Here is a 42,035-nt window from a genome sequence, read left to right on the forward strand (position 1 = left end):
GCGGGCGATGTCGTGGACGTGGATGAAGTCCATCGACTGCTCGCCCCGGCCGTCGATGACCGGCGGCTGGCCGGTCTTCAACCGCTTGACGAAGTGGTTGATCACGGAGGTGTAGTACGCGGTCGGCTTCTGGCCGGGACCGTACACGTTGAAGAAGCGCAGGGCGATCCAGTTGAGGCCCTTGCTGCGCTGGTAGAAGGCGAGCAGGTCCTCGCCGGCCCGCTTCGAGATGCAGTACGGGGTGAGCGGGTCGAGCCGGTCGTCCTCGTGCATCGGCAGCTTCTTCGGGTCGCCGTACACCGAGGCGGAGGAGGCGAACACGAGCCGCTTCACGCCGTGGTCGGCTGCCGCCGCGAAGACGTTGTGGTTGCCGACCATGTTGATGTCGATCGACTCGTACGGGTCGGCCTGGCTCTTGTTGATGGATACCGCCGCGAGGTGGACGACGAGGTCGCAACCCTTCATGGCCGCATGCACCGCGCCGCCGTAGCGCACGTCCTGGTCGACGAGTTCGACGTCACCGGTGGCCGCCAGCCTGGCGACCTGGTCCCGGTCACCGCGGAACATGTTGTCGAAGATGCGGACCCGGTAGCCCTTGTCCAACAGCAGCGGCACCACGTGCAGGCCGATGAAGCCCGCACCTCCGGTGATGAAGACGGTCTGCTTCGACATGTCGTGCGATGTCCTTCCTGAAGGAGATCAGCGGCCGATGGCTGCGCTGGCGACGACGTCGACCAGGGTGGCGACGACGGTCTCGACCTGGGCGTCGGTGAGGTTGGCGTGCATCGGGACGGCCAGGTGCCGGGCGAACAGGTCCGCCGAGACCGGACACGGCGCCGTCTGGCCGTACAGCGGCTGCACGTGCGAGGCGTACGTGCCGAAGGTGCACTGCACACCGCGCCGGCGCAACCCGAGGGCGACCGCGCCGCGGTCGATCGAGGGGTCGAGGGTCACCACGTACGACTGCCAGGGGTGCTCGCGGTCCGGTGCCTCGTGGGGCGCGGCGATCAGCTCGTGGTCCTTGAGCAGCTCGCCGTAGCGGGCGGCGGTGCGCCGCTTGGCGGCGAGCAGGTCCGGCAGCCGGTCGAGCTGGGCGGTCATGATGGCCGCCGCCACGTCGGAGAGCCGGTAGTTGTAGCCCAGCTCGGTGAAGGCCGGAATCGGCAGGTTGGACAGCTCGGCCCGGGTCAGCGCGCCCTCCACCCCGTACGTGTGCAGCTTGCGGGCGTGCGCGGCGAGGTCGTCACGGTCGGTGACGTAGGCCCCACCCTCGCCGGCCGTGATGCCCTTGCGGCCGTGGAAGCTGAAGGTCGCCACGTCGGCCAGGCTGCCGGCGGGGCGGCCCTTGTAGGTGGCGCCCGCCGCGCACGCCGCGTCCTCGACCAGGAACAGCCCGTGCCGGTCGGCGATGGCCCGCAGCTCGTCGTAGTCGGCCGGCTGGCCGAACGCGTCGACGGCGATCATGCCGACGGTGCGGGGGGTGATGGCGGCCTCGACGGCGGCCGGGTCCACGGTCCAGATGTCGGGCCGCACGTCGGCGAAGACCGGCTTCGCGCCCGTCCACATCACCGCGTGGCCGGTGGCCGGGAACGTGTAGTCGCCGACGACGACCTCGTCGCCGGGTTGGACCCCCAGGGTGAGCAGCGCCAGGTGCAGGGCGGAGCCGCAGTTGGCGGTGGCCAGCGCGTGTCGGGTGCCGGTGGCGGCGGCGAACCGCTCCTCGAAGCGGCGGCAGGTGGGCCCGGCGCCGGCCAGCCAGCCGGACGCGAAGACCTCGGCGATCGCCGCGAGCTCCGCCTCACCGACGGTGGGCTGGCCGAGCGCGATGACGTCGTCTGACATGAGGCTCCCTAGAAGACGGACCCGGTGAGTGTAGGCACCCCCGACCGGCCGCCACGAATCGGGCACGCCGGGCGCTGGTTACCATCGGTGGTCGCCTGGCGGAGGCGGCGACGGGCAGGGGAGAACGAGATGACGAGGTTCGTGGTCGTCGGCGGCGGCATCGTCGGCCTGGCGGTCGCCCACCGGCTGGTGACCGACCGGCCGGGCGACTCCGTCACCGTGCTGGAGAAGGAGGCCGGCTGGGCGGCGCACCAGACCGGGCACAACTCCGGGGTGATCCACGCCGGGGTCTACTACCGGCCCGGCAGCCTCAAGGCAACCCTGTGCAAGGCCGGCAGCGCATCGATGGTCGAGTTCTGCGCGGCGCACGGGCTGCCGTACGAGGTCTGCGGCAAGCTGATCGTCGCCACCGACCCGGCGGAGGTGCCCCGGCTGCGCGCGCTGCACGAGCGGGCCGCCGCCAACGGCCTGCCGGTGCGGCTGATCGGGGCGGCCGAGGCAGCCGAATACGAGCCGCACGTGTCGGCCGTCGCCGCGCTGCACGTCGCCTCGACCGGCATCGTCGACTACGGCGTGGTCTGCGGCAAGCTGGCGGAGCTGCTCGCCGCAGCCGGGGCGGACCTGCGCACCCGCGCCGAGGTGACGGGGGTGGCCGACCGGCCGGAGGGTGTGGTCGTCACCACCACCGCCGGCGAGGTGGTCGCGGACGTGCTGATCAACTGCGCGGGGCTGCACGCCGACCGGATCTCCCGGCTCGCGGGGGTGGCGACGCCGGTGCGGATCGTCCCGTTCCGGGGCGAGTACTACGAGCTGACCCCGCAGCGGCGCGACCTGGTGCGGGGGCTGATCTACCCGGTGCCGGACCCGCAGTTCCCGTTCCTCGGGGTGCACCTGACGAAGATGATCGACGGCAGCGTGCACGCCGGCCCGAACGCGGTGCTGGCCACCGCGCGGGAGGGCTACTCGTGGGGGCGGTTCAGCCCGCGCGACGTGTGGGACGAGCTGACGTACCGGGGGCTGTGGGCGCTGGGCCGGCGGCACTACCGGTACGGGCTGACCGAGGTGGCCCGGTCGCTGTCGAGGAGCCGGTTCGCGGCGAGCCTGGCCCGGCTGGTGCCGGAGCTGACGCCGGCCGACATCGTCCGGGCCGGCGCGGGGGTGCGGGCGCAGGCGATCCTGCCCGACGGGGGCCTGGTCGACGACTTCCTGATCGTCGAGGCGCACCGGCAGGTGCACGTGCTCAACGCGCCCTCCCCCGCCGCGACCAGCTCGCTGGAGATCGCCCGGCACATCGTGTCCCGGCTGCCGCTGGACACCGCCCGCTGAGGCAGTCAGCCGGGACGGCCAGCTTCGCGCGGGCAGCGGGCGGATCGGCTCAGGCGGGGGCGGCGTCGCGCTGCCTCGGCACGGTTCCGGCCGCGCCGAGGCCGGTCGCCACGGCCTCCACCAGCGCGTCGAGGTACGCCTCGGTCGGCATCGCGCGGGTGATCGCCAGCCGCCAGTACAGCGGCCCGACGATCAGGTCCACGGCGGCGGCGGGTTCGGTGTCGGCGGGCAGCTCGCCGCGGGCGACGGCGCGGGCGACGAGCGACCCGCCGACCTCCTGCTGCTGGGCCCGCAGCACCGCCTGGAGGGTCTCGTCGATCTCGGGGTTGCGGGCCGCCTCGGCCAGCAGGTCGGGCACGATCTGCGCGGCCAGGGGGTGGCTCAGGGCGTGCGCGACCACCCGCAGCAGCAGGCCGAGGTCGCCGCGCAGGCTGCCGGTGTCCAGGCTTGGCAGCTTGCTGCCGGCGGCGGCGCCGACGACTTCGACGACCAGTTCCAGCTTGGAGCTCCACCGCCGGTAGATCGCGGTCTTGCTGACCCCGGCCCGGCGGGCGACGGCCTCGATGGAGAGCCGGCCGTAGCCGACGGCGGCCAACTCCTGCATCAGCGCGCGCCGGATGGCCGTGGTGATCTCGCCCCGCAGCACCGCCGCGCCGGCCGGCGCGCGCCTCTTCTCGGTGGTCACGGCAGACTCTTCTCGGGCGTCACGGCAGACCCTCCTCGGCTGTCACGTGGGACAATGTACCGCAACGACGGTACGGTTGCGTCCCGACGTAGTTATGGACTACCTTCCACGCAGCGACGAGGCGGCGCTCCACGCACCGGCCACCGGCGAACCCGACGTCGCACCCACCCCGTTGGTACAACAGACGCACCCCGCTGGCACGACAAGATCGGAGCGCCCATTCCATGGCCAACACCGCGCTGGCCGACCCCGACGCCGGCCTGACCCAGGCGCAACTGGCCGCCCGGTACGGGCTGCGGGTCGCCGGCGAGCGGCCGTCCCTGGCGGAATACACCCGCCGCCTGTGGGCGTACCGGCACTTCATCGCCGCGTACTCGAACGCCAAGCTGGTCGCCTCGTTCAGCAACGCCCGGCTCGGGCAGCTCTGGCAGGTGCTCACCCCGCTGACGAACGCGGCGGTCTACTACCTGATCTTCGGCCTGGTGCTGGAGCAGAAGAGCATCCCGAACTTCATCGCGTACCTCACCACCGGGCTGTTCATCTTCAACTTCACCCAGACGGCCGCGCAGAACGGCACCCAGTCGATCACCGGCAACCTGGGGCTGATCCGGGCGCTGCACTTCCCCCGGGCCTGCCTGCCGCTGGCCGCCATGCTCACCCAGTTCCAGCAGCTGATGGCCTCACTGGTCGTGCTCGTGGGCATCGTGCTGGTCACCGGCGAGCCGCTCACCGTCGAGTGGCTGCTGCTCGTCCCGATCGTGCTGCTGCAGGCGCTGTTCAACGCCGGGCTCACCATGGCGGTGGCCCGGATGGGCTCGAAGGTCGCCGACCTCAAGCAGGTGATGCCGTTCCTGCTGCGCACCTGGATGTACGGCTCCGGAGTCCTCTACAACGTCGCGCTGTTCGAGGAGAACCTGCCGGGCTGGGCGACGCGGATCGTCGAGGCGAACCCGATGCTGGTCTTCATCGAGCTGGCCCGGCACGCGCTGCTGGAGGGGGCGCCGCTGCTCAACACCTCCATGCCCCAGGCGTGGTCGTACGCGGTGGGCTGGGCGGTCGTGATGGGCGTGGGTGGGTTCATCTACTTCTGGCGGGGCGAACAGGAGTACGGCCGTGGCTGACCACATCGAGGCGTCCAACGACGTCACCGTGACGCTACCGAGGATCGTCGAGCGCATCCCGACCGTGGTGGTCGACGACGCGCACGTGATCTACCGGGTGCACAAGGGCGCCGCCGCCGGCACCAGCCCGGTGGCCGCGCTCAAGCGGATCGTGTCCCGCACCTCGGCGCCGAACATCCGGGAGGTGCACGCGGTCAAGGGGGTCAGCTTCACCGCGTACCGGGGCGAGGCGATCGGGCTCATCGGCAGCAACGGCTCCGGCAAGTCCACCCTGCTGCGGGCCATCGCCGGCCTGCTGCCGGTCAACCGGGGCGCGGTCTACACCCAGGGGCAGCCGTCGCTGCTCGGCGTCAACGCCGCCCTGCTCAACGACCTGCCCGGTGAGCGAAACGTCACCCTCGGCTGCCTCGCCATGGGCATGCAGCCGGCCGACGTGGCGCGACTCGCCCCGGAGATCATCGAGTTCTCCGGGATCAACGAGCGCGGCGACTTCGCCTCGCTGCCGATGCGGACGTACTCCTCCGGCATGGCCGCCCGGCTGCGCTTCTCCATCGCGGCGGCGAAGAAGCACGACGTGCTGCTGATCGACGAGGCCCTGGCCACCGGCGACAAGGGCTTCCGCAAGCGCAGCGAGCAGCGGGTCCGGGAGCTGCGGGAGGGCGCGGGCACGGTGTTCCTGGTCAGCCACCAGCTCTCCTCGGTGCGGGACACCTGCGAACGGACGATCTGGCTGGAATCGGGCGTGCTGCGGATGGACGGCCCGACCGACGAGGTGCTACGCGCGTACGAGGACTTCTCCAACAAGAAGTAAGGTTGCGGCGTCCGTACGGTGTCGTGCGGGTGTCTTCCCACCGCGTCGTCCCTGGGGGGCGGCGCGGTGGTTGCGTTATGGTTCACCCGGCCGCCATGCGGCCGTCACCCCCTGTTCGCCAACCGTGAGAGTGAGGATCGGCAATGACGCAGGACCACACCACTGGCCCGGACGCCACACCGGAGACCCCGGCGCCGTGGCGGCCCTCGCGGACGGTGGCGGTGGTGCTCGCGGGCGGCACCGGGACCCGGCTCGGCCTCGGCATCCCGAAGCAGCTGCTGAAGATCGCCGGCAAGCCGATCATCGAGCACACCCTGGCGGTCTTCGAGGCGGCCCCCGAGATCGACGAGATCATCGTGCTGATGGCCGACGGCCACGTCCCCGACGCCCAGCAGATCGTCGACAAGGCCGGCTTCCGCAAGGTCAGCAAGGTCATCGCCGGCGGTGACACGCGCAACGCCACCACCCGCATCGCGCTGGACGCGGTCGGCGAGGGCGACGTCAACATCCTCTTCCACGACGCGGTGCGCCCGCTGCTCAGCGGCCGGATCGTCCGGGAGTGTGTCAACGCGCTCTGGACGTACTCGGCGGTCGACGTGGCGATCCCCTCGGCCGACACGATCATCCAGGTCGACTCCGACGACTGCATCACCGACATTCCCGTCCGGTCCACGCTGCGCCGGGGGCAGACCCCGCAGGCGTTCCGGTCCGGCACGATCCGCCAGGCGTACCGGATCGCCGCCGGCGACCCCGACTTCGCCGCCACCGACGACTGCGGCGTCGTGCTGCGCTACCTGCCCGGCACCCCGATCAAGGTGATCGACGGCTCGGACGAGAACATCAAGGTCACCCACCCCGTCGACGTGCACCTGGCGGACAAGCTGTTCCAGCTCGCCGCCGCGCAGGCCCCGCGGCTCACCGACCGGGGCTACACCGAGGAGCTGACCGGCCGCACGATCGTCGTGTTCGGGGGCAGCTACGGCATCGGCCACGAGCTGACCGAGCTGGCCCGCCGCCACGGCGCGCAGGTCTTCCCGTTCAGCCGCTCCACCACCGGCACGCACGTCGAGCGCGCCGAGGACGTCGAGATCGCGCTGAAGACCGCCTTCGAGGCCACCGGGCGGATCGACCACGTGGTGGTCACCGCCGGCATCCTGGAGAAGGGCGAGCTGGCCGAGATGGACCAGGAGACCATGGACCGGGTCCTGCACGTCAACTTCGTCGGCCCGGTCACCATCGCCCGGCAGTCACTGCCGTACCTGCAGCAGACCAAGGGCCAGTTGCTGCTCTACACCTCCAGCTCGTACACCCGGGGCCGGGCCCGCTACGCGCTCTACTCGGCCACCAAGGCCGCCCTGGTCAACCTCACCCAGGCGCTCTCCGACGAGTGGGCCGAGTTGGGCGTACGGGTCAACTGCATCAACCCGGAGCGCACCGCCACCCCGATGCGCACCAAGGCGTTCGGCGAGGAACCGGAGCACACCCTGCTGGCCGCCGAGACCGTCGCCCAGTCGTCGCTGGACGTGCTGATCTCCGAGCTGACCGGGCAGGTCATCGACGTGCGCCGGGCGCCCGGCGAGGCACCCGCCGCGAGCGTGCCCGCCCAGGCCAGCCGCGCGTCCGCCCCGGCTGCGGCCGGCTGAGGCGTCGACGGCCACCGCGACGGGCGAAGGAAGCGAAGCGACATGCGTGGTGACCTGGTCAGGAAGCTGACCGCCCGGGTGGCGGCCACCGGCCTGGCGGTGTTGGCGTTCCTCGTGCTCGCCCTGACCGGGGCGACGGGCTGGGGCCTGGCGCTCGCGGTGGCGGCCCTGGCCGCCGCCGGCTGGGAGCGGCGGGTCCGCCCGGCCGCCGACAGCACCGCCGAGGCGGTGCTGCTCGCCGCGGCCATCCTCGTCGGGTACGCCCGGCGGCTCGACGCCGGCTTCGACCCGGCACTGACGGCGACGGCCCTGGTGCTGCTGGGGCTGGTGCTGCTGGTGGGGCCACTGCGGCAGGCCGGCGACCTGGAGATCCGGGCGGTGAACCTGCCCGTGCGGTCGTGGACCCCGCTGGTCGCGGGCCGGCTGGGCGACGCCCTGCTGGTGCTGCTCGCCGTGGTGGCGCTGGCCGCCGCCCTGGTGCTGCCGGCCGGGGTGGCGCTGCTGGTGGCCCTCGCCGTCGGGGCGGGGGCCGGGGCGGTCACGGTGGACCTGGCCAAGCGGCGGTTGCGGCCCGGGGCGGGCGGCTCGGCGGTGGCCCGGGCGCTGCGCGCGCACCGGCCGGAGTTCCTGCTGCACTTCTCCGCCCCGCCCGGGTCGGAATACCAGGTCACCATGTGGCTGCCCTACCTGGAGCGGATCGGCCGGCCGTTCTTCGTGATGGTGCGGGAGCCGGAGTTCCTCGCCCCGCTCGCCGCGGCCACCACCGCGCCGGTGGTCTACTGCCCGACGCTGAAGGCGATGGACGAGGCGCTGGTGCCGAGCCTGAAGGTGGCGTTCTACGTCAACCACGGGGCGAAGAACAGCCACTGCATCCGGTTCGCGCAGCTCACCCACGTGCAGATCCACCACGGCGACAGCGACAAGGCCCCGAGCGCCAACCCGGTCACGGCGCTGTTCGACCGCAACTTCGTGGCGGGCCGGGCCGCGATCGACCGGTACGCCCGCGCCGGGGTGGACATCCCGGCGGAAAAGTTCGTCGTGGTCGGCCGCCCGCAGGTCGAGTCGATCGAGGTACGCCGCACGCCGACCCCCGGTCTGGCGAACCCGACGGTGCTCTACACCCCGACCTGGACGGGGCACCACGCCGATGCGAACTACTGCTCGCTGCCGGTGGGCGAGACGATCGTGCGGGGGCTGCTGGCCCGGGGCGCGACGGTGATCCTGCGCGCCCACCCGTACACCGGACAGAACCCGGCGTCGGCGCGGCAGCTCGCCCGGCTCACGGAGCTGCTGGCGGCGGACCGGGCCCGCACCGGGCGGCAGCACGTCTTCGGCGCGGCGGCCAGCCGGGAACTGTCCCTGGTCGACTGCGTGAACCGCTCCGACGCGCTGGTCTCGGACGTCTCCGGGGTCATCTCCGACTACCTCTACTCCGGCAAGCCGTACGCGGTGACGGACATGGTCGGCGACGGCGACCGCTTCGTCGAGCGGTTCCCGCTGGCCGGCCCGGGGTACGTGCTGCGGCGCGACGCGGGCAACCTCGACGAGGTGCTCGCCCTGCTGCTGGACACCGACCCCAAGGGGGCCGCCCGCTGGGGCACCCGGGCCCACTACCTGGGCGACTTCCCGGCCGAGTCGTACGCCGAGGCGTTCCTGGCGGCGGCCCGCCGGGAGCTGGAGCCGGGCTGGCACCCGCCGGCCCCGCGCGCCGCCGACGCCGTGGCCCACTCCCCCACCGCCTGAGCGTCCCGCCCGTCGGCCACAGCAGGTTGTGCCGGCGGGCGAACACGGGGAACTCCGCGCCGGAGCAGGGCAGGCGGGCGCCCGTAACCCCAGAGCCAGCACGCCGTCCGCCATCCGGGAGTGATCCGCCTGCGGTCTCACCGGACCGCGAGCCGGGACCGGCCCCGGCTCTCTCGGGAGAGCCGGGGCCGGTGGGGGAGGGTGGTGTCAGGCCGAGTAACCGCGGGTCGCGGCCCAGTGGGCCAGCGCGGCGGTGCTGATCCAGTACGCCGGGACGGCCGGGTCCGCCGAGTCGGCGATGCGCACGGCGCGCCCGGAGTCGCGGTAGCCGACGACGGCGATGTAGTGGCCGCCGGGAAAGGAGTGCCAGCCGCCGTCGACGTCGGTGGCGTCGCCGGCGATGTTCACCACGACGCCGCGCCCGGCGCTGATCGCCTTCACGACGTCGGCCTGGAGCTGGTCCGTCTCCGCCGGGGTGGCGGCGCCGCCGGGGATCAGCCGGGTCCGGTACGGGTCGCCCTTGACCATGTCGTTGAGCACCCGGGTGGTGTCGTAGGCCGAGTTGGTGCCCATCTCGGTGGTGCCGAGGCGGGCGGCTAGGTCGTCCTGGGTGCCCTCGACGCCGGTGGCGGAGAGCGCGTTGCGCACCGCCGCCGGGCCACAGTAGTAGTAGGTGGTCTGTGCCTCGTAGTCGTAGTCGAGGACCTTGGCCGACGGCGGCTTCGGGGCCGCCGGCTTCGCCGTGGTCTTCTTCGGCGTCGCCGTGGCGGTCAGGTCGGGGTTCGGGGCGGCCGAGGTGGCGCTCGGCGACGGCGAGGCGCTGGTTGGTGCACCGGCAGAGGGCGGCACGGCGATCCGTGCCTGGCCGCGGCTGGCCGCGCCATCGAGGCGGGGCACGACCTCGGCGACGGCGGCGCTGGTGGTCCGCTGCGGGGCGGGGGCGTCGGCGGCGGCGAGCAGCGCGCCGGTGCCGGAGGCCAGCAGGAGCGCCGCAGCGGAGCCGGCGACGACCTGGTACGGACGTTCCGTGGCGAGTCGCCGCAGGTGCCGCTTGAGTTGATCGTTCATGTGTTCCTCCACGGGACGGGGGCGGAAGCGGAGGCATCCGGGCGCACGGCGGCGCACGGCGGCGCGGAGCAGGTCCGCGGCCGGTGGGGTCCGCTTTCTGGGGGCGCCCACTCAGGCGGGCGTACGCAAGGGTGCGACGGTCAGTGCGCCTGTTCGGCGGCGGCGGACGCGGGCACCGGGCTCCGTGGTGGAGGAACAACCCGGGGGGTGGGGTCGTGCTGCACGAGGATGGAACTCCTTCCGACACCGCCTACCGGGTTAGCTGACGGATTCGGGCGGGAAGATCGCCCTACCGCAGGCCGTGGCCCGCAGATTCACCCCGGACGTGCAATGGGTCCCCGGTTCGTGATGATCACGATTGAGCGGGTCGGCGCGGCGTCGCCTCTTGCGATCGGGTACCGCACCGGACGGGCCGACACTACTGGCCGACCGCAGCCCTGCCAACCCCTCGCCACCTGCTTAAACGCCCCAGTGCGAACTCGTTTACGGGCCATTCGGAGCTGACGTGTCTCAATGGGAGGCTCGGCTCAGACGACGTCAGCGGACCGTAACGGGACAACCGGTCACGATCGTCGGTGAATTGCGACAGCCGATCGGACCGTCTGGACCGGTTGCCCGATTCCCGACGGTCGTGACCCGGCTCACGGCCGACCACACCCCCGCCCCGGTGATCAAGAGGAAAACGTCAGAGTTGATCTCCATCATGACGCAAACTTCTTGATCACCGGGGCGAGGCGGGGGCGGGCGGGGGGCGGGGGGGGCGGGGCGGTGGAGGCTCAGCCGATCCGGGCCGGGCGCCAGCGGGCCGGGCGCCAGCGGGCGGCCGGGACGGCGCGGCCGGCTGCCGCCGCGCGGGGGGCCGGCACCTCCGTGGGTCGGACACGTTCGGCGGCGGCGTACGCCTCGGCGGCCAGCGCCCGGGCGGCCTCGGCGGCCAGTTCGGCGTCGCCCCACGCGGCCCGCTCGCGCTCGGCGGCGGCCCGGTAGCGGGCCAGCCTGCCGTCCCGGACCGCCCGGGCCAGGACGACCTCCTGTTCCACCGGGTGCAGCCGGGGGTCCCAGCCGCCCCGGCGGGCGAAGACGTCGCAGAGCTGGCCGATGGACAACTCCCCCCGCAGGTGGGCTGCCGTGGCCGCATGGTGCAGCCAGCGCTCCCGGGCCGCGTACTCGGCGGGCGTGCGCGGGGTGCGCGGCGTCGGCAGGGCGCCAGCGTCACGGAAGCGCCGGGCGGCGGTCTCCGCCTCGTCGTACGCCTGCCAGGCCCGCTCGGCGGCGTCCTGGACGGCCGTCCACGCAGCCCGCCGGCGGCGGGCGTTCTGCGCGGCCCCGGCGGCGGCCACCGCCACCTCCTCGGCGTACCGGCGCTGGTCGGCGGCCTCCGGGGCGGGCGGCGCGGCGGGGCCGGTCGGGGGCTCGGTGGCGGGCGGGCGGTCCCGCTCCGGGCGGGCGACCAGCACGGTGAGCACGGTGAGCGCCAGCACGAGCAGCACGGACCAGATGGCGGCGGCCACCGGCACCTCGGTCAGGATCTGGTAGAGAACGATGTCCATGGTCGGCACCTCACAGGAGTGGAGGCGGAAAGGGATCCGCACCGCCGCCGGGCGGGACGCGTGCGGCGTACCGGGCCCGGCGGACGGGTGCGGCGGTGAAACCTCGTCGGCGACGGTGGTGGCGGGCGCGGCCCGCCGGGTGGCTCAGGCGACCGGGTGGCTCAGGCGACCGGCGGCGCGCGGGGGCCGGCGGCGGCGGGGGTATGCCCGGTCGGCACCCGCTGCGGGGCCGGCGCGGTAACCGACGGGTGCCCGGCCCCGGCTGGCGGTGGCGCGTCGGCCGGCCGCAACACAACGGCGGCATCCGCGGCGACGGTGGACTCTGCGGCGACGGTGGATTTCGTGGCGGCGGTGGCCGCGACGACCGGGCCAGGATCGGCACCACCGGGAACCATCGTGCCGAGCGGCAGCGACGCGGCACCGAGGGAGAACGCGACCACGACAGCGAGGCTCGCCAGCATCCGCGCCGTCCAGCGCGCGACCCACCACAGGGGACAGGTCAGCGCGACGGGAAGCACATGTCCACGCTACCGCCACCGCTCGCGCCGCGCACGGTCGGCTGGCGTGTCACTCCTCGACACGGCGTGGCGCACTGCCGGCGGCGCTCAGGGTGCGGCGGCCGGGGTGCGGGGCCGGCGCGGCGGCCCGAGCCGGCGGGTCAGCGGCGTCTCCACCCAGCGGTGCAGCAGCGCGGCCAGACCGAGGTTCACCAGCAGGAAGCCGACCGCCACCAGTGGGCCCCACCAGCCGGGCAGCCCCGTGCCGAGCCGGTCGGCCAGCCGCAGGACGGTGACCATGACGAAGACGTGCACCAGGTAGAAGGCGAAGGAGACCTCGCCGAGCCAGACCATCGGCCGGGACCGCCAGGGCGTCCGCGCGCCGCGCACGTCCGCGTCGGCGGCGGCCACGATGACCAGCAGGTACGCCGCCGCGAGCAGCGCCGCCCACAGCTCGGCGCGGATCCACTGGGCGGCGACCACCCAGGTGACGACGAAGACGGCGCTGGCGGCGGTGAGCCCGGGGCCACGCCAGCGCCCCCGGCGCAGCAGCTCGGCGGCGGCCACCCCCATCCAGAACTCCAGGGAACGCACGACCGGGAAGACCTGGGTGAACCACCAGGTGCTCTCCTGCGGCACCAGCCGCTGCCCCGGCCAGAGCGCCACGATCAGCAGCGGCACCGCCACCACCACCGCCCACAGCACCCCGACCCGCGCCCGGCGCACCAGCGGCAGCGCGAACGGCAGGCAGACGTAGAAGAACAACTCGCAGGAGAGCGACCAGCTCACCGAGTTGACGCTGTAGAAGTAGCCGGGCGTCGGGTCCCACGCCTGGACCAGGAACAGGTTCTCCAGCGCGGCGCGGACGTTGACCGGGTCGGCGAAGACCCACACCCCGGTCGCCAGCACCACCGCCCACATCAGCAGGTGATTCGGATAGATCTTGGCGAGCCGGCGGCGCAGGAAGTCGCGCCGGCGGTCCCCGTCGCGGGCCGACCAGACCAGCACGAAACCGCTGAGGACGAAGAAGAACTCGACGCCGGACAGGCCGAGCGTGAACAGCCAGTCGACGACGGCCTTGGCCTCGGGCTGGCCGACGATCCGCATGGTGCCGACGTGGTAGCCGAAGACGAGCAGGGCGGCGACCCAACGCAGCCCGGTCAGCGAGGGCAGCCGGCTGGCCGGGCGGGCGGGCGCGTCGGGGCGTACGACGGTCGGGGCGCTGGGCATGCCGGCGGTCCGCCCGCCGGCGGGGGTCACCAGCACCGCTCTCCTCCTCGCGGACGCCCCGGGCCCGGCGCCGCCGCCCGGGTGGCGGCGGGCCGCTCGGTGCCGCCCGCCGGCACCCTACCCGGTGCGGCCGGACGCGCCGCCCGCCGTCGGCCGCCACGTGACGCGCCCGGCGGCGGCGAGTGTGCGATGGCCTACTATCGCGGTCTCGGCCACGACGAGGGGGAAACACCGATGCACCAGCGGATCCTGCTGCGGGCCAAGAAGGGTCCGTTCGACGTCTACTCGCCGGAGGAGACGTTCGAGCGTAACTGGATCGGTGAGAACGCCGGCAACCTCGTGTTCAGTCACGCGGCGCACAAGCTGCTGCGGACGTCGACGGCCGAGATCACCTCCTCGGAGTTCCGGGTCAACCCGCGCGAGGCCGACGAGATCAACGAGCGGTACGACGTGTTCGTGGTGCCGCTGGCGAACGCGTTCCGGCGCAGCTACGCCCACCGGCTGGTCGCCATGACCCAACTGATCGAGCGGCTGAAGATCCCGGTGGTGGTGCTCGGGGTCGGCGCGCAGACCAACGTCGACGGCGACCGGGAGTACCTGCGGCCGATCGACGACGCGGTGAAGGCGTTCGTCTCGGCCGTGCTGGACCGGTCGCACACCATCGGGGTGCGGGGCGAGATCACCGAGGGGTACCTGCGGACCCTGGGCTTCTCCGCCGTCGACGTGATCGGCTGCCCGTCGATGTTCCTGCACGGCGACAGCCTGCGGGTCGACAAGCGCAAGTGCACGCTCACCGTCGAGGACCGGGTGGCGCTGACCATCTCCCCGTACGTGAAGTCGATGGCGAAGGTGATCTCCTCGCACCACCGGCGGTACCCGAACCTGCGCTACCTGCCGCAGGACCTGAAGACGCTGGGCACCCTGATCTACGGCGACGCACCGGAGGACCGGGGCAAGAAGGCGGCCATCCCGGTCCACACCTCCCACCCGCTGTTCACCGAGGACAAGGTGCGGATGTTCGTCGACCCGTGGACGTGGATGGACTACCTGTCCCGGTTCGACTTCAACTTCGGCACCCGCATCCACGGCACCATCACCGCGCTGGTGGCGGGGACGCCGGGGTACCTCTTCGCGCACGACTCGCGGACGCTGGAGCTGGCCCGGTACTTCGACATCCCGCACCGGCTGATGAAGGACGTCCCGCCGGACGTGGACGCCATCGAGCTCTACGACGAGGCCGACTACACCGCACTCAACGACGGGCACAAGGCGCGGTACGCGACGATGACGGCATTCCTGGCCAAGCACGACCTCGGGGTCTCCTTCGCCGACGGCGACAGCGCCGCCCGGTTCGACCGCCAGGTCGCCGAGACGACCTTCCCCCCGGCGGTACGCGCGCAGTCGGCCACCGACCCGGCCGAGCTGATCGCCCGCATCCAGTGGCTGCACGACCGCAACCAGGCGCTGAAGGAGACCGTCGCGGGGTTCGAGTCGCACCGGCTGCGGGCCCGGGTGCGGGCGGCCGGCGGCCGGGTGAAGCGGATGCTCAAGCGTTAACCCTCCGTAGGGGGTCTGTTCAGCGAGCCCACCCCCGGCGGATACGTCAGGTTCCGGGGCCGTCCATCCGGGCGGTCGAAGGTGTCGGGCGTGGTCAATGAGCCGACGCGGAGCCCACTGCTGAGCATCGTCGTCCCCGTGCACGGCGTCGAGGCGTACCTGTACCAGTGCCTGGAGTCGATCCTCGGCGGCCTGCCCGCCGGGGACGCCGACGCCGTCGAGCTGGTCGCCGTCGACGACGCCTCCCCGGACCGGTGCGGGGAGATGCTGCGCTCGTACGCGGCCGGGCGGCCCCAGGTGCGGGTCGTCTCCCTGACCCGCAACGTCGGGCTGGGCCTGGCCCGCAACGCGGGGCTGGAGGTGGCGACCGGCCGGTACGTCTGGTTCGTCGACAGCGACGACTGGCTGCCCCCGGGCGCCCTGCCCGTGGTGCTGGATCGGCTGCGCCGCGACGAGCCGGACGTGCTGCTGGTGGACCACCTGCGGGTGCACGAGGGCGGCCGGCTGGAGGTCGACGCGAGCAGCCACCTGCTGCGCGGGGTCGACGGGTGCGTCCGGCTGGCCGACCGGCCCGAGCTGCTGCGGGTGCAGCACACCGCGTGGAACAAGGTGGTCCGCCGGGACTTCCTCGACGAGCTGGAGCTGCGCTTCCACCCCGGCTGGTACGAGGACATCCCGTTCAGCCATCCGCTGCTCATCGGCGCGGACCGGATCGCGGTGCTGGACCGGGTCTGCTACCACTACCGCCAGGGTCGCCTCGGCGCGATCACCTCCACCCGCAGCGGCCGGCACTTCGACGCGTTCGTCCAGTACGAGCGCCTCCAGCAGTGGGTGGACGAGCACGTCACCGAGGACTGGATCCGCACGGACCTGTTCGGCCTGATGATCAACCACTATCTCGTGGTGGTGGGCAACGACGGCCGGGTGCACCCGAGGCTGCGGCGGGGGTTCTTCCGCCGGGTCGCCGAGCACTACCGCCGCTACCTGCCCTCGGACGGATACGCGCGGCCGGGCGGGGTGGCCGGGCTGAAGCACCGCCTCGTCGCCCGGGACAGCTACCTCGCGTACAAGACGTTGCGCCGGGCACACCGGCTGACCGGCTCGCTGCGGCCGGCGCCGCCCGCCGAGGCCGCGGCCCCCGACACGGCCGGGCCGCACACCGCCGCCGCCCCGCCGTCGGACGCGGACCAGGGCACCGCCATGGCGGGCCGGGGATGAGCGGGACCGCCGCCACCCGGGCCGGTGCCGCGCTGCGCCCGGCTGGCGACGCCGACCTGGCGACGATCCTGCGCTGGCGCAACCACCCGCAGGTCCGCGAGGTCAGCCTCACCCGGCACGAGATCGGCCCGGCCGAGCACGCCGCCTGGTGGGCGGGCGTACGCACCGACCCGGACCGGCGGGTGCTGGTGCACGAGCACCTCGGCCAGCCCTGCGGCGTGGTGACCTTCTCCGGCGTGACCAGCCCGGACAAGGCATTGACCTGGGGCTTCTACCTCGACGTCGAGGGGCTGGACGCGCAGCGGGCGCTCATGCCGGCCTGGCTGTCGCTGGAGCAGGCGGCGATCGCGTACGCGTTCGACACTCTCGGCGCGCGCACCCTCGGCGGAGAGACGCTGGCCACCAACCGGCCGGTGCTGGCGCTGCACCGGCGCTTCGGATTCACGATCGTCCGCCGCTACGAGCGGGACGTCGACGGCACGCCGCACCAGGTGGTGTGGACGGAATTGAGCAGGGGAGCATGACGACAGTCAAGATCGGCCCGCACGCGGTGGGCACCGGCGAGCGGCCCTTCGTGGTCGCCGAGATGTCCGGCAACCACAACGGCAGCCTCGACCGGGCGCTGGCGATCGTGGACGCGGTGGCGGCCAGCGGCGCGCACGCGCTCAAACTCCAGACGTACACCCCGGACACGCTCACCATCGACGTGGACGCGCCGGAGTTCCGCATCTCCGGCGGCCACGAACTGTGGGGCGGCGAGCGGCTCTACCAGCTCTTCGAGCGGGCGCACACGCCTTACGAGTGGCACGGGCCGATCTTCGAGCGGGCCCGCCGGCACGGCCTGACGGTCTTCTCGTCACCGTTCGACCACACGGCCGTGGAGCTGCTGGAGGAGCTGGACACCCCGGCGTACAAGATCGCCTCGTCGGAGCTGGTCGACCTGCCGCTGATCCGACTGGTGGCCGCCACCGGCAAGCCGATGGTCATCTCCACCGGCATGGCCACGGTCGGCGAGATCGACGCCGCGGTGACCGCCGCCCGCGACGGCGGCGCCGGCGGCATCGTGCTGCTGGCCTGCACCGCGTCGTACCCGGCCCCGCCGCAGGACAGCAACCTGCGCCGGCTGCCGGTGCTGGCCGACACGTTCGGCGTGCCGGTCGGGATCTCCGATCACACCCCCGGCATCGGGGTGCCGGTGGCGGCGGTGGCGCTGGGTGCCTGCCTGATCGAGAAGCACGTGACGCTGCGCCGCGCCGACGGCGGGGTGGACTCGGACTTCTCGCTGGAGCCGACGGAGCTGGCCGACCTGCGCGTCGAGTCCGAGCGGGCCTGGGCGGCGCTGGGCGCCACCACCATCGGCCCGACGCCCACCGAGCGGGAGGGGCTGCGGTTCCGCCGGTCGCTGTACGTGGTTGCCGACGTCCGCGCGGGCGAGGCGGTGACCCGGGACAACGTCCGGTCGATCCGGCCGGCCGGCGGCCTGCCCCCGGCCGACCTCGACCGGGTGCTGGGCCGCACGTTCCGCCGGGACGTGCCCCGGGGCACCGCGCTGGGCTGGGACCTGATCTGACGGTGCCGGCCGACACCTCCCGTTCACCTTGCGGCCCGCCGCCGACGCGGGACGGGCATGACGCATTCACCGTCCGCGTCGCGCCCGTTCACCGTCCGGCGTGGGGCCGTTAACTCTGCCGGCTTAGCGTCACGATCCGTCCGCCGGCCGGAACCGTCCCCGGCCGAGAGATCAACCGACCTTGGGAGCACCAGTTGAGCGAGTTGAATGGGTCCTCCATTCTGATCACCGGGGGCACCGGGTCCTTCGGCCGCACCTTCCTGCGGCACGTCCTGACCGAGGCCGACCCGGCTCGGGTGGTGGTGTTCTCCCGCGACGAGCTCAAGCAGTACGAGCTGCGCCAGCAGCTCGGCGACGACCCCCGGCTGCGCTGGTTCATCGGCGACATCCGGGACCGCCACCGGCTCACCCGGGCCATGCACGGCGTCGATCACGTCGTGCACGCCGCCGCGCTCAAGCAGGTGGACACCGCCGAGTACAACCCGTCGGAGTTCATCGCCACCAACATCACCGGCTCGCAGCACGTCGTCGACGCGGCCATCGAGACCGGGGTGAAGAAGGTCATCGCGCTCTCCACCGACAAGGCGTCCAGCCCGATCAACCTGTACGGCGCGACGAAGCTGGTCGGCGACAAGCTGTTCGTCTCGGCGAACCACTACGCCGCCCACCACCCGACCCGCTTCGCCGTGGTGCGCTACGGCAACGTGGTGGGCAGCCGGGGCTCGGTGGTGCCGCTGTTCCGCCGGCTCGCCGCCGAGGGGAAGAGCCTGCCGGTCACCGACAAGCGGATGACCCGGTTCTGGATCACCCTGGACCAGGCCGTCCAGTTCGTCATGGACTCGTTCGACCAGATGCAGGGCGGCGAGCTGTTCGTCCCGCGCATCCCGAGCATGCGCATCCTCGATCTGGTCGAGGCCGTCGCCCCGGACGCCACCACCCACGAGATCGGCATCCGGCCCGGCGAGAAGCTGCACGAGGAGATGATCGCCCCGGACGACAGCCGCCGGACCCTGCGCACCCCCGACCGGTTCATCGTGCAGCCGACCATCGCCACCTGGGGCTACCAGCCGCCGGCACACTGCGAGCCGGTGCCGGACGGGTTCGCCTACCAGTCGGACAGCAACGACGAGTGGCTCGGCGTGGAGCAGCTGCGCGACATGCTCGGCATCGCCGCGTGATGGCGATGCTCCCGTACGGGCGGCAGTCCGTCACCGACGACGACGTCGCCGCCGTGGTCGCCGCGCTGCGCAGCGACTGGCTCACCACCGGCCCGCAGGTCGACGCGTTCGAGGCGGACCTGGCGAGCTGGACCGGCGGAGTGGGCTGCGCAGCCGTGTCCAACGGCACCGCCGCCCTGCACGCGGCGTACGCGGCGGCCGGCGTCGGCCCCGGCGACGAGGTGGTCGTGCCGCCGATGACGTTCGCGGCGACCGCCAGCACCGCCGTGGCCCTCGGCGCGAAGATCGTCTTCGCCGACGTGGAGCCGGAGACGTACACCCTGGACCCGGTGGCGGTCGGCGCGGCGCTGACCGGCCGGACGAAGGTGGTGGCGGCGGTCGACTACGCCGGCCACCCCGCCGACTACGACGCGCTGCGCGCGGCGATGGGCGGCGCGGACGCGTTGCTGCTCGCCGACGCCGCCCACTCGATCGGCGCGGCCTACCACGGCCGGCCGGTCGGGTCGCTCGCCGACCTGACCACGTTCTCGTTCTTCCCGACGAAGAACCTCACCACCGCCGAGGGCGGGGCCGTCGCCGCCGTCAGCCCGGCCCTGCTGGAGCGGGCCCGCCGGTTCCGCAACCACGGCCTCGTGCGGGACCGCGCCGCGCAGCGCTGGCCCGACGAGGGCGGCTGGCACCAGGAGGTGCACGAGTTCGGGCTCAACTACCGGCTGCCCGACGTGCTCTGCGCGCTGGGCCGCAGCCAGCTGCGCCGGCTGCCCCGCTTCCTGGCCCGCCGCGCCGAACTGGTCGCCCGGTACGACGAGGCCCTCGCCGGCCTGCCCGGCATGTCTGTCCCCGGCCGGCGGTCCTGGGCCGAGCCGGCCTGGCACCTGTACCCGATCCGGGTGCACGAGGGCCGCCGCCGCGCCGTGTACGACGCGATGCGGGCCGCCGGCATCGGCGTGCAGGTCAACTACGTGCCCGTGCACTGGCACCCGGCGTTCGCGGACCTGGGCTACCGGCGCGGCTCCTGCCCGGTCGCCGAGGGGTTCTACGCCGAGCAGTTGTCCCTGCCGCTGTTTCCCGACCTCACCGACGCCGACCAGGAACGCGTCGTCGACGCCCTGGCCGCCGCCCTGCACGCCGCCCCGGCGCGCGCCGCCGCCTGAGGGGACCGGGATGCACCACGCGAACCACTTCTACGGCCACGCGCACGTGTTGGCCCGCTACTGCGGCCTCGGCGACCGGCACCCGCCCCGGATCAACGGGTACGTCCAGCACGGCTGGAACATCGGCGACGGCCTGGCCCCCGGCCACCCGTACGTCGAGGGCACCCCGAGCCTGCTGTGGTCGGAGCAGACCCGGCGGCGGGCCTGGTCGGTGGGGCGGCGCAACGTCGTGGTGACCGGCGCGCCGTTCGCCTACCTGCTGGCGCTGCGCGCCGATGACCCGCCGGAGCCGCAGCGGGAGGGGACCATCTGGTACCCGTTCCACGGCTGGGAGGGCCAGCACGTGCGCGGCGACCACCGGGAGCTGATCGCCCGCATCCGCGCCACCGAGCCGGGCCCGGTCACCGTCTGCCTCTACTGGCACGAGTACGGCATGCGCCGGGTCCGCCGCCTCTACGAGCAGGCCGGCTTCCGGGTGATCTGCCACGGCTACCGGGGCCACTGGTGGAAGGACACCGACCCGCTCTTCCTCGACAAGCAGCTCACCGAGCTGCGCCGGCACCGCCGGGTGGCGTCCAACCGGCTGACCAGCGCCATCTTCTACGGCATCGCGGCCGGCTGCGAGCCTGCCGTCTACGGCGACCCGATGATCCTCGCCGACGAGGACCCGACGTTCGGCGGCACCGCCCGCATCCGCCGCCAATGGCCGGACCTGCACGGCGAGTCGGTGCACCTGCCGACCGCGGTCGAGATCGCCCGCGCCGAACTGGGCACCGACCACCGTTGTACGCCGGCCGAGCTGCGCGAGCTGCTGGGTTGGGCGACCCTCCAGGAGGAACCCGTTGACCACTGACACGTCGCCCCGGATCGCCCTGCCCGGCGGGGAGATGCTGGCCTGGTCGGACCTGCCCGCCCGGCGGCTGCCCGGCGGCGGGCCCCTCGCGGCGCTCGCCGCCCGGGTCGTGCCGGTCGGCGCGCGGGTGCTGCTGGCCGGGCCGCACGACCCCGAACTGGTCGACCGGCTGGCCCACGCCGAGGTCACCTGCCTGCTGCGCAGCTGGCCCGACGGGTCGGCGCTCGCCGACGACCGGCCCGTGCGGGTGGTCGTCGGCGGCCCGGGAGGGCTGCCGGCCGACGAGACGTTCGACGTGGTGATCGCCGCCGCCGGCCTGGACGCGGTGGAGTCGGTGGAGGGGACCCCGGTCGGCTGGGACGGGCTGCTGCGCCGGCTCGCCGCCGTGCTCGCCCCGGGCGGGACCCTGCTGCTGCGGCTGGACAACCCGGTCGGGCTGCCCCGGATGGTCGGTGCCGCCCCCTGGTACGCCGGGCGTGACGACGCCGACTGGACGATCGGCGGGGCGCTGGACGCCGGCCGCCCCGCCAACCTGGACCAGCTGCGGGAGCGCCTGGCCGGGGCGGGGCTGCGCCCCGGTGGCTGCTTCGCCGCGTACCCCGAACCGGCCGCGCCCACCGTGCTGGTCGACGCCGGGGCGCTGGCCGCGCGCCCCGGCAGCGGGCTGCTGGACGCGGCGCTGCACGGCGCGTACGTGCCGGATCGCGTCGACCGCCCCGTGCTCCAGGACCCGGCCCGGCTCGCGGTCGACGCGTTGCACGCCGGGCTGGGCGCCGCGCTCGCCCCGGGCTGGCTGGTGCTGGCCCACCGCGACGCGGGCGACGCATCGGCGACCGCCACCACGCCGGCCGCCGGGACCGGCGCCGGCGGGCTGCCGGTGCTGTGGGTGCAGACCGGGCCGCCCGGGATCGGCGTGGTGGAGGTGGCGGCGGCGGACGGCTGGCGGCGGCGGGTGCCGGGCCCGGTCGCGGCGGCCACGGACGCCCCGTTCGCCACCCGGGCGGCGGCCTGGCGGGACCCGGCCGTGCTCACCGGCCCGGTGCCCGAGGGGCGGCTGCTGCGCACCGTGCTGCTCGACGCCTGCCTGCGCCGCGACCTGGCCGCCCTGCGCCGGCTGCTGCGCGGGTACGCGGCCTGGCTCGACGCGCACGCCGACGACGCCGGCCGGCTCACCGGCGCGACGGCCCTGGCCAGCCTCGACAACGTCGTGCTCGCCGACGCCGGGGCCTCCCCGGGGTTCGCGGTGCTCGACCCGAGCTGGCGGGCCAGCGACCCGTGGCCGGTGGACGTGACGCTGGCCCGGGGCCTGTGGCGGTTCGCCGGGGCCCTGGCCACCGGCGGGTACGCCCATCCCTGGTCGTCCACCCTCGACGTGGCCGGGCTGACCGTGGTGCTGGCCGGCACCGCCGGTCGCGACCTGGACCGGGCGACGGTGACGGCCGCCGTCGACGCGGAGGTGGCCGTCACCGCCGCGCTGCGCGGGCTCGACGGAGCCGACCGCGTCGCCCTCGCCGACGAGCTGCGCGCGGTCGAGCCCATCGCGCCCCCCGCCGGCCTGGACAGCCACCAGCAGCTGCGCGAGGCGTGGCTGCGGCAGAAGGACGAGCTGACCCGGCTGACGGCCCTGCTGCGCTGGACGGAGGAGCTGCTCACCTCCCGGGAGCGGGCGCTGCGCCGGGCCGAGGCGACCATCAACCTGCTCAGCGGCTCGCTCAGCTACCGGGTCGGCCGGCTGGCGATCACCCCGGCGCGGCTGGCCAAGCGGGGTGCCCGAGCGGCCAAGCGACGGGCCAAGGACGCGCTCGCGCCCCGGCGCGGCGAACAGGAGCAGCAGTGACGCGGATCGTGGGGATCGTGCAGGCCCGGATGGGCTCGTCCCGGCTGCCCGGCAAGGTGCTGCGGCCGTTGGCCGGGCGCTCGGTGCTCGGTCGGGTGGTCCGGGCCGCCGCCGACGGCGGGGTGCTCGCCGACCTGGTGGTCGCCACCAGCACCGACGCCGTCGACGACGAGGTCGTCACCGAGTGCGCCCGGCTCGGCGTGGCCTGCCACCGGGGCCCCGTCGACGACGTGCTCGACCGGTTCGTCGGCGCGCTCGACGCGCACCCCGGCGACGCGGTCATGCGGTTCACCGCCGACTGCCCGCTGCTCGACCCGGAGATCGTCCGGCTGGTCGCCGACGTGTACCGGGCCGTGCCGGGGCTGGACTACGCGAGCACGTCGATCGCCCGTACGCTGCCGCGCGGGCTGGACGTGGAGATCATCCGGGCCGACACGCTGCGTACGCTGCACCGCATCGCCACCGACCACCACCGGGTGCACGTAACCTCGTACGCGTACACCCATCCGGAGCTGTTCCGGGTGCTCGGGGTGACGCTCACCCCTGACCGGTCGGCCCTGCGGCTCACCCTCGACACCGAGCAGGACTGGGCGCTGGTGCGGGCGGTGACCGACCACTTCGGCGACGTCAGCGTCCCGCTGGCGAAGCTCGCCGACTGGCTGGCGGGCCAACCGGGCCTGTGCGCCCTGAACGCCTCGGTGCGGCAGAAGCGCTTGGAGGAGTCCTGAGCACGGTACGCGTCGGGGTCCGCTGCGACGCCGGGCCCACCCGGGGGGTCGGGCACCTGGTGCGCTGCCTCGCCCTGGCCGAGGAGTTCCTCGCCCGGGGCCACCGGGTCGAGTTCTTCGGCACCGTCGAGGGGGTCGGCTGGGCGGGCCGGCAGCTCGCCGACCGGGGCATCCCGCTGCACCCCGGCCCGGAGCGCCCCGCCGACCTCGTCGCGGCGGCCCGCCGGCACGGCCTCGACGTGGTGGTTCTCGACTCGTACGAGCTGGACCCGGCCGGGGCGGGGGCACTGCGCGCGGCGGGGGTGGTGACCCTCGCCGTCGTCGACGGCGACACCCGGGGGCAGGACGCCGACGTGTACCTGGACCAGAACCTGGGCGCGGCGCACGGGCCGCTGCCCGGCCGGCTGCTCGCCGGGACGGCGTACCCGCTGCTGCGCGACGCGGTGGTGGCCGCGCGGCCGGCGGCGCCCCGCCCCGCGACGCCGACGGCCCGGCCCCGGGTGCTCGCCTTCTTCGGCGGCACCGACGCGTTCGGGGCCGCCCCGGTGCTGGCCCGGGTGCTGCTGGCCACCGGGCACCCGATGGACCTGACCGTGGTCGTCGGCCGCGCCGACGTCGAGGCGGAGCTGGCGGCGCTCACCCCCGGCCGGGGGCAGGCGCTGCGGCCCGTCGGGCCCACCGACGGCCTGCCCGCCCTGGTCACAGCCGCCGACCTGGTGGTCAGCGCGGCCGGCACGTCCACCTGGGAGCTGTGCTGCCTCGGCGCGCCCGCCGCGCTGGTGTGCGTGGTGGACAACCAGCGCGAGTCGTACCGCCGGGTGGTGGAATCGGGGCTCGTGGCCGGCCTCGGCGAGCTGCCCGCGCTGGCCGCCGCCGGGCTGCCCGGCCGGGCGGCCCGGGCCGGGGCCGCGCGGACGCTGCGCGCCCTGCTCGACTCCCCCGAGCGCCGGGCCGCCCTGGCCGCCCGCGCCTGGGCCACGGTCGACGGGCAGGGCCGGGCCCGGGTCGCCGACGCGGTGCTCGCCCTCGTCGCCACGCCCAGCCGCAGCTAGCCGCTCAGGGAACGCCGCCCCTCAGGGCAGCCGCTCCAGGGTGACCCGGGCGCGCAGCTCGGGGCGGGCGGCGAGCAGGTCCTCGACGACCCGGGCCGCCGCCGCGTCGACGGCCAGGAAGCGGATCCGCCCCGGCACCGCCGCCACCACAGCGGCGCTGCGGGCCGGCTCGGCCAGCGGTAGCCGGTACACGGCCGGGCCCGCCGACCCGGCCGCGCCCTGGAGGGTGGAGGCGAAGAGGGTCACCAGGTAGCCCTCGCGGCGGCGGTCGCTGACCACCACCGTCACGGTGCCCGGCGCGGCCGGCGGCCGGGCCAGCACGCGGACCGTCAGGGCGGCCGGGCGCGGGCGGGACAGCGACCCCGACCACCAGGCCGCCGCCCAGGTGCTGGACCCGTCGGGGAACGGCTGGGCGAAGACCCCGGTGCCGCGCGGCAGCCCGGCCGCCCCGGCGCAGGCCAGCACCACCGCGACCGCCACCGCCCACCGCGCGCCGACCCGCCGGCCGTGGCCGCCGGAGCGGGGGCCGGGTGCCGGCCGCCACGGTGGCGGCAGCAGCAGGGCCAGCGCGCCCACGCCGACGAGCAGCACCGCCAGCAGCAGGTGCAGGGTCTTGCCGTAGTAGTAGCGCGGGTCGGTGCCCAGCGCCCGGAAGTAGAGCAGGAAGCCGGCCGCGAACAGGCCCGCCGCGGTGAGCGCGCCCGCGTAGCGCCGCCACACCGGCAGCCGCCGGCCGACGACCAGGCCCGCGACGACCAGGCCCACGAGGGCCAGGAACGCGTCGTAGCGGGGGAACACCCCGCCGCCGGTGGCCACGTTGTCGGCCTGGTCGGTGCGCAGCAGGCCGGCGACGGCCGGCAGCGGCGTCAGCACCGCCGCCACGAGCGCCACCACCGCCAGCACCACCGGGCGGCGACGCAGCCGCCGCCGGTCGCGGACCAGCCACGCCGCCACCAGCGCCGCGACCACCGGCAGGAACATCAGGTACGCGAAACCGACCGTCACGCACAGCGCGCCGACCACGGCCACCTGGGTTCCGGTGCGGGTCACCGGGCGGCAGGTCAGCGCCACCAGCAGCACCGTCGCCGCCAACCCGAGGCTCTCGCCGGGATAGCCGTACACGACGAAACGGGCCAGTTCGGAGCCGAGGCAGGCGGCCGTGACCGCGCCGGTCAGGGCGAGCGCGCGGGGCAGGTCGAGCTGCCGGCCGGCGAGCCGGTTCGCCGCCCACGCCACGGCGAGCACCAGCAGCCCCCACGCCCCGACCGACCAGCCGAGGTAGTGGCCGAGGGCGCTGGCCGGCCCGGCGGGGGACGTCGAGGAGCGCAGGAAGGTGTCCAGCAGCGCGGCGGTGAGGTGGAAGCCCTGCGGATACCAGACCATCCCCTCCGGGGCGATCCGCGCCGCCGCCTGCGGGTCGGTGAACAGGTATCCGCCGACGGCCCGGATCCCCTCCACCGTGGCCAGATGCCGGCTGTTGTCCTCGCCGGTCATCGCGTACGCGAGGCGGCCGGCGAGGTCACCGGCGCGCAGGTACGGCCACGCCATGGCGGCGGCGGCCAGCAGCGCCGCGCCCACCGGCAGCAGGTCGACGGCGGCGGGGCGGGGCAACCGGGGTCGGCGACCCGTGGCCGCCGCGATCCCGAGCAGGACCGTCAGCGCGGTACCCGCCACCGGGACCGGGTGCAGCCCCCACGGCCAGGCGGAGAAGATCAGCCCGGCCGCGCACGTCGCGCCGGCCAGCAGCGCGCCGGCCAGCACCAGCCGGTCCAGCAGGGTCCGGCCGCCCGGCAGCAGCCCGGCCGTCAGCCCGAGCAGCACCAGCGGGAGCAGCCCGGCCAGCCCCGCCGCGTACGCCAGCAGGGTCCCGACCCACGCGGCGGCGACCCAGCCCACCAGCCGGAGGGCAGGGCGGGGCTGGCTGGCCGGGCGGGGCTGGCGGGCGAGGCTGGCCGGGCGGGGCGGGCGGGCCGGGCAGCGGCCGGGCAGCGGCTCCGGTGGTCCGGCCGAGGCGACGGTGGTGAGCTGACTCCGCACCCGACCACGCTAGGCCCGGCCCGGCGACGGGCGGCGACGCCCACGTGTGCGGCAGGTGACCGGTGGGTTACGGTACGCCCGTCGCCCGGTCGGGCCCCGGGTCAGCGTCCAGTTCCGCCCGCCGGGGCGTGATGCCGGCCTGCCCCGGGCGAGCGCATCAGTCTCGGCCCCTAGGGAGCTGCCCCGTTTGTGCTACCGCCAACGCCGGAGCGCCGGGCCGGCTCTGGGCGCACATCCGGGGCAGCTCCGTAGGCAACGCGAGGAACCCCCGGTTACGGCCGGGGCGCGGACACCCGCCGCCGGACACGAGCGACTCGACGCGCGCACGAGCGCTGGGGGCCGCGCGCCAGGCACCGATCCCTCTGCCAGAAGCGACTTCCAGGGTCCTCCGCCCCGCAGCACGCTCCCCCTCGGCGTCGGCGTGCAGCACGTGGTGGCGATGTTCGGCGCCACCTTCACCGTGCCGCTGATCACCGGTTTCCCGCCGGCCACCACGCTGTTCTTCTCCGGCGTCGGCACCCTGCTCTTCCTGGTTATCACCGGTAACCGGCTGCCGTCGTACCTCGGCGGCATCGTCGTGGCCGGCGCCGCCCTGCCGCCGTCGGCCTCTCCTTCAACGGCACCGCCCTGGGCACCGCCGCCGCCCGGCGACCTGCCACGGCATGCGCCGGGTCAGTCGCGCTCGATCTGGTGGCCGATGACCGTCGGGCCCAGCATCACCGCGAAGCCGCTGCCGTCGCGGCGCGGGTCCGCCGGCGGCAGCTCCACGGGGTCGCCGGTCGCCGTCGCGCCGACCGGCCGGGGGCCGATCCACGCCACCACCAGGTCCGTCTCGCCCTTGAGGAACCGCTGCGCGCGCACCCCGCCGGTCGCCCGCCCCTTCGCCGGGTACGCCCCGAACGGCGTCACCTTCACCGTCGCGCCGGTGGACGTCACCACCATCGGCTCGCCGTGGGACGGATCGTCCTCCCGGACCACGCCGAAGAAGACCACCCGTGCCCCCGCCGGCAGGTTGATGCCGGCCATGCCGCCGCCCTTCGTCCCCTGCGGGCGCACCACCGACGCCGGAAAGCGCAGCAGCGACGCCTCGGAGGAGACGAACGCCAGCGTCTCCGCACCGTCGGCGAGCCAGGTCGCCCCGACCACCTCGTCGCCCTCGCGCAGCCCGATGACCTCGAACTCGTCGGAGCGGACCGGCCACTCCGGGGCGCACACCTTCACCATGCCCTGCCGCGTGCCCAGCGCCAGCCCCGGCGAGCCCTCACCCGTCACGCCGAGCGGGGCCAGCCCCACCACCGACTCCCCCGGCTCCAGCGGCACCAGCTCGGCGGCGGACATGCCGCCGCGCAGCGACACCGTGCCGGCCTGTTCCGGCAGCACCGGCAGCGGCAACACGTCGATCTTGAACGCCCGGCCGGCGCTGGTCACCAGCAGCACCCGGCCCCGGGCCGTGGAGTGCACGAGCGCGCGTACGGCGTCGTGCTTGACCCGGCCGCTGCGCCGACGCCCCTCGGACGCCTCCTCCGACTCGGCCGCGGTGCGGGCGACGAGCCCGGTGGCGGAGAGGATCACCTGGCACGGGTCGTCGGCCACCTCCAGCGGGCCGGCCGGCGCGGACGCGGCCAGCACCTCCTTCAGGTCACCGTCGACCAGCGTGGTGCGCCGCTCGGTGCCGAACTTCTTCACCACGGCGGCCAGCTCGTCGGAGACGACCTTCCGCAGCACCTTCTCGTCGTCGAGAATGGTGGAGAGCTGGGCGATCTCCTTGCGCAGCTGCTCCTGCTCGGCCTCCAGCTCGATCCGGTCGAACTTGGTCAGCCGGCGCAGCGGAGTGTCCAGGATGTAGCCGGCCTGGATGTCCGAGAGCTTGAACTGGCGCATCAGGCCGTCCTTGGCGGCCTGGGCGTCGTCGCTGCCCCGGATCAGCCGGACCACCTTGTCGATGTCGAGCAGGGCGATCAGCAGGCCGTCGACCAGGTGCAGCCGCTCCTGCCGCTTGCGCCGCCGATAGGCGCTGCGCCGGGTCACCACGTCGTAGCGGTGCCGCAGGAAGACCTCCAGCAGCGCCTTGAGCCCCAGGGTCCGCGGCTGCCCGTCGACGAGGACGAGGTTGTTCACGCCGAACGACTGCTCCAGCGGGGTGAGCCGGTAGAGGTCGGCCAGCAGCGCCTGCGGGTTGACCCCGACCTTGCACTCGACGACCAGGCGGGTGCCGTTCTCGCGGTCGGTGAGGTCCTTGACGTCGGCGATGCCGGTGAGCCGCTTGGTCTTGTTGACCTCGTTGGTGATCGCGGCGATGACCTTCTCGGCACCCACGCCGTAGGGCAGCTCGACCACGGTGATGGCCTGCCGGCCCCGGCTGCCCTCCAGGTGGCCGATCTCCACCCGGCCGCGCATCCGCACCACGCCGCGCCCCGTCTCGTACGCCCGCCGCACCTCGTCGAGGCCGAGCAGCACGCCGCCGGTCGGCAGGTCGGGCCCGGGGACGAACTCCATCAGCTTGTCCAGGTCGGCGTCCGGGTGGTTGATCAGCCACCGGGCGGCGGAGACGACCTCGGCCAGGTTGTGCGGGATCATGTTGGTCGCCATCCCGACCGCGATCCCGGACGCGCCGTTGACCAGCAGGTTGGGGAACGCCGCCGGCAGCACCGTCGGCTGGGTGAGCGAGCCGTCGTAGTTCGGCTCGACGTCGACCGTGTCCTCGCCCAGCTCGCCGACGAGCAGCATCGCCTCGTGGGACATCCGAGCTTCGGTGTAGCGCGCGGCGGCCGGGCCGTCGTCCGGGCTCCCGAAATTTCCATGCCCGTCGATGAGTGGGACGTTCAGCGAGAAGTCCTGGGCAAGCCGGACCATCGCGTCGTAGATCGCGGTGTCGCCGTGCGGGTGGTAGCGGCCCATCACGTCGCCGACCACCCGGGCCGACTTCACGTGCGCCCGGTCGGGGCGGTGCCCCGCCTCGTGCATCGAGTAGAGGATGCGCCGGTGCACGGGCTTGAGGCCGTCGCGGGCATCGGGCAGGGCGCGGGAGTGGATGACCGAGAACGCGTACTCCAGGTAGGAGTCGGAGACCTCGGTGACCAGCGGGTTGTCGAAGACCCGCGCGCCGGCCTGGTCGAAGGCGGCCAGGTCCGCCCGGGGACCGGTGTTCTTACGGCGTGCCATGGTTCAGCTCTCTCCTCGGCGGGCCACGGTCGGGCGCGGGTGGGTGGTCCTCATGCGTCGATCGCGTCCCGGTCGACCCGGTCGGCGGACTCGATCAGCCAGTTGCGGCGCGGCTCGACCTTCTCCCCCATCAGCAGCTCCAGGATCCGCTCGGCGGCGTCGACGTCGTCGAGGGTGATCCGGCGGACCGCCCGGGTGGCCGGGTTCATCGTGGTCTCCCACAGCTCGTCGGCGTCCATCTCGCCGAGGCCCTTGAACCGGGGGATCGGGGTGACGATCTGCCGGCCGGCCTTCTCCAGCTTGCGGACCGTCGCCTCCATCTCGGCCTGGGTGTACGTGTAGATCGTCTGCGGGTTGCGCCCCCTGGTGGTGATCTTGTGCAGGGGCGGCATCGCGGCGTAGAGCCGGCCGGCCTCGATCAGCGGTCGCATGTACCGGGCGAACAGAGTGATCAGCAGGGTACGGATGTGCGCGCCGTCCACGTCGGCGTCAGCCATGATCAGCACCCGGCCGTACCGCATCGACGACAGGTCGAAGGTGCGGCCGGAGCCGGCACCGAGCACCTGGACGATCGCGGCGCACTCGGCGTTGTCCAGCACCTGCTGGAGGTTGGCCTTCTGCACGTTGAGGATCTTGCCGCGGATCGGGAGAAGCGCCTGGTATTCGGCGGATCGGGCAAGTCGCCCCGTCCCCAAGGCGCTGTCTCCCTCCACGATGAACAACTCACTTCTGTCGATGCCTGACGCACGGCAGTCGACCAGCTTCGGCGGCATCGACGCGCCCTCCAGGGCGGTCTTGCGGCGGGCCGCGTCCTTCTGCTGCTTCTGCGTGAGCCGGACCCGGGCCGCGTCGACGATCTTCTGGAGCACCGTGCGGGCCTCGGCCTTGGTGCGGCGGTCCTCCAGCCACGCCTTGACGTGCGCCTCCACCAACCCCTGGAGCACCTTCGTGATGCCGGCGGTGGACAGCTCGTCCTTGGTCTGCGAAGTGAACTGCGGCTCGGGGATCCGCACGTGCACCACGGCCGTCATGCCCTCCAGGACGTCGTCCAGGGTGGGCGCGTCCTCCTTGGGCCGCAGCAGGCCCCGGGCGGAGCGGGCCGCCTCGGCGAGGGTGCGGGCCAGGGCCCGCTCGAAGCCCTTGCGATGGGTGCCGCCGTGGGCGTTGCGGATGGTGTTGGTGAAGCACTCGACGGTGCGGTCGTAGCCGGTGCCCCAGCGGAACGCGATCTCGACCTCGGCCCGCCGCTGCACGTTTGACTGCATGACGCCGTTGGCGTCGGCGGCGTTCTCCCGGTAGGTGCCCTCGCCGGTGACCAGCAGCGTGCCGGAGACGGGCCGGTCGCCTGCCGGGGCGAGGAAGTCGACCATGTCGGTGAGGCCGTTGGGGAAGTGGAAGGTCTCCTCGACCGGCTCCTCGCCGGTCTCGTCGCGCAGCAGGTAGCTCACGCCGGGGACCAGGAACGCGGTGTTGCGCAGCTTGAGCCGGACCGCCTCGGCGTCGAGCGTGGCGGCGGTCTCGAAGTAGCGGGCGTCGTGCCAGTAGCGGATCGAGGTGCCGGTGCGCTGGCCGCGCTTCATCGCGCCGACGACCTGGAGGCCGGGGCCGGGGGTGAAGGCGTCGTCGGGGCCGGTGCCGGCGAAGACGCCGGGCACACCGTGCCGGAACGACATGGCGTGCACCTTGCCGCTCCGCCGCACCGTGACGTCGAAGCGCCGGGAGAGGGCGTTGACGGCGGACGCGCCGACGCCGTGCAGGCCGCCGGAGGTCTTGTAGCCGGAGCCGCCGAACTTGCCGCCGGCGTGCAACCGGGTCAGCACCAGCTCGACGCCGGAGATGCCGGACTTGGCGTGCACGTCGGTGGGGATGCCCCGGCCGTCGTCGTCGACCTGCACCGAGCCGTCGGCGTGCAGGATCACCTCGACGCGCGTGGCGTGACCCGCGACACCCTCGTCGGTGGAGTTGTCGAGGATCTCGTTGACGAGGTGACCCACGCCACGGCTGTCGGTCGAGCCGATGTACATACCGGGGCGCTTGCGGACGGCGTCCAGCCCCTCGAGGTGCGTCAGGTCGTCGGCCCCGTAGAGCGTCTCAGGCTGTGCGGTCAACTGGTCGTACTCCCAGGTCTCGGCGGTGGTGGTGCCGCTCACCGGCTCGATCACCTCGCGCGGCGCGCCGCAGCGAGCCTAACCGGGAGGTGGGACAGGACGCCGGCACCCCGCACCTCGGGCCGCGCCGGCACCGGTGCGGCCGTCGAACCGGCGGGCCCACCGGCCCCGGCACCGGGCGTCAACGCCGCCCGGCCCGCGGTTCATCCCGCCCCCGACGGTACGCCGGCCGCCCGCCGGCCCCGATCAGGCCGGGCGACCCCTGCCCCGCCCCGTCCTCCGGTGACCGGCCGTTGACGCCCGTCACGCGCCCGTGATGTGATCACCGTCTCGTAGAAACTTTCATATTTCCATGGATGGATGGAGGACGCGCATGTCCGTGTTCCGTCGTACCGCGTTCGCGGCGGTGCTGACCGTCGCAGCGGCGGCGCTGTCGACCGCCGTCGCGCCGGCCGCCCCGGCGGTGGCCGGCCTCCCCACCGCGGCCGTGGCGCTCGGTGACAGCTTCATCAGCGGCGAGGGGGCCGGGTCGTACTCACCCGTCGTGGACGTCAACGGCGTCAGCCAGGGCTTCCCCGGCTGGGACGCGCCGAACAGCAACGCCTACTTCTGCCACCGCTCCCCCAACGCGTCGCTGTTCCAGGCAGACCTGCCGGGCATCACCGACCGGTTCAACCTGGCCTGCTCGGGCGGCCAGCCGTACGACATCGCCGGGGCCTCGGTCAACCGGGCCAAGGGCCGCTCGGTGGCCTCGCAGCTCGACCAGCTCCGCGCCGTCGGCCAGACCCACGACATCGACCTGGTGCTGGTCGGCCTCGGCTCGAACAACAGCTCGTACACCTTCGGCAGCGTGGCGGAGAAGTGCGCCAACCGGTTCATCGCCGACGCGTGGACCGGCTGGTGGGAGTTCTGGGCGTACCTGGGTGGGCCGGTGCCGCAGGAGCCGTGCACCGACGCCGACCTGGCCACCGCGGCGCAGGTCAGCGCGGCCACGGCGGAGACCACGGCGGCCGTACGGCAGCTCCTCGCCACCCTCGACCAGATCGACGCCGACGGCCAGCACCGGGTCGTGTTCCAGGACTACACCAACCCGTTGCCGTTCGACCTCGCCTCGAACTACTGGGAGGAGGACGGTCGGGCCGACGACCGGGACAAGTTCCGTGAGCTGGGTGCCGAGCGGTACGCGGCCGGCTGCCCGATCCACCGCGCGAGCCTGGCACCCGGGCACCGCTTCTCCACCGGCCTGGGCACCCTGGTCCGGTCGGTGCGCGACACCCTGGCCAGCGAGTTCCCGGCCGATGACCTGGTCTACCTGAACGTGCAGCGGGCGTTCGACGGCGCCCGGCTCTGCGAGCAGCCGACCAGCCCGTCGGGCGCGCTCGCCACGCCGATCCGGCTGATGGACGGCCCGAGCGGCAGCTTCGTGACCAGCCTCGCCGGCAAGGACAAGATCGACATCCAGCGGATCGCCAACACCTGCGTGTCGTACTTCCAGACCTGCCAGGAGTCGTGGCACCCGAACGTGGCCGGGCACAAGGCGCTGGGGCGCTGCCTGACCGGCGCGGCCGGCACGGCCACCCGGGCGGTCACCTGCGTCCGGGCGGGCAACGGCACGATCACGGTCAGCTGAGAGTGCAAGGAGGGGCCCCTTGTGAACGCGTTCGGTACAGCAGGGGCCCCTTCTTGACCGCAGTCTCGAGGTTCCGCAGCGCGCCGCCGGCGAGGGGGCTACGCCCGGAGCGCGGTGCCGAGGACGTGCGGGGAGGGCGGCATCGGCACCGGGATGTCGGGAAAGCGGAACCGGTCCAGAACGGTGAGCGTGAAACCGGCCGCCTCGATCGCGGCGACGGTGTCCCGCCCCGTGTGGCAGCCGCCACAGACCAGCGGCCAGCAGGTGGCGTCGACGAGGCGCTGCGCCCGGCGCAGCGCGCCGGGCCGCTCGGCGCGTACGTGCTCGAAGAAGCGCAGTTGCCCACCGGGGCGCAGCACCCGGTGGGCCTCGCGCAGCGCGGCGGCCTGGTCGGGCACCGAGCAGAGCACCAGGGAGAACATGACGGCGTCGGCGCGACCGTCGGCGACGGGCAGCGCCTCGGCCAGTCCGGCCGCCACGGTGACCGGCACCGGCGCGGCGGCGGCGGCCTCCCGGGCGGCCCGGCGCAGTCGGGGTTCCGGCTCGACGGCGAGCACGGCGGTCACCGCCGGCGGGTAGTGCGCGAAGGCCCGGCCGTTGCCGGCCCCCACCTCGATCACCCGGCCGCGCAGGCCGGCCGCGAGCCGAGTGCGGTGCGCGCCGACCCCGGCCCGGTCCATCGTGTCGGTGGCCCGCCGGTAGAGCCGGGCGAAGACCGGATGAGAGACGCCGGACACCGCATCCTCCTCTCGCTACGAAGAGCGTAGCCACCCGCCGACGGGCGGGCCGGCTGAGGGGCGGACAGGCCGGGGGCGGACGGGCGGGCGGGCCGAGGGGCAGGCAGGCAGAGCACGGGGCAGGCGGGCGGGCCGCTGCGGGTCACCCGGCGGCGGGGCGCCCCGCCGGGACGCCGCCGGCCGACGGCGGGGCCGGCCGGGGGCCGAGGGCGAGCAGCAGCGGGCCCGCCGGGCCGTCGACCAGGTCACCCAGCCGCATCTCGTCGAGCACGGCGAGGAACGCGGCCTGCGCGCGGCGCAACTGCCCCCGCAGCCGGCAGCCCGCGGCCAGCGGGCAGGCGGGCTGCTCGCAGGAGACCACCTCGTCGTCGCCCTCGAAGGCGCGGACGACGGCGCCCACGGTGAGGTCGCCGGCCGCCTCGGCGATGGCCACCCCACCCGAGCGACCCCGGATGGTCACCAGCACCCCGAGGCGCTGCAACCGCTGGACGACCTTGGCGACGTGGCTGCGGGGCAGCGCGAGCCGCTCGGCGAGCTCGTCCACCGTCGTGCGCGCCGGGGTGACGGCGGCCAGCATGGCGATGCGCAGCGCCATGTCGGTGGACCGGTTGAGCTTCACGCACCGACCCTAGCCAGCTGGCCCGGCCGCGGCACGGGCCGGAAGGCCGGTGCCCACTGTGATCCGGACGACCCCCGACCCGGGACCTTCGACCCTGAAGAGGAATCTCAGACTCCTGTTTATTGGGCGCATCGGGAGCCCGGCGGACGAAGCCGGCCCAACCGCAGGAGGAAGCGTGCTCACGGAATCTTCGGCAGCAGTGGTACGGGCGACCCTGCCCGCGGTGCAGGCGCACGGCGCGGCGATCACCAGCCGGTTCTACCAGCGGATGTTCGCCGCCCACCCGGAGCTGCTGAACCTGTTCGACCGGGGCAACCAGGCCACCGGGGCGCAGCAGGCCGCGCTGGCCGCCGCCGTCGTCGCGTACGCGGAGCATCTGGTCGGCGCCAGCGACGTGCCGTGGGGGCCGATCCTGGACCGGATCGCGCACAAGCACGCCTCGCTCGGCATCGCCCCGGCCCAGTACACCATCGTGGGACGGCACCTGCTCGCGGCCGTCGGCGAGGTGCTCGGCGACGCGGTCACCCCGGAGGTCCTCGCGGCGTGGGACGAGACGTACTGGCTGCTGGCCTGCGGGCTGGTGGCCCGGGAGGCCCGGCTCTACCAGGGCGCCGGGGTCGCCGAGGGCGAGCCGGTCTGGCGGGCCTGGCGGGTGGTCGAGCGGGTCCGGGAGACCGCCGACGTGGCCTCCTTCGGCCTGGAGCCGGCCGACGGTGGCCCGGTGCCCGGCTTCGTCCCCGGCCAGTACGTCTCCGTCGCCGTGGACCTCGACGGCGATCGGGGCCGGCAGATCCGCCAGTACAGCCTCTCCGGCCGGCCCGGAGCCGCCCGCTGGCGGATCACCGTCAAGCGGGTACGCGGGGTGGCCGGCGCGCCCGACGGGACGGTCTCCACCTTCCTGCACGACCGGGTCGCCGTGGGCGACACGCTGCGGCTGAGCCCGCCCTTCGGTGAGGTCAGCGCGGTCCCGGGGGACGGGCCGCTGGTGCTGGTCAGCGCCGGCATCGGGCTCACCCCGGCGATGTCCGCGCTGGAGCACCTGGCGGTCACCGCGCCGCAGCGCCCGGTGACGCTGGTGCACGCCGACCGGGCCGGCGCCGCGCACGCGCTGCGCGACGAGCTGCCCCGGCTGCACCACGCCCTGCCCAACCTGCGGACCGCGCTCTGGTACGAGGACCCCGACGGCGCCGACGGTGTCCTCACCGAGCTGCCCGTGCGGGTCAGTCCGGGGCGCGTCGACCCGGAGCTGATCCCGCTCGCCGCCGACGCCCACGTCCACCTCTGCGGACCGCTGCCGTTCATGAACCAGGTCCGGGGCGGCCTGCTGCGCCGGGGCTTCCCGAGCGACCGGATCGCCTACGAGGTCTTCGGCCCCGGCATGCTCCGCGACGCGGACTGACCGCGAGGAAGCCCGACGCCGACTGTCCGCCACGGAGACCCGACGCGGACTCGCCGACCACAGGGCCGGCCCCGGCGATGGCCTGACCGCCGCCGGGGCCGGACACCCGGACACCCGGACACCCGGACACCCGGACACCTGGACACCTGGACACCCCAAGCTACCCGCCGGTAGCTTACAGCCGTAGGCTGGGCCGGTGAGCGCGCCCGGGGAGTACACGCAGGAGTACGTCGACGTCGACGGGGCCCGGCTCGGGGTGCAGGTGTACCCCGAGCCCGACGGGGCTCCCGGCGCCCCGGTCGTGGTGATCTGGCCCGCCATGGGGGTCCGCGCCCGCTACTACCGGCCCTTCGCCGCGCACCTGCGGGCCGCCGGCCTCGCCGTGGTCGTCGCCGACCTGCGCGGGACCGGGGAGAGCACGCCTGCGCCGAGCCGCGCCTGCCGGTACGGCTACGCCGACCTGGCCGCCGACGTGGGCGCGGTGCTGGCGGCGCTGAAGCCCCGGCTGGACGGTCGGCCCACGATCCTGCTCGGGCACTCCCTCGGCGGCCAGGCCGCCCTGCTGCACCTGGCCCTGCACGGCACGGACGCGGTGGACGGGCTGGCCCTGGTCGCCGTCGGCGTCCCCTACTGGCGTCACTACCCGGGCCCGCGCCGGTTCGGGGTGCTGCCGTACACCCAGGGGATCGCCGCGACAGCCCGACTGCTCGGCGTCTGGCCGGGGTGGGGGTTCGGCGGCCGGCAGGCGCGCGGGGTGATCCGGGACTGGGCGAGCACCGCCCGCACCGGCCGCTTCCCCGCCCTGGACGGGGTGGACGTCGAGGCGGCGCTGCGCACGCTGGACGTCCCGGTCCTCGCGGTGAGCGTCGACGACGACCAGTACACCCCGCACGCCACGCTGGACCACCTCTGCGGCAAGCTCGCCGCGGCCGCCGTCGTGCGCGAGCACCTCACGGCGGCGCAGGCGGGCACCCCCCTGGACCACTTCACCTGGGTACGCGCCAGCGGGCCCGTGGCCGCCCGGGTGGCGGCGTGGGCGGCCGACTTGCCAGGGGCATGACATCCAGGTTAATTTATATTCACAACAATCAAAGCCCTCCTGGTGCGCAATGCCGGTTGTCACCCGGGCCTGCGTGGAGGATGCCCCATGACACCGTCCAGAACACGCGCGCGGCTCGTAGTCGCCGCCGTCGCAGCCCTGACCAGTACCGCCGGAGCCACCCTCGTGGTCACCGGCGCCCAGGCCGCGGCCAGCGGCTGCCGGGTCGACTACCAGGTCACCAACCAGTGGTCGGGTGGCTTCGGCGCGAACGTCACCGTGACCAACCTCGGCGACCCCCTCACCGGTTGGACGCTGACCTGGTCCTTCACGGCCGGCCAGACCGTCACCCAGGCGTGGAACGCGACCGCGACGCAGAGCGGCACCCGGGTCACCGCGACGAACGTCGGCTACAACGGCAACCTGCCCACCGGCGGCGGCACGACGTTCGGCTTCAACGGCTCCTGGACCGGCAGCAACCCGGCCCCCACCTCGTTCGCCGTCAACGGGGTGACCTGCACCGGCGCGCCCGGCCCCACCACTCCCGCGCCGACCACCCCGGCACCGACGACGCCGCCCACCACCGCCCCGCCCAGCACCGGGTGGAACCCGCCGGCCAACCTGGTCACCCCGCTCAACGAGGTGTGGGCGCACCAGGAGAGCACGTACAACAACCTGTACGGCTTCCGCAACTACGGCTGGGACCAGGTCTTCGCCAACCGCGGCTACCTCAACTTCTGCGTCCGGTGGGACTCCAGCGCCACCGTCACCGCCGCGCAGCGCGACCAGGTCCACGCCACGCTCGCCCGGCAGTACAGGAAGTGGCTGAGCGTCATGGCCGGCCACAACGGCTGGCCGTACAACGACGTACCGATCAAGGTGGTCGGCTGGGCCGTGCGCGACCGCAACCAACTCCAGTGGTCCGACAACTCGGTCGACATCTACGTCAACAACATCAACGAGAACGCCCCGCAGTGCTCGGAGCCGTGCGGCCGGTTCTTCAACCAGAACGGCCAGTACCCGAACTGCCCCGGCGGCGCGAGCCACCACTACGACCAGTCGCTGTGGCTGACCGACGGCTTCGGCGGCGGCGCGGGCGGCGACTGGGGGCAGCGGATCGGGCGTGAGTACTTCATGTCCAACCTCAACTCCGACAACATCCACATCCTGCTGCACGAGATCGGGCACACCTTCGGCCTGGACGACTTCTACGACTGGACCCCGACCGGCGTCGGCGGGTTCCTGATGAAGGCGGGCAGCGCCTCCTCCATCACCGACTTCGACGCGTGGATGCTCCGCGACTGGTGGCGCCACCTCAAGAGCCGCTACGGCTACTGACAGCCCCTCGTGCGCGGCGGGCCCGGGACCACCCTCCCGGGCCCGCCCCGCCCCCCTGTTCCCCACCGGTCCCACCGTCCCCTCGCGTCGCGCCCGACCGCCGGGACCGGCCGAGGCCCCCCACCACACCAGTTCGTCCGGTCCCGGTGCGTAGTCGCGCGATCGGTGGGTATGCCGCTGCGCCCGTACGGTTGGAAGGGGATCAGATGTCCGAACGACACACCGCCCTGCGCTCGATGCACGACCTCGGCCTCGCCGCCTGGTTCGGCGGCTCGCTGATGGGGGCGCTCGGCGTCAACGGCGCGGCGACGCAGATCAACGACTCGACCCAGCGGCTCCCGGTGGCCGCCGCGGGGTGGTCCAGGTGGACGCCGGTCAACGCGGCGGCGATCGGGGCCCATCTGGCCGGCGCGGTCGGCGAGCTGGCGACCGAGAGCCCCCGGATGCTCGCCCAGTCCGGGGTGGGCCGGATGAGCGCGGTGAAGACGGCCCTCACGGTCGGCGCGCTGGCGGTCACCGGCTACAGCCGGCTGCTCGGCATGCGGCTGCAACGGGCCGGCGGCCCGTCGGTCGAGGGGACGACCGAGCCGAACCCGCAGACGCCGGCCGACGTCGCCTCCTGCCAGCGGCAGATGAGGCTGCTCCAGTGGACCATCCCGGCGCTCACCGGCGCGCTGGTGGTGGTCACCGCCTACATGAGCGAGCAGCAGAAGCCCGGCCAGGTGTTCCGGGGGATGATCGGCCGGGTCGGCGGGCTGGCGAGCGCGCCGAAGACGATCGGCAAGGTGGCGGCGATGGGCGCGGCCAAGCGCCAGATGGCCATGTCCGGTCGCTGACCGCCCGCCGCGCCGCTCCTGCCCCGCCGGCCACGACGAGGCAGGAGCGGCGCGCATGCGGGGCACCCGGTGTCGCCACCGCACACCGACCAGCGAGGTGGCCACGGCCAGCAGGAACGCATCGACGCCCGGCGGAGACCGGGGCGGGCCCTCGGGCGGGGTGGCGGCCACCCAGCCGGCGGTGCTCTCCGGCGCGGGCACCGCGTAGTACGACCTGTCCGCCCCGATCCCATCCATGTGGATCCGTGGAGCGCGCCCGGGCGGATCGGCAACCGGAGCGGGTGTCGGCCACCCCGGAGGTCGGGCGTGGCGGGAAGTGTCGGTGGGTCTGCATAGGTTGGTCGGGACGTGACCAGGAAGGACGGTGGCATGACCAACCCCGAGCAGCTCCGCACCGGTGAGCGGGCCGACCTGTTGCAGGCCCTGCGCCAGCAGCGTGGGTTCCTGCGCAAGACCGTGGACGGCCTCACCGACGCGCAGGCGACGCTGCGCAGCACCGTCAGCGAGCTCTGCCTCGGCGGCCTGATCAAACACGTCGCCCTCATCGAGCAGACGTGGCTGCGGTTCGCCGTCGACGGCGCCGAGGCGATGCGGGCCGACCCGGCGGACTGGTCCGACGGGTTCCGGATGGGCGACGACACCCTGGCCGCTCTGCTCGACCGCTATGCCCGGGTGGCCTCGACGACCGACGAGCTGGTCGCCACGCTCGACCTGGACGCCGCCCACCCGCTGCCGGTCGCCCCCTGGTTCGAGCCCGGGGCGAGCTGGTCGGTGCGCCGGGTGCTGCTGCACGTGATCGCCGAGACGTCCCAGCACGCCGGGCACGCCGACATCCTCCGCGAGGCCATCGACGGCGCGAAGACGATGGGCTGAGCTGGCCCGTCCGGTGGCGATGTGACGCCCGCGCGCCCGACGGCGCTGAGGGACACGAGATGAACGCACACCGGATGGACCAGGAGACCGTCGAGCGCCTCTTCGCCGGCCCCTTCGGCGGTCCCGTCAGTGGCTCTGCCGGCGGCTCCGTCAGCCACCCCCAGGGCAGCCCGGAGCCGCTGGTCCGGCTCCTGGCGGCGGTCCGCGCCGCCCCACGCTCCGACGAGCTGCGCGGCGAGGGCGCGGCCCTGCACGCCTACCGTTTGGCCCGCGCCGGGTCGGCCCCGCCGGTCCCTGCGGTCCGTGCCCGGCCCACGCTCCTCGCCGGCCTGTCGAGCGCGAAGGCCGCTCTCGCGGCGCTGGCCGTCGCCGCCACCGGCGGGGCCGCGCTCGCCGCCGCCCACGGCGCGCTGCCCCAGCCGCTGGATGGGGCGGACGAGCGCGCGGCGGCACCGGCGAGCGGGCAACCCTCGCCGAGCCGGTCGACGGGGCGGACCGCCGGCTCGCCCGGAGGCACCCGCGATCCCCGGGTCCCGCCGGCCCCAATGGTCGTGCTCTGCCACAGCCTGCACGCCGAGGCCACGGCGGACCGGGCCCTGGCCGAGCCGCGCTACGCCGATCTCGTGTCGACCGCCGGTGGCCGGGACCGCGTGGCGGGCTGGTGCGCCGAGGCGGTCGAGGCGGTCAGCCCGGCCGCCGCGACGCCGACGCCGATGCCGACGGGCCGACCGGGCGTCGACGGCGGGCCGGATGGGCGGCCCGGCCGGGCGCCGGCCGCCCCCTCGCTACCGGTGGTTCCTCCGCCGGGATCTCCAGCGTCGCCCGGGAACCCCTCGGTGCCGGCGACCCCGTCGCTGCCGGGAACCCCCTCGGCGCCGGCCGGCCGCCCCGCCCCGGCCGACCCATCCGTGCCAGCCACCCCGGCGGCCGGCCGGCCCGGCACGGCGTCGACCGGGCAGCGCGCCCCGGGCACGCCCAGCCCGGGTGGACAAGGTCGAGCGGGGTGTCCGCGCCCTGGACAAGGTGTCCACCCTCCAGGAACTCGCTGCCGCCCTGCGCGTCGACGCTTCGGTGCTGCTGGGACGTGACGTGCAGCCGGTCGAGGTGACCGAGCGCGCCGAGGGGGTCGAGCGAGGCCGCCGACCTGGCGGTACGGGTGGGCGAGGGCCACGACCATCAGTGGACGGCGTTCGGGCCCACGGCGGTCGACCTGGCCCGCGCCGCCGCAGCCGTCGAGCGGGGCGCGGCCCGCGACGCGGTCGCCTGGCACGAGAAGACCATCCGGCGGGACGCCTGGCGGTGGCTACCTGCCGAGCACCGCGCCGCGCACCTGCTCGACGCCGCACGGGCGTACCTCCAGACTGATGATCCGCGCGCAGCCGGCCGGGTCCTGCGCGACGCCGAACGCACCGCCCCGGCCGAACTACGCCACCGACCCGCCGCCCGGCAGATGATCGCCCAGGTGACCCGCACCCCCCACGCCCCGGCCACCCTCGTCCACCTCGCCCTCACCCTCGGCCTGACCTGACCGCGCCCCGGCCACCCGCCTCGGTGATCAAGAGGTTTGCGTCATCGACGAGATCAAACTTGACGC

The 42,035-nt window shown here is 74.3% G+C and carries 36 protein-coding genes, 1 pseudogene and 1 riboswitch; of the genes and pseudogenes, 25 read left to right on the forward strand and 12 right to left on the reverse strand.

Going from position 1 to position 42,035, the window contains the following annotated elements:
* Both ACFT41_RS24065 and ACFT41_RS24070 read right to left on the reverse strand, forming a co-directional pair.
* A partial coding sequence (locus ACFT41_RS24065) for an NAD-dependent epimerase/dehydratase family protein (protein ID WP_377613999.1) occupies window positions 1–672 on the reverse strand: 672 nt, incomplete at its 3' end.
* A gap of 27 nt (window positions 673–699) precedes the next feature.
* Window positions 700–1,842 (reverse strand): DegT/DnrJ/EryC1/StrS family aminotransferase, encoded by a 1,143-nt coding sequence (locus ACFT41_RS24070; protein ID WP_377589768.1) that lies wholly within the window; start codon window positions 1,840–1,842, stop codon window positions 700–702.
* A gap of 129 nt (window positions 1,843–1,971) precedes the next feature.
* Here ACFT41_RS24070 and lhgO point away from each other — a divergent pair, with 129 nt between their 5' ends.
* Window positions 1,972–3,168 (forward strand): L-2-hydroxyglutarate oxidase, encoded by a 1,197-nt coding sequence (gene lhgO / locus ACFT41_RS24075; protein WP_377589769.1) that lies wholly within the window; start codon window positions 1,972–1,974, stop codon window positions 3,166–3,168.
* 49 nt (window positions 3,169–3,217) lie between these two features.
* On the opposite strand, the gene ACFT41_RS24080 is transcribed toward lhgO, so the two are convergent.
* Window positions 3,218–3,853 (reverse strand): TetR/AcrR family transcriptional regulator, encoded by a 636-nt coding sequence (locus ACFT41_RS24080; protein ID WP_377589770.1) that lies wholly within the window; start codon window positions 3,851–3,853, stop codon window positions 3,218–3,220.
* A 224-nt stretch (window positions 3,854–4,077) separates the two neighbouring features.
* Between ACFT41_RS24080 and ACFT41_RS24085 the strand changes: the two genes are divergently transcribed.
* The 4 genes from ACFT41_RS24085 (at window position 4,078) to ACFT41_RS24100 (ending at window position 9,171) form a co-directional block, all read left to right on the forward strand.
* Entirely contained in the window at window positions 4,078–4,974 is an 897-nt protein-coding gene (locus ACFT41_RS24085; RefSeq protein WP_377589771.1) for an ABC transporter permease, read from the forward strand.
* Window positions 4,967–5,785: an ABC transporter ATP-binding protein gene (locus tag ACFT41_RS24090; RefSeq protein WP_377589772.1), complete on the forward strand. Its 819-nt coding sequence runs from the start codon at window positions 4,967–4,969 to the stop codon at window positions 5,783–5,785. The genes ACFT41_RS24085 and ACFT41_RS24090 overlap by 8 nt, the downstream gene beginning before the upstream one ends.
* Before the next feature lie 143 nt (window positions 5,786–5,928).
* The gene (locus ACFT41_RS24095) at window positions 5,929–7,428 is read left to right on the forward strand and encodes an SDR family NAD(P)-dependent oxidoreductase (RefSeq protein WP_377589773.1); all 1,500 of its coding nucleotides are present in this window, start codon (window positions 5,929–5,931) and stop codon (window positions 7,426–7,428) included.
* 42 nt (window positions 7,429–7,470) lie between these two features.
* The gene (locus ACFT41_RS24100; protein WP_377589774.1) at window positions 7,471–9,171 is read left to right on the forward strand and encodes a CDP-glycerol glycerophosphotransferase family protein; all 1,701 of its coding nucleotides are present in this window, start codon (window positions 7,471–7,473) and stop codon (window positions 9,169–9,171) included.
* A gap of 207 nt (window positions 9,172–9,378) precedes the next feature.
* Here ACFT41_RS24100 and ACFT41_RS24105 read toward each other — a convergent pair whose 3' ends face one another.
* From ACFT41_RS24105 to ACFT41_RS24120, 4 genes are all read right to left on the reverse strand, one after another.
* Window positions 9,379–10,239 (reverse strand): C39 family peptidase, encoded by an 861-nt coding sequence (locus ACFT41_RS24105; protein ID WP_377589775.1) that lies wholly within the window; start codon window positions 10,237–10,239, stop codon window positions 9,379–9,381.
* Window positions 10,240–10,471: 232 nt separating this feature from the next.
* Window positions 10,472–10,614: riboswitch (cyclic di-AMP (ydaO/yuaA leader) on the reverse strand.
* Between the two features lie 401 nt (window positions 10,615–11,015).
* Window positions 11,016–11,789 (reverse strand): hypothetical protein, encoded by a 774-nt coding sequence (locus ACFT41_RS24110; RefSeq protein WP_377614000.1) that lies wholly within the window; start codon window positions 11,787–11,789, stop codon window positions 11,016–11,018.
* Window positions 11,790–11,950: 161 nt separating this feature from the next.
* On the reverse strand, window positions 11,951–12,307 hold the full coding sequence (locus ACFT41_RS24115; protein ID WP_377588363.1) for a hypothetical protein: 357 nt from the start codon (window positions 12,305–12,307) through the stop codon (window positions 11,951–11,953).
* An 87-nt stretch (window positions 12,308–12,394) separates the two neighbouring features.
* A complete protein-coding gene (locus ACFT41_RS24120; RefSeq protein ID WP_377588364.1) occupies window positions 12,395–13,552 on the reverse strand; it encodes an acyltransferase family protein in 1,158 nt (385 codons plus the stop codon).
* A 198-nt stretch (window positions 13,553–13,750) separates the two neighbouring features.
* Between ACFT41_RS24120 and ACFT41_RS24125 the strand changes: the two genes are divergently transcribed.
* The 10 genes from ACFT41_RS24125 to ACFT41_RS24170 all read left to right on the forward strand — a co-directional run bounded on the left by ACFT41_RS24125 (window position 13,751) and on the right by ACFT41_RS24170 (window position 24,663).
* Window positions 13,751–15,073, forward strand: a complete 1,323-nt coding sequence (locus tag ACFT41_RS24125; RefSeq protein ID WP_377588381.1) for a polysaccharide pyruvyl transferase family protein — start codon at window positions 13,751–13,753, stop codon at window positions 15,071–15,073.
* Between the two features lie 90 nt (window positions 15,074–15,163).
* Window positions 15,164–16,291, forward strand: a complete 1,128-nt coding sequence (locus ACFT41_RS24130; RefSeq protein ID WP_377588365.1) for a glycosyltransferase family 2 protein — start codon at window positions 15,164–15,166, stop codon at window positions 16,289–16,291.
* On the forward strand, window positions 16,288–16,815 hold the full coding sequence (locus ACFT41_RS24135; RefSeq protein ID WP_377588366.1) for a GNAT family N-acetyltransferase: 528 nt from the start codon (window positions 16,288–16,290) through the stop codon (window positions 16,813–16,815). The genes ACFT41_RS24130 and ACFT41_RS24135 overlap by 4 nt, the downstream gene beginning before the upstream one ends.
* On the forward strand, window positions 16,812–17,861 hold the full coding sequence (gene pseI / locus ACFT41_RS24140) for a pseudaminic acid synthase (protein WP_377588367.1): 1,050 nt from the start codon (window positions 16,812–16,814) through the stop codon (window positions 17,859–17,861). Before ACFT41_RS24135 ends, pseI begins: the two co-directional genes overlap by 4 nt.
* A gap of 194 nt (window positions 17,862–18,055) precedes the next feature.
* On the forward strand, window positions 18,056–19,039 hold the full coding sequence (gene pseB, locus ACFT41_RS24145; RefSeq protein ID WP_377588368.1) for a UDP-N-acetylglucosamine 4,6-dehydratase (inverting): 984 nt from the start codon (window positions 18,056–18,058) through the stop codon (window positions 19,037–19,039).
* A gap of 5 nt (window positions 19,040–19,044) precedes the next feature.
* Window positions 19,045–20,193 carry a DegT/DnrJ/EryC1/StrS family aminotransferase gene (locus tag ACFT41_RS24150; RefSeq protein ID WP_377588382.1) on the forward strand — a complete coding sequence of 383 codons (1,149 nt, stop codon included), beginning with the start codon at window positions 19,045–19,047 and terminating at the stop codon, window positions 20,191–20,193.
* 10 nt (window positions 20,194–20,203) lie between these two features.
* On the forward strand, window positions 20,204–21,046 hold the full coding sequence (locus tag ACFT41_RS24155) for a hypothetical protein (protein WP_377588369.1): 843 nt from the start codon (window positions 20,204–20,206) through the stop codon (window positions 21,044–21,046).
* The gene (locus ACFT41_RS24160) at window positions 21,036–22,883 is read left to right on the forward strand and encodes a class I SAM-dependent methyltransferase (RefSeq protein WP_377588370.1); all 1,848 of its coding nucleotides are present in this window, start codon (window positions 21,036–21,038) and stop codon (window positions 22,881–22,883) included. The genes ACFT41_RS24155 and ACFT41_RS24160 overlap by 11 nt, the downstream gene beginning before the upstream one ends.
* Window positions 22,880–23,611: a cytidylyltransferase domain-containing protein gene (locus ACFT41_RS24165; RefSeq protein ID WP_377588371.1), complete on the forward strand. Its 732-nt coding sequence runs from the start codon at window positions 22,880–22,882 to the stop codon at window positions 23,609–23,611. Before ACFT41_RS24160 ends, ACFT41_RS24165 begins: the two co-directional genes overlap by 4 nt.
* Entirely contained in the window at window positions 23,608–24,663 is a 1,056-nt protein-coding gene (locus ACFT41_RS24170; RefSeq protein ID WP_377588383.1) for a PseG/SpsG family protein, read from the forward strand. Before ACFT41_RS24165 ends, ACFT41_RS24170 begins: the two co-directional genes overlap by 4 nt.
* A 21-nt stretch (window positions 24,664–24,684) precedes the next feature.
* Here ACFT41_RS24170 and ACFT41_RS24175 read toward each other — a convergent pair whose 3' ends face one another.
* The gene (locus tag ACFT41_RS24175) at window positions 24,685–26,700 is read right to left on the reverse strand and encodes a hypothetical protein (RefSeq protein ID WP_377588372.1); all 2,016 of its coding nucleotides are present in this window, start codon (window positions 26,698–26,700) and stop codon (window positions 24,685–24,687) included.
* A gap of 439 nt (window positions 26,701–27,139) precedes the next feature.
* On the opposite strand from ACFT41_RS24175, the pseudogene ACFT41_RS24180 reads away from it, so the two are divergent.
* Window positions 27,140–27,208: pseudogene (locus tag ACFT41_RS24180) on the forward strand (hypothetical protein); the annotation flags it as partial.
* Between the two features lie 164 nt (window positions 27,209–27,372).
* Here the strand turns inward: ACFT41_RS24180 and ACFT41_RS24185 are convergent.
* Both ACFT41_RS24185 and ACFT41_RS24190 read right to left on the reverse strand, forming a co-directional pair.
* A complete protein-coding gene (locus ACFT41_RS24185) occupies window positions 27,373–29,862 on the reverse strand; it encodes a DNA topoisomerase (ATP-hydrolyzing) subunit A (protein WP_377588373.1) in 2,490 nt (829 codons plus the stop codon).
* Between the two features lie 50 nt (window positions 29,863–29,912).
* Window positions 29,913–32,012, reverse strand: a complete 2,100-nt coding sequence (locus ACFT41_RS24190; protein WP_377588374.1) for a type IIA DNA topoisomerase subunit B — start codon at window positions 32,010–32,012, stop codon at window positions 29,913–29,915.
* Window positions 32,013–32,343: 331 nt separating this feature from the next.
* Here ACFT41_RS24190 and ACFT41_RS24195 point away from each other — a divergent pair, with 331 nt between their 5' ends.
* Entirely contained in the window at window positions 32,344–33,600 is a 1,257-nt protein-coding gene (locus ACFT41_RS24195; RefSeq protein ID WP_377588375.1) for a hypothetical protein, read from the forward strand.
* 98 nt (window positions 33,601–33,698) lie between these two features.
* Here ACFT41_RS24195 and ACFT41_RS24200 read toward each other — a convergent pair whose 3' ends face one another.
* Together ACFT41_RS24200 and ACFT41_RS24205 are read right to left on the reverse strand one after the other, a co-directional pair.
* Window positions 33,699–34,337 (reverse strand): class I SAM-dependent methyltransferase, encoded by a 639-nt coding sequence (locus ACFT41_RS24200; RefSeq protein WP_377588376.1) that lies wholly within the window; start codon window positions 34,335–34,337, stop codon window positions 33,699–33,701.
* Window positions 34,338–34,479: 142 nt separating this feature from the next.
* Window positions 34,480–34,956 (reverse strand): RrF2 family transcriptional regulator, encoded by a 477-nt coding sequence (locus tag ACFT41_RS24205; RefSeq protein ID WP_377588377.1) that lies wholly within the window; start codon window positions 34,954–34,956, stop codon window positions 34,480–34,482.
* A gap of 175 nt (window positions 34,957–35,131) precedes the next feature.
* On the opposite strand from ACFT41_RS24205, the gene ACFT41_RS24210 reads away from it, so the two are divergent.
* From ACFT41_RS24210 to ACFT41_RS24245, 8 genes are all read left to right on the forward strand, one after another.
* Window positions 35,132–36,355 (forward strand): globin domain-containing protein, encoded by a 1,224-nt coding sequence (locus ACFT41_RS24210; RefSeq protein ID WP_377588378.1) that lies wholly within the window; start codon window positions 35,132–35,134, stop codon window positions 36,353–36,355.
* Between the two features lie 196 nt (window positions 36,356–36,551).
* Window positions 36,552–37,415, forward strand: coding sequence for an alpha/beta fold hydrolase (locus ACFT41_RS24215; protein ID WP_377588379.1), 864 nt, complete (start codon window positions 36,552–36,554; stop codon window positions 37,413–37,415).
* Window positions 37,416–37,502: 87 nt separating this feature from the next.
* Window positions 37,503–38,732, forward strand: a complete 1,230-nt coding sequence (locus ACFT41_RS24220; protein ID WP_377588380.1) for a cellulose binding domain-containing protein — start codon at window positions 37,503–37,505, stop codon at window positions 38,730–38,732.
* Between the two features lie 206 nt (window positions 38,733–38,938).
* Complete coding sequence (locus tag ACFT41_RS24225) at window positions 38,939–39,568, forward strand: hypothetical protein (RefSeq protein WP_377590429.1); 630 nt, start codon at window positions 38,939–38,941, stop codon at window positions 39,566–39,568.
* A gap of 55 nt (window positions 39,569–39,623) precedes the next feature.
* On the forward strand, window positions 39,624–39,776 hold the full coding sequence (locus ACFT41_RS24230) for a hypothetical protein (RefSeq protein ID WP_377590427.1): 153 nt from the start codon (window positions 39,624–39,626) through the stop codon (window positions 39,774–39,776).
* 161 nt (window positions 39,777–39,937) lie between these two features.
* Window positions 39,938–40,441: a DinB family protein gene (locus ACFT41_RS24235; RefSeq protein WP_377590425.1), complete on the forward strand. Its 504-nt coding sequence runs from the start codon at window positions 39,938–39,940 to the stop codon at window positions 40,439–40,441.
* 59 nt (window positions 40,442–40,500) lie between these two features.
* A complete protein-coding gene (locus ACFT41_RS24240) occupies window positions 40,501–41,529 on the forward strand; it encodes a hypothetical protein (protein WP_377590424.1) in 1,029 nt (342 codons plus the stop codon).
* A 68-nt stretch (window positions 41,530–41,597) separates the two neighbouring features.
* Window positions 41,598–41,969: a hypothetical protein gene (locus ACFT41_RS24245; protein WP_377590422.1), complete on the forward strand. Its 372-nt coding sequence runs from the start codon at window positions 41,598–41,600 to the stop codon at window positions 41,967–41,969.
* Window positions 41,970–42,035: the final 66 nt, after the last annotated feature.

Source organism: Micromonospora sp. NPDC057141 (genome assembly GCF_042670805.1).
Taxonomy (GTDB): domain Bacteria; phylum Actinomycetota; class Actinomycetes; order Mycobacteriales; family Micromonosporaceae; genus Micromonospora.

What these genes read in the sequence shown, in the direction of transcription:
- ACFT41_RS24100 (WP_377589774.1), top strand. Translation starts at nt 7,471, where the DNA reads ATGCGTGGTGACCTGGTCAGGAAGCTGACCGCCCGGGTGGCGGCCACC.
- ACFT41_RS24195 (WP_377588375.1), top strand. Translation starts at nt 32,344, where the DNA reads ATGTCCGTGTTCCGTCGTACCGCGTTCGCGGCGGTGCTGACCGTCGCA.
- ACFT41_RS24105 (WP_377589775.1), bottom strand. Translation starts at nt 10,239, where the DNA reads ATGAACGATCAACTCAAGCGGCACCTGCGGCGACTCGCCACGGAACGT.
- ACFT41_RS24240 (WP_377590424.1), top strand. Translation starts at nt 40,501, where the DNA reads ATGAACGCACACCGGATGGACCAGGAGACCGTCGAGCGCCTCTTCGCC.
- ACFT41_RS24070 (WP_377589768.1), bottom strand. Translation starts at nt 1,842, where the DNA reads ATGTCAGACGACGTCATCGCGCTCGGCCAGCCCACCGTCGGTGAGGCG.
- ACFT41_RS24125 (WP_377588381.1), top strand. Translation starts at nt 13,751, where the DNA reads ATGCACCAGCGGATCCTGCTGCGGGCCAAGAAGGGTCCGTTCGACGTC.
- lhgO (WP_377589769.1), top strand. Translation starts at nt 1,972, where the DNA reads ATGACGAGGTTCGTGGTCGTCGGCGGCGGCATCGTCGGCCTGGCGGTC.
- ACFT41_RS24085 (WP_377589771.1), top strand. Translation starts at nt 4,078, where the DNA reads ATGGCCAACACCGCGCTGGCCGACCCCGACGCCGGCCTGACCCAGGCG.
- ACFT41_RS24230 (WP_377590427.1), top strand. Translation starts at nt 39,624, where the DNA reads ATGCGGGGCACCCGGTGTCGCCACCGCACACCGACCAGCGAGGTGGCC.
- ACFT41_RS24235 (WP_377590425.1), top strand. Translation starts at nt 39,938, where the DNA reads ATGACCAACCCCGAGCAGCTCCGCACCGGTGAGCGGGCCGACCTGTTG.
- ACFT41_RS24135 (WP_377588366.1), top strand. Translation starts at nt 16,288, where the DNA reads ATGAGCGGGACCGCCGCCACCCGGGCCGGTGCCGCGCTGCGCCCGGCT.
- ACFT41_RS24220 (WP_377588380.1), top strand. Translation starts at nt 37,503, where the DNA reads ATGACACCGTCCAGAACACGCGCGCGGCTCGTAGTCGCCGCCGTCGCA.
- ACFT41_RS24225 (WP_377590429.1), top strand. Translation starts at nt 38,939, where the DNA reads ATGTCCGAACGACACACCGCCCTGCGCTCGATGCACGACCTCGGCCTC.
- ACFT41_RS24110 (WP_377614000.1), bottom strand. Translation starts at nt 11,789, where the DNA reads ATGGACATCGTTCTCTACCAGATCCTGACCGAGGTGCCGGTGGCCGCC.
- ACFT41_RS24185 (WP_377588373.1), bottom strand. Translation starts at nt 29,862, where the DNA reads ATGGCACGCCGTAAGAACACCGGTCCCCGGGCGGACCTGGCCGCCTTC.
- ACFT41_RS24150 (WP_377588382.1), top strand. Translation starts at nt 19,045, where the DNA reads ATGCTCCCGTACGGGCGGCAGTCCGTCACCGACGACGACGTCGCCGCC.
- ACFT41_RS24095 (WP_377589773.1), top strand. Translation starts at nt 5,929, where the DNA reads ATGACGCAGGACCACACCACTGGCCCGGACGCCACACCGGAGACCCCG.
- ACFT41_RS24155 (WP_377588369.1), top strand. Translation starts at nt 20,204, where the DNA reads ATGCACCACGCGAACCACTTCTACGGCCACGCGCACGTGTTGGCCCGC.
- pseI (WP_377588367.1), top strand. Translation starts at nt 16,812, where the DNA reads ATGACGACAGTCAAGATCGGCCCGCACGCGGTGGGCACCGGCGAGCGG.